At 50.4% G+C, this 57671-nt stretch carries 50 protein-coding genes and 1 pseudogene; 18 read left to right on the plus strand and 33 right to left on the minus strand.

Annotated elements, in window-relative coordinates; genetic code table 11:
* Window positions 1-600: 600 nt before the first annotated feature.
* The 10 genes from BZG73_RS11240 to folM form a co-directional block, all read right to left on the minus strand.
* Window positions 601-843, minus strand: coding sequence for a type II toxin-antitoxin system ParD family antitoxin (locus BZG73_RS11240; RefSeq protein WP_046075937.1), 243 nt, complete (start codon window positions 841-843; stop codon window positions 601-603).
* Window positions 844-1006: 163 nt separating this feature from the next.
* The gene (locus BZG73_RS11245; RefSeq protein ID WP_077668334.1) at window positions 1007-1888 is read right to left on the minus strand and encodes a metal ABC transporter permease; all 882 of its coding nucleotides are present in this window, start codon (window positions 1886-1888) and stop codon (window positions 1007-1009) included.
* Window positions 1885-2730 carry a metal ABC transporter permease gene (locus BZG73_RS11250; protein WP_077668335.1) on the minus strand — a complete coding sequence of 282 codons (846 nt, stop codon included), beginning with the start codon at window positions 2728-2730 and terminating at the stop codon, window positions 1885-1887. The genes BZG73_RS11245 and BZG73_RS11250 overlap by 4 nt, the downstream gene beginning before the upstream one ends.
* Entirely contained in the window at window positions 2727-3608 is an 882-nt protein-coding gene (locus tag BZG73_RS11255; RefSeq protein WP_077579304.1) for an ATP-binding cassette domain-containing protein, read from the minus strand. Before BZG73_RS11255 ends, BZG73_RS11250 begins: the two co-directional genes overlap by 4 nt.
* On the minus strand, window positions 3595-4497 hold the full coding sequence (locus BZG73_RS11260) for a metal ABC transporter substrate-binding protein (protein WP_077668336.1): 903 nt from the start codon (window positions 4495-4497) through the stop codon (window positions 3595-3597). Before BZG73_RS11260 ends, BZG73_RS11255 begins: the two co-directional genes overlap by 14 nt.
* 172 nt (window positions 4498-4669) lie before the next feature.
* Complete coding sequence (locus BZG73_RS11265; RefSeq protein WP_158075304.1) at window positions 4670-5377, minus strand: HAD family hydrolase; 708 nt, start codon at window positions 5375-5377, stop codon at window positions 4670-4672.
* Between the two features lie 102 nt (window positions 5378-5479).
* On the minus strand, window positions 5480-6049 hold the full coding sequence (locus tag BZG73_RS11270; protein ID WP_046075932.1) for a YceI family protein: 570 nt from the start codon (window positions 6047-6049) through the stop codon (window positions 5480-5482).
* Window positions 6046-6585: a cytochrome b gene (locus BZG73_RS11275; protein ID WP_046075931.1), complete on the minus strand. Its 540-nt coding sequence runs from the start codon at window positions 6583-6585 to the stop codon at window positions 6046-6048. Before BZG73_RS11275 ends, BZG73_RS11270 begins: the two co-directional genes overlap by 4 nt.
* Window positions 6586-6696: 111 nt before the next feature.
* The gene (folX, locus tag BZG73_RS11280; RefSeq protein ID WP_046075930.1) at window positions 6697-7062 is read right to left on the minus strand and encodes a dihydroneopterin triphosphate 2'-epimerase; all 366 of its coding nucleotides are present in this window, start codon (window positions 7060-7062) and stop codon (window positions 6697-6699) included.
* 21 nt (window positions 7063-7083) lie between these two features.
* Complete coding sequence (gene folM / locus BZG73_RS11285) at window positions 7084-7782, minus strand: dihydromonapterin reductase (protein ID WP_046075929.1); 699 nt, start codon at window positions 7780-7782, stop codon at window positions 7084-7086.
* A gap of 194 nt (window positions 7783-7976) precedes the next feature.
* On the opposite strand from folM, the gene BZG73_RS11290 reads away from it, so the two are divergent.
* The gene (locus tag BZG73_RS11290; protein WP_077638887.1) at window positions 7977-8573 is read left to right on the plus strand and encodes a DNA-3-methyladenine glycosylase I; all 597 of its coding nucleotides are present in this window, start codon (window positions 7977-7979) and stop codon (window positions 8571-8573) included.
* Here the strand turns inward: BZG73_RS11290 and BZG73_RS11295 are convergent.
* The 3 genes from BZG73_RS11295 to BZG73_RS11305 all read right to left on the minus strand — a co-directional run bounded on the left by BZG73_RS11295 (window position 8564) and on the right by BZG73_RS11305 (window position 12471).
* Window positions 8564-9046: a C40 family peptidase gene (locus BZG73_RS11295; protein ID WP_077668338.1), complete on the minus strand. Its 483-nt coding sequence runs from the start codon at window positions 9044-9046 to the stop codon at window positions 8564-8566. The two genes, BZG73_RS11290 and BZG73_RS11295, sit on opposite strands and share 10 nt — an antisense overlap.
* Entirely contained in the window at window positions 9043-10272 is a 1230-nt protein-coding gene (locus BZG73_RS11300; RefSeq protein WP_077668339.1) for a GGDEF domain-containing protein, read from the minus strand. Before BZG73_RS11300 ends, BZG73_RS11295 begins: the two co-directional genes overlap by 4 nt.
* 216 nt (window positions 10273-10488) lie before the next feature.
* Entirely contained in the window at window positions 10489-12471 is a 1983-nt protein-coding gene (locus BZG73_RS11305) for an exoribonuclease II (RefSeq protein WP_077668340.1), read from the minus strand.
* A gap of 351 nt (window positions 12472-12822) precedes the next feature.
* On the opposite strand from BZG73_RS11305, the gene BZG73_RS11310 reads away from it, so the two are divergent.
* On the plus strand, window positions 12823-14625 hold the full coding sequence (locus tag BZG73_RS11310) for a DEAD/DEAH box helicase (RefSeq protein ID WP_046075924.1): 1803 nt from the start codon (window positions 12823-12825) through the stop codon (window positions 14623-14625).
* A 235-nt stretch (window positions 14626-14860) separates the two neighbouring features.
* The gene (locus BZG73_RS11315; protein WP_077668341.1) at window positions 14861-16321 is read left to right on the plus strand and encodes a TrkH family potassium uptake protein; all 1461 of its coding nucleotides are present in this window, start codon (window positions 14861-14863) and stop codon (window positions 16319-16321) included.
* Here BZG73_RS11315 and BZG73_RS11320 read toward each other — a convergent pair whose 3' ends face one another.
* From BZG73_RS11320 to BZG73_RS11330, 3 genes are all read right to left on the minus strand, one after another.
* Window positions 16322-17989, minus strand: coding sequence for a pyridoxal phosphate-dependent decarboxylase family protein (locus BZG73_RS11320; protein ID WP_077668342.1), 1668 nt, complete (start codon window positions 17987-17989; stop codon window positions 16322-16324).
* Between the two features lie 98 nt (window positions 17990-18087).
* The gene (locus BZG73_RS11325) at window positions 18088-19998 is read right to left on the minus strand and encodes a methyl-accepting chemotaxis protein (protein ID WP_077666705.1); all 1911 of its coding nucleotides are present in this window, start codon (window positions 19996-19998) and stop codon (window positions 18088-18090) included.
* A 503-nt stretch (window positions 19999-20501) separates the two neighbouring features.
* Window positions 20502-20735, minus strand: a complete 234-nt coding sequence (locus tag BZG73_RS11330; RefSeq protein WP_046075920.1) for a DUF3283 family protein — start codon at window positions 20733-20735, stop codon at window positions 20502-20504.
* A 194-nt stretch (window positions 20736-20929) separates the two neighbouring features.
* Here BZG73_RS11330 and BZG73_RS11335 point away from each other — a divergent pair, with 194 nt between their 5' ends.
* Window positions 20930-21262: an XRE family transcriptional regulator gene (locus BZG73_RS11335; RefSeq protein WP_227986256.1), complete on the plus strand. Its 333-nt coding sequence runs from the start codon at window positions 20930-20932 to the stop codon at window positions 21260-21262.
* Here the strand turns inward: BZG73_RS11335 and BZG73_RS11340 are convergent.
* From BZG73_RS11340 to pdsR, 4 genes are all read right to left on the minus strand, one after another.
* Window positions 21230-21436, minus strand: a complete 207-nt coding sequence (locus BZG73_RS11340; RefSeq protein ID WP_077668343.1) for a DUF1289 domain-containing protein — start codon at window positions 21434-21436, stop codon at window positions 21230-21232. The two genes, BZG73_RS11335 and BZG73_RS11340, sit on opposite strands and share 33 nt — an antisense overlap.
* A 91-nt stretch (window positions 21437-21527) precedes the next feature.
* A complete protein-coding gene (locus BZG73_RS11345; RefSeq protein WP_046075918.1) occupies window positions 21528-22196 on the minus strand; it encodes a glutathione S-transferase family protein in 669 nt (222 codons plus the stop codon).
* A gap of 111 nt (window positions 22197-22307) precedes the next feature.
* Window positions 22308-24533, minus strand: a complete 2226-nt coding sequence (gene pdsS, locus BZG73_RS11350) for a proteobacterial dedicated sortase system histidine kinase (RefSeq protein WP_077668344.1) — start codon at window positions 24531-24533, stop codon at window positions 22308-22310.
* Window positions 24530-25228: a proteobacterial dedicated sortase system response regulator gene (gene pdsR, locus BZG73_RS11355; RefSeq protein WP_077668345.1), complete on the minus strand. Its 699-nt coding sequence runs from the start codon at window positions 25226-25228 to the stop codon at window positions 24530-24532. The genes pdsS and pdsR overlap by 4 nt, the downstream gene beginning before the upstream one ends.
* A 201-nt stretch (window positions 25229-25429) precedes the next feature.
* On the opposite strand from pdsR, the gene pdsO reads away from it, so the two are divergent.
* Together pdsO and BZG73_RS11365 are read left to right on the plus strand one after the other, a co-directional pair.
* A complete protein-coding gene (gene pdsO / locus BZG73_RS11360; protein WP_052708148.1) occupies window positions 25430-26146 on the plus strand; it encodes a sortase-associated OmpA-like protein PdsO in 717 nt (238 codons plus the stop codon).
* Between the two features lie 102 nt (window positions 26147-26248).
* Window positions 26249-26677, plus strand: a complete 429-nt coding sequence (locus BZG73_RS11365) for a GNAT family N-acetyltransferase (protein ID WP_052708147.1) — start codon at window positions 26249-26251, stop codon at window positions 26675-26677.
* 10 nt (window positions 26678-26687) lie between these two features.
* Here BZG73_RS11365 and BZG73_RS11370 read toward each other — a convergent pair whose 3' ends face one another.
* The 3 genes from BZG73_RS11370 to BZG73_RS11380 form a co-directional block, all read right to left on the minus strand.
* A complete protein-coding gene (locus BZG73_RS11370; RefSeq protein ID WP_077668346.1) occupies window positions 26688-27212 on the minus strand; it encodes a methylated-DNA--[protein]-cysteine S-methyltransferase in 525 nt (174 codons plus the stop codon).
* A 41-nt stretch (window positions 27213-27253) separates the two neighbouring features.
* Window positions 27254-27685, minus strand: a complete 432-nt coding sequence (locus BZG73_RS11375) for a DUF3010 family protein (RefSeq protein ID WP_046075914.1) — start codon at window positions 27683-27685, stop codon at window positions 27254-27256.
* 76 nt (window positions 27686-27761) lie between these two features.
* Entirely contained in the window at window positions 27762-28913 is a 1152-nt protein-coding gene (locus BZG73_RS11380; protein WP_077668347.1) for an HD-GYP domain-containing protein, read from the minus strand.
* A gap of 171 nt (window positions 28914-29084) precedes the next feature.
* Here BZG73_RS11380 and BZG73_RS11385 point away from each other — a divergent pair, with 171 nt between their 5' ends.
* The 3 genes from BZG73_RS11385 to BZG73_RS11395 all read left to right on the plus strand — a co-directional run bounded on the left by BZG73_RS11385 (window position 29085) and on the right by BZG73_RS11395 (window position 31007).
* Window positions 29085-29624: an NUDIX hydrolase gene (locus tag BZG73_RS11385; RefSeq protein WP_077668348.1), complete on the plus strand. Its 540-nt coding sequence runs from the start codon at window positions 29085-29087 to the stop codon at window positions 29622-29624.
* Window positions 29625-29638: 14 nt separating this feature from the next.
* Window positions 29639-29851 carry a DUF3820 family protein gene (locus BZG73_RS11390; RefSeq protein ID WP_077579323.1) on the plus strand — a complete coding sequence of 71 codons (213 nt, stop codon included), beginning with the start codon at window positions 29639-29641 and terminating at the stop codon, window positions 29849-29851.
* A 208-nt stretch (window positions 29852-30059) separates the two neighbouring features.
* Window positions 30060-31007 carry a hypothetical protein gene (locus tag BZG73_RS11395; protein ID WP_131825356.1) on the plus strand — a complete coding sequence of 316 codons (948 nt, stop codon included), beginning with the start codon at window positions 30060-30062 and terminating at the stop codon, window positions 31005-31007.
* Window positions 31008-31014: 7 nt separating this feature from the next.
* Here the strand turns inward: BZG73_RS11395 and BZG73_RS11400 are convergent, their stop codons facing one another.
* Window positions 31015-31533 (minus strand): hypothetical protein, encoded by a 519-nt coding sequence (locus BZG73_RS11400; protein WP_077668349.1) that lies wholly within the window; start codon window positions 31531-31533, stop codon window positions 31015-31017.
* Between the two features lie 208 nt (window positions 31534-31741).
* Here BZG73_RS11400 and BZG73_RS11405 point away from each other — a divergent pair, with 208 nt between their 5' ends.
* A complete protein-coding gene (locus BZG73_RS11405; RefSeq protein ID WP_077668350.1) occupies window positions 31742-33439 on the plus strand; it encodes an SgrR family transcriptional regulator in 1698 nt (565 codons plus the stop codon).
* On the opposite strand, the gene BZG73_RS11410 is transcribed toward BZG73_RS11405, so the two are convergent.
* A complete protein-coding gene (locus BZG73_RS11410; RefSeq protein ID WP_046075909.1) occupies window positions 33436-34089 on the minus strand; it encodes a hypothetical protein in 654 nt (217 codons plus the stop codon). The genes BZG73_RS11405 and BZG73_RS11410 overlap by 4 nt on opposite strands.
* A 418-nt stretch (window positions 34090-34507) precedes the next feature.
* Between BZG73_RS11410 and BZG73_RS11415 the strand changes: the two genes are divergently transcribed.
* Both BZG73_RS11415 and BZG73_RS11420 read left to right on the plus strand, forming a co-directional pair.
* Complete coding sequence (locus BZG73_RS11415; protein ID WP_046075908.1) at window positions 34508-34936, plus strand: hypothetical protein; 429 nt, start codon at window positions 34508-34510, stop codon at window positions 34934-34936.
* Window positions 34937-34949: 13 nt separating this feature from the next.
* Entirely contained in the window at window positions 34950-35990 is a 1041-nt protein-coding gene (locus BZG73_RS11420; RefSeq protein ID WP_077668361.1) for a L,D-transpeptidase family protein, read from the plus strand.
* Between the two features lie 102 nt (window positions 35991-36092).
* Here the strand turns inward: BZG73_RS11420 and BZG73_RS11425 are convergent, their stop codons facing one another.
* From BZG73_RS11425 to malT, 7 genes are all read right to left on the minus strand, one after another.
* On the minus strand, window positions 36093-36338 hold the full coding sequence (locus BZG73_RS11425) for an Lpp/OprI family alanine-zipper lipoprotein (protein ID WP_046075907.1): 246 nt from the start codon (window positions 36336-36338) through the stop codon (window positions 36093-36095).
* A 175-nt stretch (window positions 36339-36513) separates the two neighbouring features.
* Window positions 36514-36990 (minus strand): copper chaperone PCu(A)C, encoded by a 477-nt coding sequence (locus BZG73_RS11430; protein ID WP_052708145.1) that lies wholly within the window; start codon window positions 36988-36990, stop codon window positions 36514-36516.
* 2 nt (window positions 36991-36992) lie between these two features.
* Window positions 36993-37580 (minus strand): SCO family protein, encoded by a 588-nt coding sequence (locus BZG73_RS11435; protein WP_077668351.1) that lies wholly within the window; start codon window positions 37578-37580, stop codon window positions 36993-36995.
* Window positions 37577-38059 carry a hypothetical protein gene (locus tag BZG73_RS11440; protein ID WP_077668352.1) on the minus strand — a complete coding sequence of 161 codons (483 nt, stop codon included), beginning with the start codon at window positions 38057-38059 and terminating at the stop codon, window positions 37577-37579. The genes BZG73_RS11435 and BZG73_RS11440 overlap by 4 nt, the downstream gene beginning before the upstream one ends.
* Complete coding sequence (locus BZG73_RS11445; RefSeq protein WP_077668362.1) at window positions 38060-38989, minus strand: DUF368 domain-containing protein; 930 nt, start codon at window positions 38987-38989, stop codon at window positions 38060-38062.
* A gap of 101 nt (window positions 38990-39090) precedes the next feature.
* Complete coding sequence (gene pulA / locus BZG73_RS11450; RefSeq protein WP_235606057.1) at window positions 39091-41967, minus strand: pullulanase-type alpha-1,6-glucosidase; 2877 nt, start codon at window positions 41965-41967, stop codon at window positions 39091-39093.
* A 190-nt stretch (window positions 41968-42157) separates the two neighbouring features.
* Window positions 42158-44866 carry an HTH-type transcriptional regulator MalT gene (malT, locus tag BZG73_RS11455; protein WP_077668354.1) on the minus strand — a complete coding sequence of 903 codons (2709 nt, stop codon included), beginning with the start codon at window positions 44864-44866 and terminating at the stop codon, window positions 42158-42160.
* Between the two features lie 505 nt (window positions 44867-45371).
* Here malT and BZG73_RS11460 point away from each other — a divergent pair.
* The 3 genes and pseudogenes from BZG73_RS11460 to glgB form a co-directional block, all read left to right on the plus strand.
* Complete coding sequence (locus BZG73_RS11460) at window positions 45372-47822, plus strand: glycogen/starch/alpha-glucan phosphorylase (RefSeq protein WP_077666720.1); 2451 nt, start codon at window positions 45372-45374, stop codon at window positions 47820-47822.
* Between the two features lie 116 nt (window positions 47823-47938).
* Complete coding sequence (gene malQ, locus BZG73_RS11465) at window positions 47939-50125, plus strand: 4-alpha-glucanotransferase (protein ID WP_077668355.1); 2187 nt, start codon at window positions 47939-47941, stop codon at window positions 50123-50125.
* Between the two features lie 156 nt (window positions 50126-50281).
* Window positions 50282-52135, plus strand: a pseudogene (gene glgB / locus BZG73_RS11470) (1,4-alpha-glucan branching protein GlgB); the annotation flags it as partial.
* 129 nt (window positions 52136-52264) lie between these two features.
* Here the strand turns inward: glgB and malK are convergent.
* Window positions 52265-53404 (minus strand): maltose/maltodextrin ABC transporter ATP-binding protein MalK, encoded by a 1140-nt coding sequence (gene malK / locus BZG73_RS11475; RefSeq protein ID WP_077668357.1) that lies wholly within the window; start codon window positions 53402-53404, stop codon window positions 52265-52267.
* 499 nt (window positions 53405-53903) lie between these two features.
* On the opposite strand from malK, the gene malE reads away from it, so the two are divergent.
* From malE to malG, 3 genes are all read left to right on the plus strand, one after another.
* Entirely contained in the window at window positions 53904-55085 is a 1182-nt protein-coding gene (gene malE, locus BZG73_RS11480) for a maltose/maltodextrin ABC transporter substrate-binding protein MalE (RefSeq protein ID WP_077668358.1), read from the plus strand.
* A gap of 64 nt (window positions 55086-55149) precedes the next feature.
* Window positions 55150-56724 (plus strand): maltose ABC transporter permease MalF, encoded by a 1575-nt coding sequence (malF, locus tag BZG73_RS11485; protein ID WP_077668359.1) that lies wholly within the window; start codon window positions 55150-55152, stop codon window positions 56722-56724.
* 11 nt (window positions 56725-56735) lie between these two features.
* On the plus strand, window positions 56736-57626 hold the full coding sequence (malG, locus tag BZG73_RS11490) for a maltose ABC transporter permease MalG (RefSeq protein WP_046075898.1): 891 nt from the start codon (window positions 56736-56738) through the stop codon (window positions 57624-57626).
* Window positions 57627-57671: the final 45 nt, after the last annotated feature.

A 57671-nucleotide genomic window follows, 5' to 3' on the forward strand; every position in this document is an offset into this window, starting at 1 on the left:
ATTTTAAGCCATAAGTGACAACTTAATCATTAAATTGCTAGCCCAGGCGTAGCGCGGATCTTCATGCGTTTTCCCTGAGCTAATTCCTGATCACTATTCATCGTAGTTCCTTGTTCGATTAAACCTTAGGCAGTTAACATTGCATTAGTGCACATGTGCGATCTCCCAAAACCGTTGCACGCACCTTCATTCATCTAACCAACTGAAATAGATAGTATCTATCGCCTCTCATACATATCTCTTTTCTGCGATAGTGCGTACGCCGCCTATTTCTGCCTGGGCGTTCACGTTACCCCAAGCGTTCAGCTGTAACCACATGACTAATCGACGCTTTTAACCACCCTGTGTTTTGCCATGCTACCGCCGGTTAGTTGTCGGCACCTAACACGCCATAGAGTGGGCAGATTTGGGATTAGTCTATCAAGAGCTGTTTTGGTTTTCGTGCGTTATTGTCCAAAGTGTTAGATAAGCCATATTTTGTGAGATGGGTGCAAGAAGTTGGTTAGAACACAAGGAGCGAATTGGGTTGGTGGGGTGAAGTGCGCGATTAGAACGACTTTAGTATGTCCGTTTTGGCGGCGATAGTCAGCGTAAATGGCTTCATTGTGTGTCTTCGGCATCGATTTCGTGGATAAAGCTATCGATGTCATACTCCGCATCGCCACTCTGTTCGCCCTCTACGAGAAGTTGACGTAGTGTATGCAGTTTAGTCTCTTGGTTTTCGAGTAAACGCAGTGCGGCGCGAACGACTTCACTTGTCGAGCTGTAACGCCCTGTTTCGATTTGGCTAGCGATAAAGCCATCGAAGTGTTCACCTAGGGTAATACTTGTATTCTTTGCCATGGTTAGAACTCGTTGATACCAATATATACCTAATTATGGTATTTGGCGTGCGTGAAGGCAAGGTGACGGCCATGGGCGATAAAACCTATGCGACGAGCAATGTGCGCGAGCTCTATCTCGCGCACTGCTGAGGTTGGGATGCGGTTGTGTCCGTCGGTACCGATTAACGTGATTGCGCTGAATGGGTAGTGGCAGAGCGCGTTGCTTTTGTGGTTTGGTGCGTCGGCTGCGGGCGTTGTTGGTTGCGGTGGATTTGATATTGCTGCCACGCGAAGGTCACCACAAAACAGCCGGTGAGTAACAATACAATGGTCGGGCCGGGTGCGCTGTCGAGGTAAAACGACAGAGTGACGCCGCCCACGGCGGTGACTAAAGCAATTGCACAGGCAATCCACAACATGCGGCTAAATTGTTTGCTGAGCATAAAGGCGGTGACGCCCGGTGCAATCAACATCGCCACCACTAAGATGATCCCCACGGCATGTAAGCCTGCAACAATGGTGGCAATCATCACCGAGAGTAAGAGCCAGTGAAGTTTTTGCACTGGGAGCCCGAGCACGCTGGCTTGCGCGGGGTCGAACGATAGCAGCATCAAATCTCGCCCTTTAAGTAGCACGAGCGCAAGCACGACCAAGCCGGTGATGGCGGCGGTGAGCAGCTGTTGGTGGTTAATCCCCAACAGGTTGCCAAATAGAATATGATCAAGGTGCAAATCAGACGGGAACTGGCCTTGCAAAATCAGCCCCAGCGCGAAAAAGCCAGAAAACACAATCCCCAGCAAGGTGTCCTCTTTCACACGGCTATTTTGTTTGAGCCAATGCACACTGGTGGCGCATGCGGAGCCGGCGGCAAAGGCGCCAACAATCAGCGGCAGGCCAAATAAGTTTGCCAACACCAATCCCGGCAGCACCGCGTGAGCCACCGCATCGCCAATTAACGACCAGCCTTTTAATACTAAATAGCAAGAAAGCAGCGCGCAGGGCAGCGCGACCAAGACGGACATCAGCAGTGCATCTTGCATAAAAGTCAGTTGATACGGATTCATTGCAGTGCCTCCTGACGTTTGGCGCGCCGCGCGAGTAAACCGTGTTTAGGGCCAAACACAAAGGCGGCTAGGAAGAATCCCACTTGGGCCAGCACAATCAGTGCGCCGGCGTTAAGGTTGGCGAAATAGCTGATGTACACCCCAAATAGTGAGGTGAGTGTGCCGATGACACCACTCAATACCAACACGGGCCCGAAGCGATCACTCAATAAATAGGCGGTGGCGCCGGGGGCGATCACCAAGCAAATCACCAAAAAGGCACCGACACTTTTAAGTGCCGCCATGGTGCAAGCGCTGAGCAGCGCAAAAAACAGCACCTTGAGCCCCACCACGGGTAAGCCAATGCAGCGGGCGTGGCTTTCATCGAAAAAGGTCAGCATAAAGTCGCGCCATTTCACTGCCAGTACGGTGAGGCTCACCAAGGCTATTATCAGCATTTGCACCGCATCGAGTGGGGCAATGGCGAGCAAATTACCCAGCATAATTTGTTGAATATCGACCGCGACGGGCGAAATCGAGACTAAAAAGAGCCCGAAGGCGAAAAAGCTCGAAAAAATTAAACCGATGATCGCATCTTGTTTGATGTGACTGCGTTGATGCAAAAACAGCATCACGCTCGCGGCCATGCCGCCGGCAACAAAGGCACCGAGCGAAAAGGGCAGGCCTAGCATATAAGCGCCGGCAACGCCCGGTACAATCGCATGGGAGAGGGCATCGCCCATCAGCGACCAGCCTTTGAGCATCAAAAAGGCGGAGAGCAAGCCGCACACGCCGCCAATCAAGGTGGTGACCAGCAATGCTTTTTGCATGTATTGATAGGCGAGGGGATCAAGTAAGCTCATTCGCGCCGCTCCTGCGCGCTTTGTTCGCGCTTGCCATACACCACCAAGGGCCGCTCGTCGTCGGAAATCACCGATAGCTCGCGCGGATCGGCGTCTTGGTGGAGCTGATCGCTGGGCATCACATACTGGCGCAGTTTGCCGCCAAAAATGGCACTGAGGTTCTCGGTAGTAAACACATGTTCGGTGCGTCCGCCTGCCACCACCGCGCGATTGACCAACACGGTGCGATCGCAAAAGTCGGGTACGGTACCGAGGTTATGGGTGGCGATTAAAATGGTTTTGCCTTCGTCTTTGAGCTCGAGCAGCAAACGCATAATTGACTCTTCACTGGTGACATCTACGCCAGTAAAAGGCTCATCCAGTAAAATCAGCGGGCTGTGCTGAGCCAAGGCGCGGGCGAGAAAAACGCGTTTTTTCTGTCCGCCGGACAGTTCGCCAATTTGGCGCTGGCGAAATGCACTCATATCTACCCGGGCTAAGGCCTCATCCACCGCCTGATGATCCGCCGCTTTGGGACGGCGCATAAATGACATCTTGCCGTAGCGGCCCATCATTACTACATCTTCCACTAACACCGGGAACGACCAGTCGATCTCTTCGGATTGAGGGACATAAGCGACCAAGCCTGCTTTTTGCGCTTGCTTAATGGGAGTACCGTTGACCGCAATGCTGCCACTGCCGGGATTCACAAACCCCATAATCGCTTTAAACAAGGTGGATTTGCCGCTGCCATTGGCACCCACCAAGGCAGTGATGGTTTGCGCTGGGAGCGAGAAACTGGCGTGCTCAAGGGCACACAGGCCGTTTCGATAGACGACACGTACCTCGTTGACATCTAACACACTGGGCGTGTCGTCGGTTAAATCATAGTGCGTCATGGCGCAACCCCGCTAGGACGGTTTCTGTGGTCACTGTCAGTAAGGATAGATAGTCAGGCACGGGTCCGTCAGCTTGACTGAGCGAATCGACATATAAAATGCCGCCATAGTGCGCGTCGGTTTCCGCGGCGACCTGTTTGGCGGGCGCATCAGACACGGTACTTTCGGAGAAGACAGCACGCACTTGGTGTTTTCGTACGGTATCAATCAGCGAACGCACTTGTTGCGGTGTGCCCTGACGCTCAGCGTTAATCGGCCATAAATAGGCTTCGTTGAGGTTTAAATCACGCGCCAGATAAGAGAAAGCGCCTTCGCTGCTTACTAGCCAACGCTGGGATTCGGGGACAGCGGATAAGGCATCTTGCGCACGTGCGAACACGGCTTGAATTTGTGCCTTGTAGGCTTTGGCATTGGCTTGGTAGTGCGTTTGATTGGCAGGATCGTACTTAATCAGGGCTTGCTCGATATTATCAACGTATCGCATTGCATCAGAGGGCGACATCCACGCGTGCGGATTGGGTTTGCCGCGATACGGGCCCGAGGCAATCACAATCGGCTCCACTCCCTCAGATAAGATCACATTCGGCACTTTATCGATGTGCTGGAAAAAGCGTTCGAACCAACGCTCTAGGCCTAATCCGTTCCACATCACCACATCCGCACCTTGCGCACGCAGAATATCCCCCGGGGTGGGCTGGTAGTTGTGGATCTCAGCACCGGGTTTAGTAAGTGACACCACCTCGGCATGCTCACCCGCTACGTTAGCGGCCATATCAGCGAGGATGGTAAAGCTGGTCACCACTTTTAACTTGTCCGCGTGTTTTAATTGGTCGGCGTGCGCCAGTGGAGAGAGCAAGAGCGCGACGATAATGATGATGTTCTTCTTCATAAGCCTTTATCTCTTTAACGATGCGTGTGACTACGGCGCGGTGCCGCCAGCCGATCATAAGTTAAAGATAACGGTTATGATAATCATTCTCAAGTAAGTATTATTAAAAAGGACGCCGATAGCGCCCGTGAGAGATTGCATCTGTGTATTTGCACGTAAGGTGCATGACAGATTAATCGCGAATGGTATCGTGTCTCGCCCACTCCATGATGGTCCAATCTTTCTTTTGTGCGTGCAGACTTAGGTGTGGATCGGGGTTCACTGCAAACGCATTATCAACTTGCTCGAGAAGCGGCACATCCCAGTGCGAATCACTGTAGCCGTAGGTGTGACCTACGGTGTCGTGGCGGTCAGAGAGCCATGCCTGCATATAGTCATGCTTACCACGAAAATCACGCACACAATGAGAAATACTGCCCGTATAAACACCGTTAATAGTTTCGAGCTCAATTGCGATCACAGTATCGAGTTTGAGTAATGCGCCAATCGGTCTTGCTAAGTGTGCGGCGGTATTAGAAACCAGCACGCAGTGGTCGCCACGGTTGCGATGCCATTCAATGCGTTCTAACGCTTGCGGTACCACCACTGGGGCGACGAGCCTATCGATAAAGTCCGTGGCCCAATCATCGACCGTTTGGGTTGAGCGGCCTTTGAGTGGGGTAAGCTGAACGTGCATATATTGTTCAAGGTTAATTCGACCCTTTTTAAAGTCGAGATAGGCTTGCTGCTCTTGAGCGACTCGATCACTCGACGCGTGCCCTTGTTGGTATAAATAATCCAGCCACGCTTGTTTGGTATCGGTGGCGATCAGGGTTTCGTCGAGATCAAAAAATGCGATGTTGATAGGTGCAGTCATAGCCAATTGCTGATTGTTTTTCATGCCGTCCATCCTAGACAACAACTATGACGATTGGGTTTCAGTTTGCGACAAAAAAAGCCTCGGACGATCCGAGGCTTAATCATGATATCGACTGAAGGCCGATTACTGACGGATACCTTCTACGTGAAGCTCCATATCAACGTAGGTGGCAGGGCCCATGGTAGGAATACCGAAGTCTTCGAGCTCAAGACGGGTGTTACCCATAAAGCCTGCGCGGTAGTTGCCCCATGGGTCTTCACCGTGGCCAACCAGTTCTGCGTCGATTTCAATCGGCTTAGTTTGACCATGCAAGGTGAGATCGCCTGCAATGGTCATTGAGCCGTCGCCGTTGTCGGTGACCTTGGTGCTTTCAAAGGATGCTTGGCCATACTCGCCCACATCCAAGAAGTCACCGCTACGAATGTGCTTATCACGCTCGGCGTGGTTAGAATCGACACTGGTTGTATCAATAGTGACAGAGACACTGGATGCGCCAATGTTGTCTGGGTCGAATTCAAACTGGCCGTCGAACTGATTAAAGCGACCTTTGATAAAGCTGTAACCTAGGTGTGGCACTTTGAAGTTGACCGAGGCGTGTGCGCCCTTGGTGTCAATCATATAAGTGTCTGCGAGTGCAGGCCCAGATAAGAGTGTCGCGGCGCTCATTCCCATGGCTAACATGAGTTTTTTCATTTCGAGTTTCCTCCGATCATCTTCCGTAACGTATTGTCTTTATCAATAAAGTGGTGTTTAAGTGCCATGACTGCATGGCCAGCGGCCAATACAATCAAGGTAATGGCAACGTAGTAGTGTACATCCCCAGCAATATCTGACTGGTTGGGGAAAAGCTCACCGGCGCTTGGCACGGTAAACCAGGTGAATACATCGATGCCTCGTCCATCTGATGTTGAGATCAGATAACCGGAGACAAACAAAGTGATGAGCAACAGATAGATTGTATGATGCCCAGCCGTTGCCGCTTTACGCTCCCACGCTTTGCCCTCGACAGCAGGCATGGTGTGTGTCGCTTTCCACACGAGCCTAAACAAGGTGGCAAGGGCGAGCAATAACCCAATGGATTTGTGCCAATGCGGCGCCGTCTGATACCAGCTGCTGTAATAACTGAGATCGACCATCCAAAGCCCAACAGCGAAAAGACCAATGATCACAATGGTTGATAGCCAGTGTAGCGTACGCATTATCAGATCGTAGCCCGTTTTCGTTGTCATTGTTGCTGCTCCTATTCACTATGCCAACACAGTATATAGGGTGAATGGTAATTCAGAACCGTTTCCCCTTGAACAAGATGTTCGAATAATTCTAACGAACTCTTGACTGGGTTAGGACTCGTCGGCGGTCCAGCTCAAGCTCAGAGAGACGGAATCAGCGAAGCGAAGTGCGTGAGGCTTATCAATGGTGACTTGCGCATAGCGCACCCAGTGATGGTCACGTGCAATGTCTAGCACGCCTGCCACAAGCTTCTCCAGCAATAAAAAACGGCCATTTTCGACGTAATCGATAATCGCTTTCGTGATCACTTTATAGTTGAGTGCATCATCTACGTTGTCTTCTTCACAGGCTTTGTGGCCGGGATAGTGGATCTCAACATTGATCACTACATCTTGTTTTTTCTCTTGCTCGTCGGGATTAAAACCAATGTAAGTACGCAGGCGCAGGTTGGTTACTTTAATGACAGCGTCGTTCATAATCTTTCCCTGGTCACGAAATTAAATGAGATGGCGTCCGCCATCCAGCTTGATAGATTGGCCGGTCATATGTTGACTGGCGAGAATAAATTCGCAGGCATTCACTACCTCTTGTTCACCCGGTACAGTGCCTAAAATCGATTTACGGCGAGCTTTGTCACGATAGGCGTCATCATCGCCTTCGTTGAACATGATTAGCGCAGGTGAAATGCTGTTTACCTTAATATGTGGCGCAAGCTTTTGCGCGAAGGAGAGCGTCAGGTTTTCTAGCGCCGCTTTGCTGGTTGCGTAGGCGGTATGCTTAGCGCTGCCCTTTTGCGCGACATAGTCGGTAAGGTGAATAATATCGCCCTGCTGCATCCAGCGTGACGCGGCCATGTTAATGAGGTAAGGCGTTTTGGCGTGAATTTGCATCATATTATCGAATAACGTGGCAATATCTTGGCTTTGCGTTTCACTGTCCCACGACGATGCGTTGTGTATTACGGTATCGAAGGTCGGATGCATCGCATCGAGCGACTCGATAAATGCGTACACGCCCTCATCAGAGGAAAAGTCGGCTTGGAGACAGTGTGCGCCGCGTGCACGTAAGTCAGCCACTTGAGGCCGTTCGGTGCGATAAGATAGGGTCACCTGATGACCTTGGTGAAGAAAGTGACAGGCAAGTGCGTAGCCGATACGCTGCCCGGCGCCAGTGATCAAGAGATGCTTTTTTGTCACGCGTTTTCCTTTCTGTTTATGGATGTCATCAACAACAGGGAGTAACGGTTTTATTACGTTTCATGAACTTATCGCGATCAAAGATAGCGTGATATTCGGCGAAACGATAGCTTTTGCAAGGTTAAGCCGCTGATTTCGTGCCACAAGCAACAAAACGGCTGCGCAACGATTGTATGACAAGGGTGAGGGAAAAGATGGACATTTGCCAATGGGCACAACACAGTGAAGCTGAGCGGGCATACCACGATAGCGAGTGGGGTGTGCCGACATTTGATGATCAGCTGATTTTTGAATTCATTTGTTTAGAGGGCGCTCAAGCTGGGTTGAGTTGGCGCCTCATCTTACAAAAGCGTGCGGCTTATCGCGCGGCTTTCTTCGATTTCGACTTTTACCAACTCGCGAACGTGGCCGAACCGAATATCGCTGAGATCATGGCCAACCATGAAATTGTCCGTAATCGTTTGAAGGTGGCCTCTGTATTTACCAATGCCAAGGCGGCGGTGACGCTGGTGGAGGAGTACGGTTCATTGGCTAAAGCCCTTTGGCAGTTTACCGGCGGCGTGCCCATTGTAAACCATCACCAATCGGATGCCGATGTCGCTACCGCGACGGACGAGTCCCGCGCCATGAGCCGTTTTTTGAAAAAGCGCGGCTTTAAATTTGTGGGTGAGACGATTTGTTATTCGCTGATGCAAGCGCTCGGCATGGTCAATGATCATGTCGTCACGTGTCCGCGGTATCAACCCTGTTGCGAATTGGCTGACTCGGTAAAAGCCTCACCTCAGAAATAACGACGGAATTGCCAGAAGCGTGCTTGCCAATAAGGGTTATCTAGTCGTGACACTGTCACGCCCTTTGAGGCGGAAGCATGCATAAAACGCTGTCCGCCCAGAAAGATGCCCACATGGCGAAGGCCGGGGCGAATATGAAAAAACACCAGATCCCCTTGGCGTGCGGATTGATAATCAATGGCATAGCCGGTTTTTGCTTGGCCGTGGGTGGTGCGCGGTAGTGGGGTAGCGAGCGCCGATTGATACACGTGTTGGGTGTAAGCGGAACAATCAATACCTTGCCGCGTGGTGCCTCCCCACCGATAGGGGGTGCCTTGCCACTGACGATAAAGTTGAGTAAGTGCTTGGTCTAGCGCTTGATCGCTAATCGTCCTGTCCGAACTAGGTATATCAGATGTTGTTGCCGCGTCACGCTGCGTGACACAGCCTGCTAACATCAAGGCTAAAAAAGGTATCACTAAAACATGTTTCATACGCTGCCCTTAATGCAGTTGCGCCCTGCTTCTTTGGCTTTGTACAAGGCTTTATCCGCTAACTGCAATACCTCATCGGGCGTGTCGGCTTGTGAGGCATCGGCAAAGCCAATACTGACAGTAATATTAACGGGCTTTTGTTCGCTTGCGCGTCCACGCTTTTGTCGGCCTTGCTTGTCATCATGAGGACGAGATTCATCACGCAGTATCAAAGGGTAGTTGACGATGTCCTCACGTAGGGCGTCGAGAAACGGCAAGCAGTGCTCGGTGGTTTTTCCTTTGAATAGCAGGGTAAATTCTTCACCGCCGTAGCGAAAGGCACTGGCGCCTCCTTCACAATGTGCCATATGTTTRGCAACGAGCTTAAGAACATCATCGCCGGTTTCGTGACCGTATTTATCATTGAATTGCTTAAAGTGATCCACATCCAGCATGGCGAGCGTGTATTGTCTGCCTAGGTGTTTGAGCTCGTCTTCAAGTGCGCGACGCCCCGCAATTTCGGTAAGCCCATCGATGAATGCCAGTTGGTGGCTTAGCGAGACTTGGTTGGCAATTAATAACACGCCGGCCAATGAAAATATCAACGAAGAAATGAAAGGCACATTAAAAAACACCAAGGTCGTGACACCGCATAATACACTGACGAAGGCGGCATGATCTTCAATGCTATTTTTGCGCAACAGTCGAATGGTGCTGACACAGACCAAAATCGAGAGCAACACGATCAGCAGCAGCGGCATGGGACTAACGGCGGTCACTCTGACTAATACCGGATGCTGATGGAGATAGGTGGAGAGTTCACCGAATTGCTGCACCAAAAGGCCGCACCAACCAATTTCCATACCAATCGCGAGGAAAAAGAACAGACCAAACCGAGAGGTGAGTTTTTGATCGCGCACGATGATCATATACAGCAAGTTAATCGGAAGGGCGACGGTGAGCAGCAAGTACTCCATGTAGGTTGTGCCGTGATTGAGTGGCGATTGCAGCCGCGTGAGGATCACTGTGTATCCCACCAATAAGATCACGACCATCATACCGACGCGGGCGCTTTTGAATAAGTGGCTTAAAAGTAGTGCGGTGAATAACAGAAAATACGGCGCTGCGTAAATTAAGTTGTAATAGGGGGCTAGCGCAGCAATCAAGGGTTGATAGCTCGCGGCAAGCAGCAGCAGTAAAACAATGGGCGTCCCCATACGGACCACGGATGAACGCAAAAATCCCATGAAACCTCTTATTGGGTTGAGGTAACACCATTAACTTACCACGGATCGCTTGTTAGGGGATGGCCTGACGCTCAGAATGTGATAACAGCAATGGTCTAGCGAGTCTCTTTAATTTAATGATTAGATTATCATTCTGGGGGCAAAAAGAAAGCCAAGCGATGGCTTGGCTTTCTGCTGACGTTTCGCATGATGTGCGTGGTTAGAGCGAGAACACGTTTATTCGCTCTGTGACGCCTCAGGCAGGGTAAATACCTGGGTCGGCTTGGCCACAATCGAGCGCGTTGTCTCTTTAATATCGGCAATCACCACTTCTAGGCTATCACCGAGCTTGAACTCAACGTTATCGTCGATAGTGACTGTGCCTGTTTCTTTATCGCAGGCAATCCGGCTTTTGTTATCGATGATCAGCGACGATGGAATAAAGGCAGGCGCGCCGTTTTCCAGCAAGCGTACACGCATTCCGGCCCGGTTGATGTCAAAAATCTCAGCGGTATAGCGGGTTTGCGCTTCAACTTCTGGCTTGAGCAAGCGGGTGTATAGCCAGTCAGCGACATCACGCTCAGCCATACGGTGATGTTTACGGTGGCCGGCAAGCTCTTCACCCACGGTATCGGCAGGGGCATTGGCCTCTGTTTCGCCGCGAATAATCGCTTTGAGCAAACGGTGGTTAATCATATCGCCGTATTTACGGATAGGTGATGTCCACGTGGCGTAGACATCTAGGCCCATCGCGTAGTGTGGCGCTGGCTCATGGCCAATCTCGCTGTATGCTTGGAAACGGCGTAAGCGATTATCGAGATAGGTGGTATCTAGGCTGTTTAGCCAGCGACGGAGCGCACTGAAGCCTTCGACGGTGGCTAGGCTTTCGCTGTCCGCCTCGCCGTCATGCGCTTTTACTAGCTCGACCACGTCGTCGAGTTTTTCACTGTTAAAGCCGGCGTGTGTGTTAAAGATACCAAACCCGAATGCGTCACGAAGCTTTCGACCCGCGCAGATGTTGGCGCTGATCATTGACTCTTCCACGATACGGTTAGCGATACGACGCTGATCGGTGTGGATAGCAATCACATCGTTATCTTCGCTGAGTTCAAAGCGGTAGTCAGGACGGTCGGGGAAGGTGACGGCATGCGTCTCACGCCACTGAATACGGGCTAGCGCAAATTGATGTAATTGATGGATTTGATCCGCAATGTCGCTGCTCTCTGGCTGCCACTGCGCTTGTTCACCGAGTTCGATGTAATCAGAGACTTTATCGTAAGCAAGCTGACCGTGTGACTGGATCCAAGCGGAGAAGAATTCAGCATCGTCGGCAATGGTGCCATCAGCATCGATATTAAAGGTGCAGCATAGTGCTGGGCGCTTTTCGTTTGCACGCAGTGAACATAAGTCATCACTAAGATCACGAGGCAGCATTGGGATGTTGCGCCCAGGCAAGTAAATAGTGAACCCACGGTCACGAGCGACTTGATCAAGCGCGTCATCGGCATCGATGTATGCTGTTGGATCGGCGATAGCCACTGTCATGGTGAAGCCACCTTGCGGGTTAGCTTTTACATACAGAGCATCATCCATGTCTTTGGTGGATTCGCTGTCGATGGTCACAAACGGTAAATCAGTCAGGTCGCGACGCTCTAGCCCTTGCTCCAACAATGGCCATGCATCTTTTGGCGCTGGTTCTTGGTTGGGCAAGTTGTGTTTGGCCAGCGTGACCCACCAAGGGGCAATTTTATCGTCCGCATCGGTGATTTTTTCACTGACCTGGCACATAAAGTTGTCATCGCCTTTCAGTGGGTGGCGTATGAGGGACGCCACGACCCAGTCACCTTCTTTCAAGTTGTCTTGCGACAAGCCACGCTGCGTTTTAGCGCGCAGAGCGTCTTTCATTTGCGGGTGATCGGGGACGACGTTTAAGCGGTTACGGATCCACTGCACACGGCCAATAAAGCGATCTAAGCTGGCTTCTACCAGCGTATCCGGCTCAGCCACTTCGCGGTCTTTTTCGGTGCGAACAAAGGCTTCTACACGATCACCGTGAAGCACTTTCTTCATATAAGGAGGCGGAATGAAAAGGCTGGTTTTGTCATCAACTTCGAGGAAGCCGAAGCCTTTTTCGGTGGCTTTTACCTGGCCTTCTTTTTTGGGCAAGGTTTCTTGGATCTGTTGCTTTAGCTGTGCTAGCAGGGGATTGTCTTGAAACATAACTCGGGTCTCGATAAACGGATCGCCACACTATACGGATTCACTGTTTCAAAACCAACCCGTGGCACTAAAATCCTGTGACCTGACTTAAATGCATGGAAAGTGCGGGGAATACCTACGGATTTCGATGCCTCTGTGAACAAATAGCTATAAACCTGCCCACACGCCGCAAATTTTGTGAACTTGTTCAACTTTTTCTGGCTTTTTTGGTGTAAATAGCGCAGAATGCACATCCTTAATGACCGAGGCCCATGGCGCTGGTGACTGTCACTGCATGAAAGACAGTGTTGCATGGTTGAGCAGAACGCTTGAGGGGCCCCGTTTCGCTACACTCTATAGATTGGGATCCCAATGCAAGAATCTGTAACCAAATTTCGCCAGTTAGATCTGGCCGACACCCTTTTGTCTGCGCTTGACTCAATGGGCTTTGAAACACCGACACCAATTCAAGCCGCTTCCATCCCTGTCCTTCTTGAAGGCCGTGACGCACTTGGTAAAGCACAAACCGGTACAGGTAAAACCGCTGCATTTTCGCTGCCACTGCTGAATAAAGTCGATCTAAGCCAGCGTAAACCACAAGCTATCATTATGGCTCCGACGCGTGAGCTTGCTATCCAAGTCGCGGCGGAAATGAAGACGCTGGCACAGAACATTAAAGGCCTCAAAGTGCTTGAGATCTATGGTGGTGCATCGATTGTTGACCAAATGAAAGCGCTAAAAAGCGGCGCGCACATCGTGGTGGGCACACCAGGGCGTGTGAAAGATTTGATCAACCGCGATCGCTTGAAGCTTGACGAAGTCCATACCTTTATCCTCGACGAAGCGGATGAAATGCTCAAAATGGGCTTTGTGGACGATGTTACCTGGATCATGGAGCAAGCGCCTGAGAGTGCACAGCGTATCCTGTTCTCGGCAACCATGCCTCCTATCGTTAAACAAATTGTTGACCGCTTCTTGCGTGAACCGGCGCGTGTTGATGTGGCGGGAAGTAATCGCACCGTTGAAAAAGTTGAGCAGCAGTTCTGGGTGGTTAAAGGCGTTGAAAAAGACGAAGCCATGAGCCGTCTGCTAGAAACGCAAGATACCGACGCTTCAATCGTGTTTGTGCGTACCCGTCAAGATACTGAGCGCCTTGCCGACTGGTTATCAGCGCGTGGTTTTAAAGCCGCGGCATTGCATGGGGACATCCCACAGTCACTGCGTGAGCGCACGGTTGATCACTTAAAGCGTGGTGTGATTGATATTTTGGTCGCGACCGACGTCGTGGCACGTGGCCTTGATGTGCCGCGTATCACTCACGTGTTTAACTACGACATTCCGTTTGATGCCGAATCGTATATTCACCGTATTGGTCGTACGGGGCGTGCAGGCCGTGCCGGTAAAGCGATTCTGTTGGTGCGTCCTAACCAAATGCGCATGCTACGCACGGTTGAGCGTGTCACGCAGACTAAAATGGAAGAAATTCAGCTTCCAAACCGCGATAAAGTGGCGGAAGCGCGTGTCGCTCAGCTAGCGGGCGAGTTGGCTGAGAAGAAAGATGGCGATGCCATGGCACCTTTCGTTGAGCTGATTGAGCAACTGCAAAACGATATTGACGTGGATGCAACCACTTTGGCGGCGATGTTGCTGCAACGCCAGCAAGGCAAGCGTCCATTGTTCTACAAAGGCCCAGACCCGATGATTGCAGCGATGGAGCGTGAGAAACAACGCCGTGAACGTCGTCGTGACGATCGTCAAAATGGTACTGACCGTCGTGATACTAACCCGGCTGATTGGGATACGTATCAGTTGGACGTGGGTCGTGAGCAAGGTGTACAAGTTAAAGATATCGTCGGCGCAATTGCCAATGAGCTTGGCTTAAACAAGCAAAACATTGGCGCGATTAAACTGGCACCGGCACACACGTTTGTACAGCTGCCTAAAACCATGCCGAAAGACGTGTTTGCACAATTGCAAAAACTGCGTATTCGTCAAAAAGAGACCAATGCACAGCGTGTTGAAGGTCAAATCATGCGCGAGCGTCGCGGTGGTGACCGCAATGGCGGTGGTCGTGGCCGCAATGAACGTGGCCGTGGCGAACGTCGTTTCAACCGTGACCGCGGCAACGAGCGTCGTGGTGGCCCTGCGCGCGGCGAACGTCGTCAAGCACAGTAAAAGTAGGAAGCCGGGCAATGATGCCCGGCTTTTTTATAACGTGTCTGCGATGTAATGCCTTGTATGCAGGGTATTAACGACGTAGATATGAGGTCTTTAATCCACCATGACATTCTGGAACAAGACCGATATAGTTAAGCGGTGAGGTGATAAGCGTCACGCCACTGTTTGTCGCTACGCGTGGTGGCGATGGATCGATAAACCACGAGCGTGTTAATGATGAGTTGCCTCTGTCATGATTAACTTTAAAAATACCCTGCGTCTTCTGGGCATGCCTATTTTATGGATGGGTGTTGTCCAATTTGTTTTTGGACTTTTATCGCTTTTTATTTTCCGCGATGGTGTCTCAACCGATTTCTTTTACCCTTCCTTGCTAATGATGATTTCATCATTGGTCATCTCGTGGCTTTTTCGGCAAAGCAAACTCAATCAGGTCACTTTTCGCGATGCTCTACTATTTTCGACGCTGACCTGGATACTGGTGGGGTTGCTTGGCGGTATTCCGATCGAGTTGGTCACTGGGGTCAATTTTACCGATGCCACCTTTGAGTCGATCAGTGCCTTGAGTACGGCGGGTGCCACCATTTTGAGTGGCCTGGACAATATGCCTGCTTCGTTCTTGCTCTACCGCCAGTTTTTACAATGGATGGGGGGCCTTGGCGTGGTGATCTTCGTGGTTGCGGTATTGCCGATGCTCAATGTGGGTGGCATGCGGCTATTAAAAGCGGAAACACCTGGACCAATCAAAGACGAAAAACTCTCCCCCCGCATTTCAAAAACAGCCCACTATTTGTGGGGAGTATATGTGGTGATCACCATCGCATGTGCGCTGGCCTATTATGTGGCCGGGATGAGCGCGTACGATGCGATTGCACATAGCTTTTCTACCGTCTCAACGGGGGGATTCTCCACCCACGATGCCAGCATGTGGCACTTTCAAAGCCATCTTATCTTAATGATTTCTAATGTCTTTATGCTGTTGGGGGCGATCAACTTTGGTTTGCATTTTCGCATTTTTCGTATCGGTTGGCGCGGTTTAAAACTTTATATCGATGATGAAGAGTCACGCGTGTTTTTGATTGTGGTGGCCTGCTTATCTCTGGTACTGGGCTTTTACCTTTATGGTGAAGCCCGTTACGAATCGCTCTGGATGTCACTTAGCTTTGCAGCGTTTCATGTGGTTTCATTCATTACCAGTACAGGGTTTGGAGCAGCGGATCTAAGCTCGTGGCCAGCGGCAACCGCCTTATTCCTGGTGTTTTGTGCCTATCTTGGCGGGTGCTCAGGCTCAACGGCGGGCGGCAATAAAATTATTCGCGATATTGTTACCTTTAAAATCATTCGTCGCCAATTGCATCAATTGGTACACCCCTCCGCGATCATCCCCATCCGTTATCAAGATAAGGTGGTCTCGAACGATGTGACCCAAGCGGTAATGGCGTTTATGTCGCTAGCAGCGCTGACCACAGGTGTGTTTACCCTATTGATGATGATGACAGGGCTTGATTTCTGGTCCGCATTTACCGCCGTAGTCGCTTGTATCAATGTGCTTGGGCCAGGGTTTGGTGAAGTCGGGAGTAACTTCCAGCCTGTGACAGACACAGGGATCTGGATCCTAAACATTGCCATGATCCTCGGTCGTTTGGAGTACTTCACCGTGCTGGCGTTGTTTATGCCGCACTTTTGGCGTTGGTAACTAAACCAATTGCTCTGCGTGCTCGGGGCATAGTGAAGCCACAAACTCATCAATGTGTGTGTAGCGCGTGTAAGGGTTTAAAAATACCGCTTTTTCACCAGGAATAAATAGGCATTGGCCATTGGGGTCAAACTCCGTGTGTGCAATGGACTCGACCCAGTTGGTTTGCAGCGTTTTACCTTGACGCTCGAGAAAGTGCTGACGGTGAAACAGGCTATGTTGGGTAATGCTGTCAATGCGCGCCCCGACTTGATGCAAGGTTTGTTCTTGCTGGAACATGACATTTACATCCAGTGTAGGGGAAGGTTGATAGAGGCGAAATGCCACCGTAGGGCCCAGGTTATCACCAGCAACGATCTTGCAATGGGGGAGGGCGTCTAGGTGGGCTTTTAAATACTCGGCATTTTGCAGGCTGTGCGCAATCATGGTCTGATAACCACGTTTGCCCAACATATTGAGGGCGCAATAACTCCCATAGGCGCCTGCTGCACCGCGCGAGCACTCTATTGTTGACTGCAAATGCGTTTGCTGCGTTTTGCTGGTTTCAAAATAAGAAAAGTAATGCGGATCTTGCTTAAGGTGTTCCATGTCCGTTTTCTGTTTGAACATCACCAAGCTGGCGGTATAGGGTACAAACCCCCACTTTTGAAAATCGATAGTGATGGAGTCGGCAAAGCGTAGCCCGCGAATACGGGGTATTAATGCTTGCAGTTTATCCCGTGTCGCCACGTTGATCCCTATCGGGTTGGCGGCAAAATCATAGTCGTTGAACATCACTAATGGCCAGCCCACGGCCGCATCGACGTGAATGTGTGGCCTAACCGGCGTGTTGAAACGCTCACAGGCGCGTGTTGTGATTTGATAGACGCGTTCAATGTCGTCAATGGCGAACGTGTCTGTGGTACCAAAGGTCAGCAAGATGGTGGGCACTGGCATCTTTTCTGCTAAACAATGATTGAGCGAATAGGCAAAGTCATCCAAGTCAAGCCGGTTGTTGGCATCCACTTTAATACGCAGGACTTGGTTGGGGATATCTGTGCCCAGTAAGCCGAGGTTGGTCATATTGGAATAATGGCCAGCCAGCGAGTTAATCATGCGGAAGTCTTGTCCTTGGAACCCCCGCTGGCCTGATAGCGGGAACTGCTTTCTTAGCCCCATTAAATAGCCGTATAAGTTGCCGAACGTCCCGCCTTGGGTAAAGATCCCGGTTGCTTGGTCAGGATCATAGCCAATTAAGTTTGCGACTTGACGTACGAGTGTTTTTTCTAGTTCAACTGACATCCCCGCGTATTCGCTATACACCAAGTTGGGGTTAGCCATCGTCGCCAGTAATGCCCCATGTATCGCGGGATCACACGGCGCCGTGATCACGTTTTCCACGGCACGGGGCGATGTCCAATCTTTGGAGTAAGTGGCGGCTTGCAGTGCCAGGTTAGGCAGTGTCTTGGCGCTAATATCACTTTGTTCGGGAACATGCGTTTGTTGACTAAATGGATGCGCAGCGTCGGCCACCGCAGGATGCATGCCGTTCTCCAACCAATGAGCCAGTTCTGGCGTCCGATAGACGGGCCAACGGTCAGGGTCTCGATTGAAAAAGTGCTGACGAATGGTTTGGTATTGTTGTGTAAACGTCGCGGTTAAGGCGTGTGTTGGTAAGGAACAAGACATAAAAACAATCCTCCCCAATGGGGATCAGGCAGCGTCTCGCTGCCTGATTCAGTGAACGTCAGCCATACTCACTCGCGTCGCGGTCTGGCCTTGGCGATTTACTGCAATTTAAAGTTATGCACCATGCGATCCAGCTCCTCATTTGAATGTGTGAGGGATTGAGTGGCCGCCGTGGTTTGATTGCCACTGTCTACCAGCTTGTTCACCATATCGCGAATCGACAGCATGTTTTTACTGAGCTCTTCAGCGACAGAGCTTTGCTGTTCAGTCGCTGTCGCAATTTGGGTGCTCACATCGTCGATTTCGGTGACAGACGAACTCATGATGGTCAAGCTGTTAGACACTTCCGAGGTTTTGTCTGCGGTGGTCTGACACTGTTCTTTGGTTTTCTCCATGGCCTCGACCACACTCGAAGTGCCATCGAGTAACGCGGTAAGCATTTCGGAAATTTCCGTGGTGCTGCTTTGTGTGCGAGCGGCTAACGCACGCACTTCATCGGCGACGACCGCAAAGCCTCGTCCTTGTTCGCCAGCGCGCGCTGCTTCAATGGCGGCATTCAATGCCAGCAAATTAGTTTGTTCAGAAATTTCGCCAATCACTGTCAGCACGTCACTAATTCGATTCGCATCTTTGTTCATGCTAGTGATCCGTCCCGACATTTCTTCCACCTCATCCACTAAGGCACTGACCGTGATCACCGCATTGTCGACCACTTTAAGTGATTGACTTGCCTCCTTACTTGCCGAGGCAGTGATACTGTTCGATTGGGAAACATTTTCTGCAATGTTTCTCGCGCTTTCGCTCATTTGAGTGATGGCAGTAACCACTTGCTCGGTTTCAGCTGAGTGAGCATCCAGTACGGACTCATTTTCGCTAGTGGTTTGCGAAAGCTGGCTAATATTGGCTGAAATGGCTTGGCTGGACTCGGCGACGCTCAACATCATGCCTTGTAGATTTTCGACAAAGCGGTTGAAGCCGTCACTGATTTGCGCCAAATCATCATTGCCGTTCACATCGAGACGAGCGGTAAGATCCCCTTCGCCACGTGACAGATCCAGCACCGCTTCTTTGAGTTTGAGTAAGGGGCGATATGAAAATTGAATAATCGCATAAATCGCGCCAAGACTGACGATGAGCAGTATCACGCCTGTTCCGACAGAATCGATTTGTGCATCGCGAACCCCCGCCAGGGCGGTTTTTTGGTCAACAAAGACCATCAGGGTCCAATACCTGTCTTCGGTTAAGTTGACTCGCTGGAAATAGCCATCAAATTGAATGCCTAAATAGGGGAAAGTAAGATGACCTTGCTCGCTACTGCGGAACATGCTTTCCATCTGTGCAAAGTTCGCGCTTACCTGTGAGGGGGTCTTGCCGATATCATTAGGATCATCACTCGCGAAAAACACGGCGTTTTGATCCGCCAGTGTAGCCGCGCCCCCTGCAAAGCGCATGTCACTGACTTGAGTGATGACATCTTCTAACGGAATATCACCGAGGAGTGCCCCGATAAACTGGCCGTTTTCAAACACAGGCGCAACGGCACTGATCACTTTTCCACCGGTGACCTTGTCCGTGTATATGTTTGTCAAGTGAATGGACTGGTCGGATTTAACCGTGCGATACCAATCTCGATTGCGGAAGTTATATTCGCTGGTGGTCACGCCATTGCCATTGTGGTTTGACATGTACGAATCGCCGCTTTCATAAGTCATGATGACATTAGCAATACCGGCGGTATCTGCCAGCATTCGCACTTGCGCCACATTTTCCTGACCGGTGAGATCGGTTGAGAAGTGGCCGGCACCTTGCTCTACCGCAGTGAGCTGAGACTGCACCAGCTGCTCTAACTCGATGACATGATGATCGAGTTTATTTTGAGTTTGGGTGACCAAGGCTTCAACCATTCTGTCACGCAGCGACAGTGCGTTAATTGAGCCGAGGATCACGAGTGAGAGTGTGACGAGCAGTCCTACCCCCCAAATAATGCGAGATTTAAACCCTAAGGTCATAGCGATTACCCCTTACTGAGCGCGAGTTTGCCTGTCTAAAAAGTAAGGGTGCTTCCTGTGCTTGATGAGCGTGTTCTGTCCGCTTTTTTGTGCGGATTATTGTGTTGCCCACCAAGGAGTCACCCAGCCAACGTTTATTAGAAATTAGTTTATATGGCGTCTATCTGCCAAATAAGAAAGACTTCCTGATAAGAATAACAATAGGGCGAGTGTTCATTTTTTGCTAGGTGAGGGGGTGAAAAATGTATGACATTTTAGCGCGCTTTTAATGAAGGTATTGTTAGAAAAAAAAGACAGGCGTTCGGGTTTTAAACGCGCGTGTAAGATGTTTACTGACCTAAGCGCCTTATTTTAAGCATTTATCCGCAGCAAGTGAGATAAAACCAAACAGTGGCACGGCGTTGAGACGCCTGAAGGGATGGCGCGATGTGCTCGGCGATAAAAACCGTGTGGCGTACGCTGACTGACAGGTTCCAGCACCAGTGTGAGGTGCTGGTGAAACCTTATTCGGAAGGAGGAGCCTCAGGGATGATAAAAGCGTCAGGTTGCGCACGGTATTTTTCTACACTGGCGAGATAAACCTCGCGTTGCCAGTCGACTAAGGCGCTGGCTTCTTGCTGGTAAAGGCTTTGTGGGGCTTGGTTATTGACTACCTTCCATACGGCGTAGGCAGCTTGTTTATCGAGTTCAATTTTTTGTTTCTCGTCGGCAGGTAGATTCGCCAAGTTGACGTCCATAGCACATCTCTTATCTGATCAGGGCTCTCGGATCCTAACCGAGCCGCACGATTCCAGCAAGATTTACTCGCCGTTTACCCCGTGCTGACATTATAGGTAACAGGATTGCTAAGCTGGATGCTTTTAAATGATAGCCAGTGGAAACCGTGATGACCTTTAATGACCAAGACAGACAGGCTTTGTACGAAACATGGATGTCTTATAAAGCTAAAGCTCGGATTACCCAGATAGAAATGGCAAAAAAGCTTGAGATCAGTCACCTTAGCTTCTCTCGGTGCATTCATGGTGACGCCGTGCTCGATAGTCGGTTTGTGTTTGCGTTTTGCCAAGCTATGGGGGTGGAGCCGAACAAGGTCATACCGAGCTTGCGCGATCGTGAACAGGTTGATCAAGACGTGCTCGTCACCAGTAAAGTGATTGTCGATGGGGCGATTGAAGCCGTGCATTATGAAGGAAGCACGGTGATCATTGAGTATCGTAAGCCGCTTGCGCCTTCAGCCAGTGCGGCGCTTGAACGGGTTTCGTGACCGATAAGAGGGAACGACAGAGGTAGGATCGGGCCGTTTGGGGAGTTGCGCCATAATGGATTCGCGCTCATCGTCGGTCATTTTTCCCCAGCGGACAATTTCATCAAGTGTACGTTTGCAGCCGACGCAAATATCGTCTTCACGTCGACAATGACCAATGCAAGGTGTTAACACGCGAGCTCCTCAACACAAATAAATGACAGACAGGCCGCGGGATACGCTGCCTGTCTGGTACCTAAGATCACGATCTAGTATAGCGATTTTGCTATCGCGTCACCATGCCACGTACTTGTTCGGCACGTTCGTCGTCCGTTGCCTCGTTGGGCGCGGGGGTGAGTAAGGCTTTTTGACAAGCAGGGCGCGCGGCAAGTTTATCGAGCCACGCGCTGAGTGCGTCTAATCCGCTGACATCAACGCCACTCCATTCGTGAATCCTTGCCCATGGCCAGGTCGCCATATCGGCAATGGTATAGCTATCCCCTGCCAAGTAAGGATGCTGTTGCAGTTGCTTATCCACCACTTCAAGCAGGCGGCGGCCTTCTTTTTGATAGCGCTCAATGGCGGCGGGGATTTTTTCAGGAAAATAACGATAGAAGACATTGGCTTGCCCCATCATTGGCCCTACGCCCCCCATTTGAAACATCAGCCACTGAATGGCTTGTGAGCGTGCCTTGGGCTCGCTGGGTAAGAATTGCCCCGTTTTTTCTGCGAGATAGAGTAAAATCGCCCCGGACTCAAACACCGGAAAGTCGCCATTGGCTTTATCGACAATCGCGGGAATGCGACCGTTGGGGTTGATGGCTAAGAAGTCAGGCTGTTTTTGCTCATTTGCCATCAAATCAACGCTGTGTAGTTGATAATCCAGCCCCATCTCTTCTAGTGCAATCGCAACTTTTTGGCCGTTGGGTGTCGCGGCAGAATAAAATTCAATCATATTGGCTCCTTGCTCGGGGCGTCACGCTATGTGTGACCCCATGAAAAGTGCGGGCCCTTATCAGTGTCGGGCACTATTAGTCAGTATTGGGGCCAATAGGGTTGAGATCAATCAGTGTGTCATTAACTGTGTATTGGGCCAAATAAGTGACAGTGTCACTCCATCTTTTTGTGGCCGGTTGTCAGCGACAAGATCGGCTTGATGAAAGTCAGCGATCAACCGTGCGATATACAGTCCTAAGCCAAGGTGCGGTTTATCCGCGCCGTGACCTTCAGGGCGGACACTGACCATAGAGTTAAACAATTGCTCGCGCATATGCTCGGGAAGCAATGGGCCGCTATTGCTGACGGTCATCGCGACCTGATGCGCATTTTGTGACAGCGATAAGGCGATGGGGGTGGCGCCGTTGTCAAACTCCACCGCATTGGCGATAAGCTTGTCGAGTAATTGTGCCAGATAATCAGGGACACCTAACACGTTTACCGTGTGGTGGGGAAGGCTTAAGGTAAAGGTCTTATCTGGATAAGCGAATTGGTAGCCTTGGGTACAGCCTTCAAGTAGGGCATTGAGATCCACCATCTCTTTATCGGCGTTATCAAAGCTCTGTTCTAGGCGTGTGGCCTCGGTTAACGTTGATAAAATGCCCGCTAAGCGGTGAACACCGTCCTGCGCGCGGTTAATATAGGTCAGTTGCTCGGGGTTTTCCTGGGTGTAGGCCATGTTCTCGAGCGAGGAGCGCACCACGGCAATCGGTGTGCGTAGCTCGTGGGATAACCGTGAGCTCATGGCCTCCAAGTAGTGATTATACCCAGCAATTCGGCTGACCATATCGGCCATGGTGCGTGATAGTCGACCAATTTCATCATGGCTATGTGTGGTGGTGATATGCCCGGTAACCCGGCCTTGGCTATCGATTGCATGATCGGCCTCGTGCTGGAGGCGACGTAAACGCTTAGCGATATGCGATCCAAATAAGAGCAGTAAAAGCACGCCGGTACATATAACCGCCAGCATGACTGAAAACAGGGTTTCTAACGCTTCATTACGTAAGCTGCGAATGCCATTGGTCGTCTCTTCGACGATCACCGCACCGGCGACACGGTCGTCAAGCCAGATGGGATAAGCGGCCGATAAAATCATTGCTTGATTGTCGTCTGAGCTGCGCCAGCCTGCGTAAGGCCGCCCCTGTAATGCTTGCTGTGCTTGCACCCCTTGGTAGATGGATGCTTGTTGCATGGCGTCGACAAAGTGATCGGGTGGCGTCACGAGCAAGCGGTCATACCAGGGGCGCAGTAGTGTGTCGGTTATCCAGGGGATCAACCCCTCTGGTTGGTCTGAAGGCGACTGAGGCTGCCAAACGCCATTGGAGGTTTGAATATCGCCGTCTTTGGCGAGCACGCGACTGTGTTTGTCGACTACCCAAACCCGCGAGGCGTCGTTATTCATTCGCTCAATCAAAGATTGGATAGCCGCAGAGGGCATCATAAAGCTGCCTAATGAGGTGGGAGCGCGCGTTGAAGCACTGCCAATAATGGCGTTGAGTGGCCGCTCGAAACCATTGCCGCGATCATAGTAGGCGAGAGCCAGCTGCTGGCCGACCCAATTTGCCGGGAGTTTCACCTCAATGCTGTAACCCTTGTCTGTCGGTTGCCATTTTGCAGCAATAGGTAGGGGCTGAGCCGGGCCTTCTGTCGAGGTCTTGTCAGCTAACGTGGGTAGTCCACTGGTCAGGTGACGGATGTGAGCATTATTGCTGTTACTGTCTTGGCTGAGCGCAACACGATAAAAGGCACCTTGGGGGGAAGTGAGCGCCAAGATCATGTGATCTTGGCTGGTGATATCGCCGGTACGCTGTGCTGGGGTAGGACTGGCATCGGTCACTGTGATGCCAAAGTATACGGCATCTCCATTACTCCCAGTGAGCACAGATAACGCCAATTGATCGCTGTGGTAGGGACCTTGGTTAAAAATAAGCCCATCACGCTGATAGTGGCGTTGATGGTGGCGGTCGCGCTGCCAGTCGCCTAAGTCACCGTCCAAGGTGATTGGATGATTGAGGCGAAACGCGTGCAGATCTTTTCCTGGGTCGAGTTGAGAGGGGATGTCTCGATAGGAAAACAAGCTGGGCCTGTCGTTCATCCCCATGGCGAAAGCGCGCGCGGTACCCATCAAAGTCTGTTCTTGTCCCTGTCGTAAGACGTTTTCCATCTCCYACACATATTGATAACCCAAGTAGGGCAATAGGAGCAAAAAGCTCGATAGCACCACAATCTTGGTACGGATACCCGCGATGTGTTGCCATAAATGCCGGGCAAGCAAGTGTAACTTCGCGATCATTTGGGTACCTCATCCCAACGGTAGCCCATGCCATAAACGGTACTGATGCAATCAAACTGTTCATCAACGACCATGAATTTCTTACGAATTCGTTTAATGTGTGAGGTAATGGTGCTGTCATCCACCACAGCATGTGCTTCATCCATGAGTGCTTGACGACTTTTAACATGCCCGGGTCGTTTGACGAGGGCGTGCACCATCCAAAATTCGGTCACGGTGAGATCAATCAGTTGGTTATGCCAATAGACCTGCATACGATCAAGATCGAGGTAAAGAGGACCACATTGGAGACGCTTATCTTCTTTTGAGGGGGTTTGTGCCAAAAGATCAGAGCGCCGGAATAATGCGGCGATACGTGCCATGAGGTGTGGGAGGGAAACATCTTTAGTGAGATAGTCATCCGCGCCCATCCGCAAACCAACCACGGTATCAATATCACTGTCGCGGGCGGTGAGGAATATAATTGGCACCGTCGCCGACACGGCGCGGAGGGATTGGCAAAGAGCAAAACCACCATCGATTTCACTGCCTAAGCCAATATCAATGATTGCTAGATCGGGCAATTGCCGCTCAAAGGCCGCTTGCGCGCTGGGCCGGTCTTGGTAGGTATGGACTTGGTAACCCTGGCGGCGGATAACATCGGCGTAGTTTTCTCGGATCGCCGCTTCATCTTCCACTATCGCGATGTGTTTCATAACTCTGTCTTCTTACTTGCGTTGTGATGACTATACCCAAACTGTGTGCAGAGAAAACCCTCTTCGCGTATGAAACGTAAATTGCCATTTTTTTGCCACTATTGATCGCCAGATTGCCATTTTTACTCCCGCAAAATGCCTTAAGTGCTTGCTGTAATAACGCCATATCAAACAGCACGATTCATCGTAAGCGAGGATAAGATGGATATTAAAAAACAACTGATTCACTCTGTATTTGCCGTTTCAATGTTCGCCGTTGCCACGCCACAAGGGATGGCCGCCAGTGAGGTTGAACGTAATAAACAACCCGAGTTGATCGGGATGGGAAGCGGCGCTATCGCGGGAGCGGTGGTGGCGGGCCCTGTCGGCGCGGTTGCAGGGGCCATTATTGGTACCGTGATGGGGCAAAATGCCAGCTATGAAAATTTGGCCACCGAGCAGGATGAAACGATTCAAACTATCCGGGATGAGAATCAATCATTGAGTCGCATCAGCCAAAAATATAATGAAGCGCAGCTTGAGCTCGCGCGGTTACGCAGTGCGCAGAATCAGGTGGAAGACCTTACGCTGGCGATGAATATTCAATTTCGCACGAGCTCGGCTGATATTGAGCCGCACTTTATGATCCAGCTTGATGAGCTCGCAGGATTTATTCAACAAATGCCAAACGCTCAATGGCAACTCGCAGGCTATGCCGATCCAAGAGGACGTCAAGGCTATAACCAAGCGCTATCGGAACGTCGTGTGCAGGCCGTAAAAGATTACCTTGTGTCCGTGGGCGTCGATCCGCGTCAGCTCAACACGGTGGCGTATGGAGACAGTCAGCCACTGGATAGCCAAGCGGGGAATGAGGGCTTTTTCTTTGACCGCCGCGTGACAGTAAGCCGTATGTCGGGGACGCAAACCGCCCAGCGTTAGTCACTAATACGTGCGAGTTTTGCGACGTGATAACTCATAAAACCTCACCGGCAGATTGAACGGCGGTCTGCGGGTGGGGAAACCCAAACAAGGAAGGCGACAATGATAAGACAAGCCACTAATAAAGATATAGAAACCATTAGCCAACTCTGCGCCCATTGCCAGTCAGATGAGATAGACAAACGTCAGATGCACCGGCATATCAAGCATCTACTTAATCAGGACTTGGTGTCAGTGAGCGTGGCCGAGCTTTGCGGTTTGGTGGCGGGTGTGGTGGTCTGTCAAGTGATCCCACAATTAGGTTTGTCAGGCCACGTGGGTCGCATTAGTACCATTATTGTCGACGAGCCATTCCGCGATATGACGTTGGGACGTCAACTGCTTAATGCTGCCGAGCAGGCGCTGATAGCAAAAGGATGTGATCACATTGAAGTGGTCCCAAGCTACCAAAAAGACGACGCACAAAGCTTTTATATCCATTGTGGTTTTCATCTGACCCCGGAACGGCTGACCAAACCGCTTGCCGCCTGAGTGGAGGAGACTAAGGCAGCGCCGGGTCTGTGCTGGTCAGCGCATTGGAGACGTAATCGGGCCACTTGCCTGTGGCCTCCCAAATCAACAAGGTGCGTTTGGCGATCAAACCACCCCCATAGCCGACCAACTGACCTTGACGGCCAATAATCCGGTGACAGGGGACAATAATCGAAATCGGATTCTTGCCATTCGCACTGCCCACGGCTTGGTTGGCTTTTGGGTTACCGATAAGATGAGAGATGGCTTGGTAACTGGCCGTTTCACCAAAGGGAATGGATTGAAGCGCCTGCCATACGCGCTGTTGAAAGGCCGTTCCCTGCGGTGCAAGTGGCACCGAGAATGTCTGTCGCGTACCTGCAAAGTACTCATCCAGTTGATGGCAGGCAAGATCGAGAATGGCGACGCTGTCTTGCGAACTGTCTTGAACAAGGTGATTAGGTGCGCGGTTAGGGAGATACAGAGCCGTTAATCCCTGGCTATTGGCCTGCAGTGTTAATGGCCCTAGCGGGGAAGAGTAGATTTTCTTGCTCATGGTACCTCCGTGTTCGACGTGTTTTTTTGTCTTTATTACTGTTATTTTTTGTCTTTATTACAATAGGCGCACGCGGTTAGAAAGGCATTTTCCTGAAATTGCTTCAAGCCTAGCTCTTTTAAGTTTACATCGATGGGATGACGTTTTAGCGTTTGTTTCATCACGCTGGAGGAGAAGACTTCGGCGTCAACGCCTTCGATCAGTTGTAGGGCGGCCTCCATTTTAAAGCCGGCACTACTACCCGCGAACTTCCCTTTGGTTTGGCGCTCGCGAATAATGATTTTATCCACCTGATAGTCTTCGATGAGCTTGCTCATGGTACGATGGAAATGTTGAATGCTCTCTTGCGCTTCTGGCGAGGGCAGCGTGATTTTCTTGGCTCGACACTCAGGTACCGAAAACAGATCGTTGTCACTGTCGAGTAACACAACATTCGCTTCGTTAGCTTTTAAATCAACCGCGCAAACTCTCATTTTTCTCTCTCTTTCTTAAAAGGCATTGTCACTGAGGGAGGGCAGTATACGCAAAAGCCCTCGCCTCGTCACAGGATTAACGAAATGCATCGACATTGATATCAAGGGCTGTCTCGCTGGTGGCGCGGGCGATACGCAAATCATGGCGCTTAGCGAGATCAATATACTCCACTTCACGAAACCGGTGACTGCGGACTGAATAAAACAACTTGACCACAGGGCGAGTCAAGTCGTCGAGGTTTTCTTGCCATACCAAGCCAACGCGTCCATCGGCTAACTCAACGAGGGAGCCAACGGGGTAAAAGCCAATACACTGAATAAAGGCGCGCAATAAATTGGGATCCAAATGAAACGGCGTGAGTCCCATCATGATCTTAAAGGCTTCAGACGGTGACTTCGCTCGTTTGTAACAACGATCCGCGGTCAGTGCATCGTAAATATCGACAATGCCACTCATGCGGCCAATGGTATGTAACGCTTCGCCTTTTAGCCCGTTTGGGTAACCAGTGCCATCCAGTTTTTCGTGATGCATTAAACTCACGTCGCGAGCAATTTGTGATAAGTCAGGGATACTATCCAGTACCGGCTGAGAAAATACTTGGTGGAGTTTCATGTGGTCGAACTCTTCAGCGGTCAGTTTGCCCGGCTTATTGAGCACTTCGTCGGCAACTAGCACTTTACCAATATCATGCACCAGCCCACCGACGGCGAGCTCTTGCAAGGTCGCGTGATCAAACCCTAGATGCCTGCCAAAACTCACCAACAAAAAGGCCACGTTGAGCGAATGCTCCATCAGGTAAGCACTTTTATCTCGAATGCCACTGATCCAAGCAATGGCGTGCTGACGTTCAAAAATGTTGTCGACAATGTCACTGCCCAATGCCTCAAGGGGCGCGACATCAATGGCTTTATTGGCATAGATGTCATTTAACAAGCGACTCAGTTGTTGCTTCGACGAATCGATGAGCGCGCGTGCTTTGTCGATATCCGCGCCGGTTGACGCATACTTACCTTGGTAAAGTGCGCCTTTGTACTGGATTTCATTGATATCTAGGATCTGATCAGCATCTACCCAAACATAGTTAACACCACATTGTTTTAGTTTTTGGATTGTCTCGGGACGGCGAACATAGCCAGGTTTGGTCATCCGGGTGGGTGACTGGGCTGTTTCTATTTGTTCCACGTACATCCCGATTGTCAGCTTGTGGATACTAATTTTCTGCAGCATCGTACCCAGTCCTACCTTGTGTGTTTATCACTAACAATACTAATGATTTTTGGGCGGCTTAAGGTATCGGGTGCGAGACATATTTCATTTTTGTGCACCCGTTAGCGCCTTTCTGCTCTCTTGTTTGGTTGTGCTAACTCCCGCGCTTGTTTTTTGACTATCTGAGTAGTAATGGAAATCATAGCCAAATATACGGATGAGCGGGTGCTGCCGCTGCAAAATAAATCCGTCATTAAGCGCGACGCAGCACGCGCGATTGCCTTAGATGGCGATGAGATTTTGCTGATGTATACCGCACGTTATGATGATTATTCGCTCCCCGGTGGCGGTATGGATGCGGGCGAAACCCCAGAGCAAGCCATGATCCGTGAGCTGCAAGAAGAGACGGGCGCACGACAGATCCGTGATATCACTCCATTTGGCTGTTTTGAAGAGCACCGCCCTTGGTATCGAGATGGTGCGGATGTGATGCATATGTTGTCATACTGCTTCTACTGCCGCGTTGATCGAGATCTCGGTACTCCGACCTTTGAGCATTATGAAATCAATAATGGTATGCGACCTGTGTGGGTGAGCCTTAATCATGCGATTGCGCATAACAAAGCAGTGATGGCGAACAGTGCCAAAGCCGGGCAATCGTTGATACGTGAAACCATGTTGCTTGAAATGATTGCAAGTCAACGTCTTGAACAGCGACATGCGACAGCCTAAAACGGGATGCATTGATGGATAAACAACAGCTTATGAAATTAGCCACAATGCCCATGCCATTCGGCAAATACGCTGGGCGCGTGTTGATTGATCTGCCAGAGGAATATCTGTTGTGGTTCCAAAACAAAGCCGAGTTTCCGAAAGGCGAGTTAGGAGAGCTAATGAAGCTGTGCCTGGCACTGAAAGTGGAAGGGCTTGAGGAAGTGGTTCGCCCTCTCAAGAACTAATTATTGGATGGCTAGTGTGCAGCGAGTTACAGATACCTCGTGCGCCGTGTGAGTGGGTCATCTCTGGACTCTGGTCGACAATCTGAGACATATTTGTCGCATTTTTCTGGGCAATAGCGTATTTTTACGCGCGCCTTGAGCGTGAAGCCGTATCGTGTTTCGCGCGCTTAGCATACCAACATTATTATTTATCGCAGAGACGCCCACCATGAGTATTAACATACATTCTAACACCGCACCTAGCGGGCTTCTGATTGCAGGGATCCTCATGTTCCCTTTCTTATTTGTTTGGCAATTACTTGACAGAAAGTATAGCCAACTGAGCCGGATCCTTGGCTTTGGCTATATGTTGCTCATTTCGGTCTTGTATGTTGGTGGCCCAAATGAAGCTCAAGAAATATTGATGACCTTACTAACGACGGTTGCAATGTGTGCGGTCGGTTTTGGGGTTTATATGGGACGACAAGCTCATAAGTGGGGATGGAAAGCCGCGATTCAACAACTCAAACAAACTGTTAAAGAGACGACTCATGGTGCAAGTAATACGCAACCTGAGGCGACCAATGGCTTGCCTGGTTGGATGGGCAAGGATATTGAAGTCAGTGTCAATGCCGATGGTTCAATGCATCTTACTTTTCCTGCGGAGATGCCAGTATTAGCCAGAGATAACACGTTGCGCTTTTGCCGGGGAATGCCTGAGTTTCGCAATATGACTTGGGCTGTGGCAGAGACATCGTCTGATACGGCGGCGGTAGAGTGGAGTGATGAGGTTATCCCAAACACTGAGTTATTTGACGATAGCCGTGAAGAAATGCCGACTCAAACACACGATATCCGAGAAGAAATGTCGACTCAAACTCACGATATTCAAGAGGGTGTCAAGCTCCCTGTCCCCAAACATGGTTGGTTTAAAGTGAGCTTTCTGGGTTTTCCTAACGAAGAAGAAAGCGCACTGTCTGAGATGACGTTACAAAATGGGATGACAGTGAACGATCACGCGAGTGAAGCCGTTGATGTATTATGTTTCGGTGATTTTGCCAGCAACGCCATGATGGAAAAAGCAGAGTCGGAGGGGGCTGTTGTGCTCGATAAAGCCGCTTTCTTGCACTTTATTGCCAGTGGTGAGGTTCCCAAAGCCTGTTTATCGTGCGTTTAATCATTCACTAGCGGCCGATGACCCACAGCCTGTCATCGCCGTTCTCCTCCTGAGTGAGCGCATAGAGAAGTTGTGCTTGTGCGTTCTCATCAGGGGCGACGACATCATAAATACCACTGACTGCTTGACCGTCTAACACCGTATCGACCCGCATGGCGGCGGCGCAGGTTTCCCCGTTTTGGGTGCCGATACAGAGCGACACCGTGGCGTCAGCGATTTCAACACCATCTTCAAGCGCAAGCTGGGCAAAGTAAGCGAGCATATTGGCACGATCTGACTCTGGCCACTGTTGCGCCTGAAGCTTGGCATACTGAATCATCAGTGGGTGATTGTCGACCCAATAGAGAGTGAGTGGCTGATGAGTCGGTGCGTCAGGTTTGTCAAAAGGGTGTGGGGGATGAGCAGCGGCATGATAGATATCAAAACCCGCAAGGCTTTCCTTGGTTGGGAATTGCGCTTTTTTTACGTGGCAAGCCATCCAGCGTTGTTTGATATCAAAATGGGAAATAATAGCCGACGCGATCATAAACACCCTACTCATTATCGACAAAGAGAGGCATCATAACTGAGTCAGACGGAATAACAAACGTCTGCTCGTGAAAGCCGGTGATTATTGCCTGCCAGAGATCACAGCCTGAGTGCGTGTGATCAAGATATGAGCAGACGCTATGCCTTGTTCTGCGTAAAATAGGAAATACTTCCACTGGTTTTTGTGATTGTTGGGTTCCTCTTTTATGTCAGGTCAGCGACTTCGTGCTCAGTTCTCCCGCCTTTATCATCATTTCAATGGCGAAAACACCGATACAACGCTACAAGCTGTGGCGGATATTTTGGTCTGTACGCGGCGTAATGCGCGAATGGTGCTCAGTAAGTTAGAAGAGCAAGGATGGTTAACGTGGCAGCCTTCCGTGGGGCGGGGCAAGCTCTCTCGTTTGGCATTTTTGCGTAGTGAAATGGCACTGCGAGAAGAGCAAGCTGCATCTTGGCTGGTGCAAGGGAAAATGGATCACGCGTTGGCGTGCCTTGATCATGACTCGACCAAACTCGCTGCCTTAATCCAAAAACAAATGGGGCCGAGTACGCAAAACGGGCGGCAAATTGTTCGCCTGCCCTATTACCGTCAGCTTGAGACGCTGGATCCGCGCGAACCTTTGCGTCGCTCAGAGCAGCACTTGGTCGGTCAAATTTTTAATGGTTTGGTGCGTTATCGTGGTAGTGAACGTATTGTGACACCGGATTTAGCCCATCATTGGGAAGCGTTGTCGCCGACACATTGGCGATTTTACCTTCGTCCTGGTGTCCGCTTCCATGATGGTCAGCCAATGCGCGAGCAGGATGTGATAGCGAGCCTATCGGCGCTTTCTACGCGGCGTTTTTTTGCTCATCTTTCGAGTGTTGACTCGCCGGGCCCGCGAATGATTGATGTACATCTTTCGTCTCCCGACTCAAGGTTTGATCATGCGCTCACCTTGCCAGAAGCGGTCATTCGTCCTGCTGAGCGCCATCCAAGTCAATCCCTTGGTTATCAACCGATTGGGACAGGTCCTTATCGCGTGGCAGAGAAACAGCCACACCGTTTAGTGCTCGAGGCATTTGATGATTATTTTGGTTATCGTGCCCTGACCGATGAAATCCAGATTATGGTGTTTGATGAGGCCGCAATGTGCTATCTCACTCCCAGCACCTCACTGACGCCGGAGAGATTAGCAAGCCATCAAACCACGCTGAGTCAAAAGTTAGAAATGGATCAGGGGGCTGGTTACCTGTTGTTGAATTGTCGCGATGGATTAGCGAAGCAACCCGCATGGCGTGAATACCTGCATGCAAAGCTGTCATCGCTGCAATTACTGCCACGCTTGGCGCATTGTGGAATGGGTGAGTACCGATTGTTCAATGCGTATGGACTGATGCCAGGTTGGATGCATCATGGTCTTTCGTCCATGTCGCCAGTTGCTCCGTCACCAACGTCACTGACCGTGGCGTATTTATCCGACCATCCTTTATACCCGCTTATCGCCAAGGCAATACACGCGCACTTACTTGAGGATGGTATTCAAGTGAAAACCTTGGCATTGTCATCCGCCGACTACTTTAGTGGTCAATATGGCCGCAAAATCGACATCTGGTTAGGGGCGATGAGCTTTGGTGAACGCGGGCAGGCGGGGTTATTTAACTGGCTAGGGACGCATGATCTGGTATTGAGTGCCTGCACAGATACCATGCTCGAGTCCATTGAGCGTCATACTCAGCGCTGGCGAGAGACACAAGACGATAGCTGTGCTGAGCACTTAGCCCGTCGCCTGGTTGAGCATCAAATGGTGCCCTTGTTTCATATTTGGATGGGTGTCATGGCGACGCCAGATCTCCAAGATGTGGCATCGAATGCGGTGGGTTGGTTTGATTTCAAAGCCGTGTGGCACAAACCACATTAAAGACTGCTATTATCCTCTTCAACACCGAGCGGAAAGGTGGCGGTGAGCAAAAGGTATTTGTGCAGGGGTAAGCCATCTTTTTTGCGAAACAAAGGGTGAAAGATACGATATCGCCCCTCGGTTAACCCCAAGGGCGCGATGGTCTCAGCCAGGCTCGACGTTGCGCTGGTCAAGCGTATTCCTTGCGCGCGATAGGCGTCTGCGTGGATAGGTTGGTGTCCCAACCACCAAGAAGGAACAGCCTTACTGGCGTTGGTGCGATCAATCCAGTGGTCACTGACCACAATGACACGCCCAGGCTCGGCAGGGTTTGTGATGCCATGATTCAGTAGCCAAGCAACGTCACGCACCAAGGCATCACGACAGGCGTTATTACCACTGAGTAGGCGGTGGGCTAGTATGTATATCGCGCTGCCGTCAAGTTGTAGCTGATAGACGGTTTGGCTATGTGGTCGGGTATCGTCGAGCAAATTAAACGTTGCGGGTTTATCATGCGCCTCGAGAACCCGCATGAGTCGACGTGCGAGTGCTTTGCCCATGTGGGGGTCACGCATTCCCCGATTGTGGACTGTGGGATAGTGATGCTCGCACAATTTGACACAATCTTGCTGAAACTGGCGCAGTGCCAGCGAGACCAGATCATCTAACAAAAACCCGTTACTCCTACCAAAAACGTCTTGAAAGCGGATGCTGCCTTGTCACGCATACTCATAAAGGCGCACAGACTAAAGTATGCAGTATATCACTTAAATCGCCCAATAAATCAGGGAGAAACGCTACTTTGTGCGCACTTTCTCATCGATGGGTGGGGCGAGCGGCGATCGTTGTCATGTTGTGACCGATTAAAGCGGCATGGTTTGTACGCTTTGTACCTTTCCGTATTGGCAGATTATTGCCTCTTTCAGTGGGTGCTTGGTGATGCGTTCACCTCGGAACGCGAGTGATCACCGTATTCTTGCTTTGCCTGTCTAGCTCAGAGGGAAACTTAGCCCTGTTTTATGGTTTTATAACCTTGGCACTAAAATTGCTTTAATCCATGTGCTTATCACAGTAATACAACGGAATACCATGAATTTTAACCTTTGGCTTCGTGCGGCAGTCTGTTTGGCTGTTGCCTCATTTCCCGTTTCTTCTTACGCGGCTGATGGCCTTGCTGCGGGGGTTTTCCTTGGTTCGCCAATGTCTGGTGTGACCTTGAAGCAAAACCAATTTAAAATTCAAGCTGGCATCGATAAGGTGGGAGTGGCCGTCGATGGAACTTGGAATTTGGGTGAATGGCTCGGGCGGATGGAATATGCGCCTATGTATGTCTATGCCGGAGGTCAGTGGGTAGATGATTCAACGCATCAGTGGGGACCACGTGCCGGGCTCGGTGTGACTCTTCCGGTGGGTACGGGTGATGTGGAACTATTTGCAGAAGCGGGCACCACTTGGTATTGGGAGGAGAAAGGCGATATTGAGTTTGAAGGCGCTGCTGGAGCACGAGTTTATTTCTAACCTCTCTTGGCCGATGGTAGGCAAAGGTGCCATACAGAGATTATTAGCCTGTGTGGTACTTTGGGTGTTAGCTGTGCCGACAGCATTTGCCACCCCGTATCCGTTACCCACCGACGGTAGTCGACTTGTTGGCTATCCAGAGGCGCACATCGTCAAAGAGGGCGAGCACTTAGAAGCCATTGCTAAACACTATGATATGGGGTTTCTAGCGCTTTTAGCGCTCAACCCAGGGATTGATCCCTACTTGCCTGAGCCTGGATCTCTGGTGCGCTTACCCAACCAGCTCTTGTTGCCCTCACCACCTCACTCGGGGATAGTGATCAACCTTGCTGAATTACGCCTGTATTATTTTCCTGAACCAGACGCTAAGGTAACGGGAGAAAAGGCGGACGCGCAACGTGATGTTCATGTATTTCCCATCGGGATCGGTAGAGTGGGTCGCGAAACCCCCACAATGAACACCTATATTAGCCAAAAGCGCGAACATCCGACGTGGACGCCACCGCAGAGCATTCGTGAGGAATATAAAAAACAGCGCGGCATCATTTTGCCTGATGTGGTGCCAGCAGGGCCAAACAATCCCTTAGGTGAGCATGCGCTAAGGTTGGGCTTCGGTAACGGTGAGTATTTGATTCATGGCACTAACAAGTCGTTTGGTATTGGGCTGCGAGTCAGTGCTGGCTGTATCCGGCTTCGACCTGACGATGTGGCATGGCTGTTTGAGCAAGTGGATGTCCACACCCCGGTTAGAATTATCAATCAACCCGCGAAGCTAAGCGTTGAGCCTGATGGGCGAGTGATGGTAGAGGCGCATCGTCCTTTATCAAAAAATGAAAAAGAGAYCAAAGCGCGTTTGTCGGTTGAGCCTGATCCTCAGGTGTTAGCGATTTTAGCGCGGCTGGAACTGTCACCTCGGCGCTACCGAGCGGCGTTATCTGTCCAAGAAGGCGTGCCGACAGAGATCGCTACACTGACCCCAGCACAGTTGAAAGCCTGGCAGCGTCTACAGCGTGTGGACGTAGATGCTAAGCAAATGACGCGATCTGAGCGGTAAAAGTCCGGATAAGGCGGATAAGATCACAGCATAAAAAAACGGCGCATCGCGCGCCGTTATTCATTGTTTGTTCAGCGAGTAATCGGTGTTTAAATCGATACGCTATTTCGTGTAAGACTGCGCCATATTATCAATGCGCTTATTGGCACGTTTTGCTTCGTCATATGCCATTTGAGAGGTATCTTTGGTATCGCTCACGTCGCTTTTCATCATAGATACATCATTCGATAATGCATCGACTTTCGCTGATAAATCATCAACGCTTTGCTGTAACGCTGTGTTGCTTGTACAACCGACGAGCAACATGCTCGATGCGACGGCAGCTAGCGCCATTGGACGGATTTTCATAAATAACCTCGCTATTGTTGTTTGTCATAGCAATCGCGTCATTAGGGTCACGCATCCACGCGACTATTGTCAACCTTAGACGCTTAAACGCATTTTTGCTGGATAATCCTTTACTTAAATAGCAGAGCTTGACCGAGTTAACATTTAGCGAGGTAAGAGGTATCCGATACTGTGCTTATTCGTGGTTTGCGTGCATCTCTTTGTTGTGATGTTTCATGCCCGCCATGACCGATTTCACTGGGATCTGCTTGGTGAGTGAATGACCGTCCGCGGTGTTTAATGTCAATGAAATGTGCTCGCCTACTTTGAGTGGCTGAGTCAGATCAAACAACATTACATGTAGGCCACCTGGCTTTAGTGTCACTTGCTCGCCTTCAGGCACCAGGATTTGCGCAATTTGTCGCATTTCCATCATGCCATCCACCATAGCATGCTCATGCAACTCTACCCGTTTCGCTGCCGGTGTGCTCGCACTCACTACCCGTTTTAGCACCTTGCTTTGATTATCGAGAACCATGAAAGCGGCGCTATTTGGTGCGCCTGGTGCAGTGGCACGCGCATAGGCATCATGAATAAAAAACTCACCATGGGCATGCACGAATGGTGCAACCATAAAGGCGATAGCGGCAACAAAAGATTTGAATGATGTCATTGTTATTCCTTATTTTGATCAGTCACCCGTTCAATCGCTGCGATCAGCATTTCAGGGTTTAAGGTGTGAGGGACTTTCTCTACGAGTTCACCGTTCGGTGAAAGAAAATAAAAAAAGGAGCTATGATCAACGGCATAGTCCATGGCGGAGTCTTCCAGCTCGGTGATGCGATACAACACACCGTAGCGCTTTGCCAGCTGCGCAATTTGCGCCTCAGAACCACTGACACCGGTGATGGCCGGATGGAAAAAATGCGCGTACTCCGCCGCTTTTTCGCTTGTATCACGCTTTGGGTCGAGGGTGATAAAGATTGGCGCCACCGCGTTTCGTGTCGACTCAGGGAGCGATTTTAACGCGGCAGATAACACGGCGAGCGAAGTGGGACAAACATCAGGACAATGGGTATAGCCGAAATACACAATACGTGGACGTGGGTCATCGGTATTGTAAAGATTAAACGGTTGCCCTTGTGATTGTAATGCCCCTGCTTGAGCCTGCTTTTGTGACGTTTGATAGTTATCAAATAGCGCGCGGGCACCTAAGCCAAAAAAAACGGCAATAATGGCGACAAGCCAAGCTTTCTTACTCATAGTCGCTCCATGCGTACTTTAATGGGGAACAGCGTGTTTGCGTCAGCATTTAGGGTAATGGTTCCTGCCCATGTCATGCTGTCTTCGGTGCAAACGGGCAGCATCAGTTGCCCTTGATAAGTCAGTTTATCGGTTTGTTTAAGCACCAGCCGATATTCACCCATGTTCATTTCGACGCCTTTGAGCTTAACGAGCAATGTATCCGTGTTAAGCGCTTGGGGGGCGGTCACAGTGAGGGTATTGGCGTGTAGTGGATGAACATCCGGATTGCCCAAGCGAGCTTGATAGCCCTCGTATTGGCACGTTTGCTGATTGAGTGAGCAGTAGGCGGCTGGTGCGATAGTTGTACTCGAGACGGTCGAGAAAAAGCCAGACAGCCACGAGGGGATAAAAAAAGCCATCACTGCCAGCATCGCAATACTGGCGGTGATTATTAAGGGGTGACTCACGGCGAGCCGTGAGGAGGGTTCATTCATCATCTATTCCTGCTCAGGCGAGAAACGCTCCAGCAATAATACCAGCACAAAGCCACCTATCATGGCAACGATAGCCAAGCCAACTTGTGCCGACTGTCCCACGATTGCCTCGTAGGCGCCGGGTAAAAGGTTATCTTGCACGAGGGGGACTTGTTCACCGGATGAATTTGTACGCCATGTGAGTGTGTGTTTCCAAGGCCAAATTTTGCCCAATGTGCCCAACATCAGACCGGTGAGAAACGCGAGCGTCAGTGCATAATAGCGGCGCAGCAGCCAGGACAATAGGTGCGAAAACGTCAGTAAGCCAGTTACTGCGCCGACAGCGAACAATCCTAATAAGCCGAATTGCGCTTGGTGAACCGCATCCAGAATGGGGCTGTACATTCCCAGCAATAGTAGGATAAAACTGCCAGAGATCCCCGGCAAAATCATGGCGCAAATTGCGATGGCACCGGCGAGAAAGACGGTGAGCGGACCCGCGGTGAGCTGCAGCGGGTTAGCAATGGTAATCCAGTAGGCAAAACCAATCCCTAATAGTACGGCGAGAACCGTTTTAGGCCGAACCTTGGGGGCGGGCAACTGTTTGGCAATATGCAACGCTGACGCGATGATCAAGCCGAAGAAAAACGACCAGAGCGGGATCGGATGATGGGTGAGGGTCCAACTGATCCCTTTTGCCAAACTGGCAATACTGGTCAGGATGCCGGCCAAGAGTACACAAAGAAAGGTACCGTTAACATGTTGCCAGACCGCCTTGAAACCTTCCTTGCGCCACAGTGCAAAAAGGCGCGGCGTGATACGCCGAATACTCTCCAATAGCTGCGTGTAAATGCCAGTAATAAATGCGATCGTGCCGCCAGAGACACCAGGAACCACATCCGCAGCGCCCATCGCCATGCCTTTGAGGTAAGTTGAGACCAGGTTCTTGATCATAATGCCATTCATCGATAAAAGCTGAGACGCGCATTATACCGACATTCATCCTGTGGGGTAGGGGGAATTATAAGGGGAGGCAGCACTCCCCCAAATGATAGTTAAGGTTGATGGGGTTTCTCGAATACGGCGACGGACCAAGCGGGTACGGTGAGTTTGCCGTTGGTTACGTGAGCCGCCTGTTGGTTATAAGCGATCGAGCCGTTGCCTGCATTGGCTTGCAAGCTGTGAAGTTGATAGCCGGTGGCGTCGATGTTGGCAAAGTCATTGATGGCTTGGCTTGAGGCATTGATCGCGACGATAATGCCGTCTCGCGTCGCATCAATCGAGCTGTCGTGCAGACTGCCACTGTTATCAAGCAGCATCACAATCAGCCCGGGGATTTGTGAGGCGCCCGTGTTGTGAAAGCTGACACGTTGGTTGATCACGCTGCCTTGGCCTAAGTGGAACAGCCCAGATGAAGTGCGCAGCRCCACCAGCTCATTAAAGTAACTGTCCATGTTGCTGATTGCCTGCGGTGTTGGTTTGGCCTCGCTGTTGTGGTTGGCAATCACGGTTTCAATCATTGGCCAGTTGTCGCCGTCTTTATCTTCACGCGGCAACCCTTTATCCCACTGCGTGGTTTGTTGAGTAAAGTCGACGCGGTTATACCAATCGCCTGAGTCGTAGGAGTCACGCTGCATGGATTTTGAACGAAGCAGTTCGCTGCCCATGTGAATAAAAGGCACCCCTTGTCCCAGAAGTGCCGTTGAGAGTGACACGGCTTGGGCACGAACGCGTGTCGCGAGCGGCATGGCGTAAGGGAATTTGTATTGATTGTTATCCCACAAGGTTTGGTTGTCATGCTTGGAGACATAGTTTTGAACCTCCCAAGCATCTTTTGCGTAGCCAGCCGGTTGACCGTTGTAATCGACCTCGTCACCGCGCACGACATCACCATTGGCAATCTGTAACTGAAAATCTTTTAAGTTACCCGCCATACCCAAACGAACTAGATCGGCATTATGCAGGGCACTGGCTCTTTCCCCGCTGTTTTGCTGTTGTAAATCATTGGGCGCGACCCACTGACCATTGCCAAAGCCTTGGTTTTTGCGTAGGTACTCGCCACCATCGAATGGACCGCCGCCGCGAACCGCATCCCGAAGTCGGTCAGAAAACGAGCCAATGCCTGTGCCTGCAAGGTTTGCTTGGGTGGCTTGGATAAACTGGCGATCGTTGGCGACTTCACCGAAGTTCCAACCTTCACCATAGAAATACACATCTGGGTTGATGGCGCGGGCAACGGCAAGTGTGTGCTCGATCTGGGCCAGCGGATGATGACCCATCAAATCCCAACGGAAGGCATCGATTTTGTAGTCTTTCACCCAGGTGGCAATCGAGTCATCGATCAGTTTGGCAAACATGCGATGCTCAGGCGCGGTGTTTGAGCAGCAAGTGGATTGTTCAACGTCTCCAGTGACGGGGTTAAGGCGCTGATAATACCAAGGCACGACTTTATCCAGCACAGAATAGGGCCCTAAGCCTGCTTGGTGGGTGTGGTTGTAGACCACGTCCATCACCACATTCATGCCGATATCTTGTTTGATGGCCATGACCATTTTACGAAACTCGAGGATACGCGCGGTGCCTTCAGGCTCGGTCGCATAACTGCCTTCGGGCACGGTGTAATGGAAAGGATCGTAACCCCAGTTAAAGCTGTCGTACTGACGCATCGCTGCCATCACGGTTTGCACATAGGGGGTRTCCGCACTGTCTTGGGTGGCTAAATCCGTCAAGGCCGCTTGGATGGTTTGGTTGTTGTCGCACTCACTCGCCAGCCTTGGCGTCTCTTTCAGCGAAGGTGCTTTGTCACATAGCGTGGAGAAACGATCGGTTAAATCGATACGTTGCGCCGTGTCTTCGTTGATGGAGGCAATATCAAACACGGGGAGCAGGTGTAAGTGGGTGACGCCGGATTGAGAAAGCGCTTTTAAGTGATTGACCGGGGCGGTGCTATTTTGGGTAAAAGCCAGATATTTACCGCGTAGATTGTCTGGTGTGGATTGATCGAGCGCGGAAAAATCACGCACGTGCGCCTCATAAATCACACTGTTGGCAGGGTTTTGCTGCGAGTAAGGTGCACTCAGCGTATCCCAGCCACTGGGTTTAAGCGCGGGCGCATTTAGATCCACCACCTGTGAATAGCTAGAGTTGGTCGATAAGCTATGTGAGTAAGGGTCAGTGACTTCGAGACGCTCGATACGATGTGTGGTGGGGTGATAGACCGATAGTTGATAGCGGTAATAGTCGCCATGATTCAGCGCGGTGGTGGCAACATGCCAGCTTCCTGAGTTGGCGTCGAAGTCCATTTTAATGGGCGTTAGGCGCTGTTTGGGCGCGTTTTGTTCGCTCGCCGATTGATAGGGCACCAGCGAAACTTGCTGTGCGGTAGGGGCCCAAAGACGAAATTCAGTGTGTCCAGCGTCAGGGATGGCACCAAAGTTAAGTTTTTCGGCGTGTTCGGCGTACAAGGCATCAAGCGCGCGGGCCGGTTGCACATCGGTTGCGGTTAATACGGTATCACCGTCTTTGGCGATAGCGAGAAGCTGCCCTTTAAGCCATTGCTTCAGCGCAATATTGGCGCTAACAAAATCAAAATCGAACCCTTTAACGTCGCCTTGCAAATGGGGGAACGATATCTGCCAATTATCGCTAGTAGCAAGGGTAGATTTGACACTCGCTGTGGCGTTTTCCACTTGCTGCGTATCCGGGTTATAGCGCATCGTGCCATCAGCGGAGTAATACAAGGTGAGCGAGGTGGCGTTGGTTTGATGAGTGAGCAGGGTATCGGCGTCAGCAAATAGCACACTGGCATCGCTGGTGCCCGCGTCTCTAGGGGGCAAATTGGGATCGTTTTCGATATTGCAACCCGCTAACGCTATGGTAGCTGCAACGGCGACCGGTGTGCCGAGTGGTTGCAAAAGGTGAGTGCGCTTCATTGATCTTTCCTCATTTATCAATACTGAGCGCAGCTTACTCAAGGAGGGCATCTACCATGCGTGATCGGGTTAAAATTCAGCGTGTCATTACAAAAAAGATGATGAAATTCAGCAAAGTATCACGAAAGGTAGGGGGAGAGCGCGAGGCCTCTACGCCCCCAGAAAAGCCTGAGGGTGTAGACAGTGTTGACTAATTCCCCATAAGTTGTAAAAGGTTTTCGGCGGTGACGACCGCTTCTTTGCGGTTAGCGATATTGAGCTTTTGATATAAGTTACGAATATGGGTTTTGATCGTTGTTCCCGCGACATCCAATTCATGGGCGATCTGCTCGTTACTGAAGCCTGAATAAATTAAGCCGAGCACTTGCCACTCGCGTTGTGTCAATGAGCTGGTTCGCACGAGCTCTGGCACGTTAGGGTGGTTGACCAGCTTTTCGACAAAGGCTTCATCAAAGTGCGTTGAACGAGAGCGTTGATGGCTCGCAATTTCCTTGAGGAGTTGCTGCGCGCGGTGGCGTTCGAGGGCGCCGAGTGCGTGTTGTTCAATTAACGCATGCAGGAGCGGGGAGAGCGCCTCTCCCTCAATCAAAAAGTTACCCATCATGCCGGTTTGATTGGTGAGGATCAGCGCATCTTGCAAGAGGCTTTTGGCATATTCTGTCTCTTGCTCTTTGCTGGCAAGGACGCCTTCAACAATCAAATTGCGGTTTTTATCGGTCACCAAGTTGGCTTTGTTTGCTTCGCGGCGCAGAAAATCAACTGCTTGACGTGCTTGGTCATACTGACCCAAATGCAGATGCGCACGGGCAATGTTTCGCCACTGAAGCTGACTAAAGTGGTTGCAGGCGGTAGCGGGGCGAGTGGCTTGGTGTAACCACTCGTCCATGTTGGTGAGTTCATTTTTGGCTTGCCAATAGAGTAACAGCGACAATGATGCATTGGCGGTCCAATCAACGTGATACACAGACTCGCGCAAAAGGTGTTCAATATGCTCAATGCTTTTTGCCGCTTTGTCTAACTCGCCGCGGCTAACGGCTACTCGTGCGAGCATGGAGTAACTATGCAAATGCTTGCTCGGTGGCTGATTTTCTAAAACCTGCAGCCCTTTATAGGCGCAAGCTTCGGCTTCATCTAAACGGTTCCAACACCATAAGATTTGAGCACGGAGACGTAAGGCAAACTCGTGGAGAGGAACTTGATGCAGTTGTTGATCCTCAATGAGCTGATCGGCGCTGTCGAGCAACTCAAACGCGGCTTGCACATAGCCTTGCGCAAGTAAGATCTCACTTTGTTGTAAAATCGCCCAAAGTGCTTGATGGTAAACTTGATGTTGCCGCGCCAGTTTCTCGGTTTGTTGCATCATGGATAAGGCGCGATCCAGCTCACCGAGCACATGATTCACTTCTCCCACAACCGAGGTAGCGACAATGCGACCGCGGTAATTGGCGCTATCGAGTTGCTCGAGCGCTTTTTCTGCCAGCTGCATCGCCTGCTCAGGATTATTCGCGTTAATGGCCACTTGGGCGAGCAACGCATTGGCATTGCCTTGGTAATCGATATCAAGTGGGATTTGTCGGGTTTGATAGGCTTTTTCTGCACTGGCTAAAAGTTCGCCAACTTCATGATACCTGTGCTGACTTTGCGCTAACCAAGCACGTAGCAGGCTTAAATTTGGGTATTGGTATAAAAGCTCGTCACTGAGTTTGATAATCGCGGCTTCTAGTGTCGACAATTCACCACGATTAAACATACGCCAGCCGTGCTGATTGAGTATATCGGCCAACAATGCATCGTCTTTGGCGTAGCGTGCATGACGCAACGCTTGATGGGGAGATTGTAACTTCAACCATGCCAGTGCGGCTTGTCTATGCAAGGGCTGTTGTTGGTGAGGGATCCGTGCTTGGCGCTCATGAGCCAAAAACTCCGCGAATAGATGGTGGAATCGGAACCAGTTGTTATCTCCTTCAAGTGGATAAATAAACAAGCCATAGCGATTTAGTGACTCGAGCATATTCAATGCATCTTCGCGTTCAGTGAGTGCGAAAACCAACTCGTCATTAAACATCTCTAGTACGGAGACTTTCATGAGAAACTGACGTGTTTCAGCATCAAGCAAATCAAACACTTCTTCGGCCAAATAGTCCCAAAGGTGGGCATGGTTAAAACCAGCGTAAGATGCGGCGCTTTGCATCAGGGTACGCTTTTGGTGCTGCGCTTGAATCGCAATGAGCTGCAAGGCTGACGGCCAACCTTCAACGTAGTTACATAATGCGTTCGCCGTGGATTCATCCACGCCATCGTCGACACGTTGATTAAAAAAGCGCGTCGTTTCTTCATTATCGAACGCGAGAAGCTCGTTGCCAATCTCAATCATCAAGTCGCGTACGCGTAAATTCGCGGTGCCCAGTGGAGGGTTGGCGCGTGAGGTGACCACCAAAGTGAGATTATCTGGCATGTGCTTAATGAAAAAGCGCATCGCCTCATGAATCTCCTCGTTATCAATGAGCTGATAGTCATCCAACACCAAATAGCTAGTGGCATGAAACCCTGCCAGTTCAGCAAAGACATCAGACAAGAGCGCACGAAGTGATGAGAATTGGCGTTTTTCCGCCAGCTTTATCGTGTTGGCGCAGCCCTCTTGGGTAGCGTGGTGCAGCGCTTGCAGTAAGTAGTTAATGAAGCGAAAGCTGTCGTTATCACTATCATCAATGCTAAACCAGCCGACATTGGATTGATCCGCGAGCCATTGTGCAGCCATGGTGGTTTTGCCATATCCGGCCGGAGAGCGAAACAGCACCAGCTTATAGTGAGGGGCTTGTTGTAAAATATCGAGCACACGCGGGCGTAATATCGCGTTATAAAGCCGTCCAGGCCGAGTCAGCTTTGATGGGATCCACATAAGACACTGTCCTTCACTGCAAATGCGGTGCGACCTTTTTGGTGCGCACCTCTGTCCTGATTGCAGTGTATGTAACTTCAAACGCACAAACTATGATCTATCCCTGATCTCTTAACGGATGCCCCAATTTAGTGCAGCTACGCCTTTTAATTGTGATTTATATCACTTAAAAGTCATATTGGTGGCCTTTTTAATGATTGAGATACACATCCATCTCGGTTTATTAGGGCTTAATTTGCGTTAGCGCACAAAAATCACAAAAGGAAAGCGATGTTTTTCACCGTGGGCGTAGCGCCTTTTTTGTTTCATAGCGTGACTTAGGTCACTCGATAAAGGGCTGCTCATGGATTTGATGAGAGGCGGCTCACTATTGCTATGTGACCTGGCTCTCTACGCCCTGTGGTCTCCTCCTTTGATGAGAATGACGTGGGAGGATGTTTGCCGTGCTCGGGTTGGGCAGGATGAATAACCATCAAGGTTTCATTCCATTATCGAGAGCGACGACATGACACCAAAACAGCAACATGCGTTTGATAAAAGTGCGTTTAAAATCAGTATGGTTCAACACCTAACCCAGTTAGGTCACGCACCAGACACCGCTCAGCTGCGCGACTGGTACCTCGCACTGGGCCGTGCATTAGCCGAACATACCACGAGTGATCTGGTAGCCACTGAACACGATCAAGCCATTAAACAAGCTAAAAGTGTTAACTATTTATCCCTCGAGTTTTTGATTGGTCGGTTAACCGGCAACAATTTAATTAGCATGGGCTTGTACGATGCGATTGCCGATGCCGTGAGTGAGCTTGGCCTCGGGTTAACGGATTTACTTGAACAAGAGCGTGATCCGTCTTTGGGCAATGGCGGCTTGGGGCGTCTCGCCGCTTGCTTTATGGATTCATTGGCGGCCCAACAGTATCCTGCGGTCGGCTATGGCTTGCACTATGAATATGGTTTGTTCCGCCAGTCATTCAAAGAGGGCGCACAACAAGAAGCACCGGATGCGTGGCGTGAGCCTGAAGGTTACCCGTGGGAAGTGGTACGCCCTGACTTAGCGCAAACCATTGGTTTTTATGGCCATGTAGAGGTGATTGAGGACTCAGGGCACACGTACCGTCAGTGGGTGCCGGGCATGAAAATTCAGGCCATGCCCTGGGATCTGCCGATTGTGGGTTATCAAAGCAATACTGTGTACCCATTGCGCCTGTGGGAAGGACGGGCGTTAACGCCGTTTGCCCTTGATGCCTTTAATGACGGTGACTATACCCAGGCTCAGCAATCCGCCATCGCTGCAGGGAATTTGACCAAAGTCTTGTACCCCAACGATAACCACGATGCGGGTAAAACATTGCGCTTAATGCAGCAGTATTTCCACAGTGCAGCTTCTGTATCAGACATTCTCCGTCGTCATCTAGAGGCAGGGCATGCATTGGCCGCATTACCAGACTACGAAACCATTCAGTTGAACGATACTCACCCCACCATCGCTATTCCTGAGCTGATGCGCGTATTGCTGGATGATTATCGTCTGGGCTGGGATGAGGCTTGGTCCATCGCCAGTCGTACCTTTGCTTACACCAACCACACCTTACTGCCCGAAGCGCTGGAAACCTGGAGTGAGGCGTTGATTGCCAGTTTGCTGCCGCGTCATATGGAGATCATTTTTGAGATCAACCATCGCTTCATGCAAGAGGTAGAAGCGAAGTGGCCCGGCGATGTGGCCAAAAAGCAGGTGTTGTCTGTGATTGACGACAAAGGTGAGCGCATGGTGCGCATGGCTAATTTATGTGTGGTTGGCTCTTATGCGGTGAATGGCGTTGCCGCCTTGCATTCTCAGTTGGTTAAGCGTGATTTATTCCCAGAATTTGACGCGCTATACCCAGGGCGCATTCAAAATGTGACCAATGGCATCACACCGCGTCGTTGGTTGAAGTTCTGTAATCCTGATTTGTCCAACTTGATCAGTGAGAAAATCGGTGAGCAGTGGCCAGCGCAATTGGAGCAACTCGAGCAGATTGCACAATACGCGGACGACACTGCTTTTCAAAAGACGTTTATGGATGTCAAAAAGCGCAACAAGCAGCGTTTGGCGGGATGGGTCAAAGAGCACCTCGATATCACCCTAAATACCGATGCGATTTTTGATGTACAAATTAAGCGCCTGCATGAATATAAGCGCCAGCACCTTAATCTATTACACGTCATTTCACTGTACCAGCGCCTCATCAATGAGCCGAATTTCGATATGGCGCCGCGTGTGGTCTTTTTTGCTGCGAAAGCGGCACCTGGCTATGAATTAGCAAAATCGATCATCTATGCGATTAATAAGGTGGCTGAAACCATTAATAATGATCCACGAGTCGGTGACAAGCTCAAAGTGGTATTTATTCCTGATTATCGTGTCAGTATGGCGGAAATCATTATTCCTGCTGCCGATGTGTCTGAGCAGATTTCTATGGCCGGTAAAGAAGCGTCTGGCACGGGGAACATGAAAATGGCACTCAATGGCGCGCTCACCATTGGCACCATGGATGGCGCGAACGTGGAAATCCGTGAAGAAGTGGGTGACGACAACATCTATATCTTTGGTCTTGATGTCGATGGCGTCACGGCGTTGCGCAAAAAAGGCTATCAGCCTGAAGCGGTCTATCATAGCCAGCCTCTATTGAAGGCTGCCTTGGACAGTCTGTTGGATGAGACGTTTACGCCAGGTCAGCCTGGGGCGTTGCGTCCTGTCTTTGACAGTGTCATGGGTAGCGGCGACCCGTACCTGTGTTTGGCTGACTTTGCCGATTACGTGCGCGCACATAATGACATTGACCGTGATTACCGTGACGCGTCGCAATGGGCACGTAAAGCCATTCTAAACACCGCGCTGGTCGGTAAGTTTAGCTCAGACCGCTCAATTCGCGATTACGTTACTAACATTTGGCAGTTAGAAGCGATTAAGCGCTAATTGCAAAATAATGGGTTAACAACCTCATAGATGGCAGGGAATGAGCCTTGCCATCTAACAATAATGACAACAATATTGCCCAATAAAAGAAGGGGGCAGACCCCTCGGAGAAAGCGATGAAAGAATCTGCATTGAAGACAGTCGCACAAATGGCCAACCTCGCTGATCGCTATATCAGTGCATGGGGCTTAGAAGCGGCCGTGCCGGACAGTACCTTACATGACTTACTAACGTCACTTGGCTATGACACACGAAATGACGAGGCGTTATTGGCATCGGCGGCGAAGAAACATAAAGCGGATGTGCTCGCGCCCGTGCAAGTGGTACAGGAGAATGAGCCAGTCGAAATTGCGCTTCATTTAGGGACCAGTGCGCGAGAAAGTGACTTTAGTTGGCGGTTGGAAACCGAACAGGGCGAGTGCTTTGAGGGTTACTTACAGTCACAAATCGTTCGCGATGAGCGCAGTAATGGCGGCCCATTAGTGTTTAGCCTGCCTTGCTCCCTACCGTGGGGCTATCATCGCCTTTCTGTGATACGTAAACGGCGTCAATCACCGTACCAAATGACGCTCATCATGGCGCCTACTCAATGCTATAAACAACCTGAACTGGATCAACACAAAAAAATGTGGGGCCCGAGTATTCAGCTCTACACACTGCGTACCCCTCACAACTGGGGGATTGGTGATTTTGGTGACTTGAAACAATTGGTCAGTGAGCTCGCCTCGCGTGGCGCGGACTTTGTTGGCCTTAACCCCATTCATGCGTTGTTCCCTGCTAACCCAGAAGCCGCGAGCCCTTATAGTCCCTCATCACGCCGCTGGCTTAATCTTTTGTACATTGATGTGAGCAACGTTCGTGAGTTTTGTTTGAGCGCCCGTGCGCAGCAACTCGTGGGCAGCGCCGAGTTCCAGCGTCGCCTGCAAGCAGTGCGCGACACTCACTGGGTCGATTATAGCGAAGTCGCCGCCCTAAAAATGGCCGTATTGCCTTTGTTGTTTCAAGAGTTTAAGCAACGCGAACTGCTGCAACAGACTCGACGTGGCCGTGCGTTTTTAGACTTTATTGAAAAAGGCGGAGAGAGCTTAAAACAGCAAGCCACCTTTGATGCCTTGCATCAACATTTACGCGCGGAAGACCCTCATGCTTGGGGCTGGCCCGTATTCCCTGAAAAATATCGTCGCTATGAAAATGCAGCGACGCAAGCATTTATCGAGCAGCACAGCGACGACATCCAACTGTACATGTACTTACAGTGGATTGCCGAAGGTCAAATGGAAGAGGTACAAGCCATTGCTGAAGAGCAGGGGATGTCGCTGGGCTTGTACCGTGATCTCGCTGTTGGGGTGTCAGACGCGGGAAGCGAAACCTGGTCGGACAACTCGCCCTTAGTACTGGATGCCAGTATCGGTGCGCCGCCGGATGTGTTGGGACCTCGGGGGCAAAACTGGGGCTTACCGCCATTTGATCCGCAAGCACTGAAACACACTGGCTATCATGCCTACATCGAGTTGTTGCGGGCCAATATGCGTCATTGTGGGGCGTTGCGTATCGATCATGTACTGGGCTTGCTGCGCTTATGGTGGATCCCTAAGGGGAAAAATGCCACCGAGGGCGCTTACTTGTACTATCCCGTTAAAGACATGCTCGCGATTTTAGCGCTTGAGTCGCACCGTCATCAATGCAGTGTGATTGGCGAGGACTTGGGGACGGTCCCAGATGAAATTGGTGCGTTACTTGCCGATGCGGGCGTGCATTCCTACAAGGTATTCTTCTTTGAAACTTCAGAAGAAGACGGGGGCTTTATTTCTCCGGCGCACTATACCGAGCAGGCGATGGCGACGCTTTCCACCCATGATATGCCAACCATTCGTGGCTTTTGGCATTGCGRCGATTTAAAACTGGGTCAAGAGCTCGGCCTATACCCAGATGAAGCGCAACTTCAACAATTGTTTGATGATCGTTTGAAAGCCAAGCAGGGCATTTTAGACAGTGTGCGCTGGCATGGCATGCTACCAGATGGGGTTGGGGGCGATGCGCGTTATGTGCCGATGGATGATCACTTGTGCCGCGCGTTGCAATTGCATGTTGCCGCTGGCAAGTCAGCACTATTAAGCGTCCAGTTGGAAGACTGGTTGGAGATGGACAAGCCCGTCAATATCCCTGGTACGGTAGACGAATATCCCAACTGGCGGCGTAAGCTTTCGGCCAGTTTGGAAACGCTCTTTAGCCGTGAAGAGTTGAATCAACTTGCCAGAGACTTATCTCGGATGCGCATGCAAGCGAGTCGGCAAACGGCGTAACCACCATACCATGCTCTAACGCTCTATCCTCAGTGCCAGCCAACACGCATAGGATGGAGCGTTTTTTTATATAAGGAGTCGCTGATGCCAGATTCTTCCATTTCAATACTGCCCCAGTCTATTCAGCCTGATCATTTTGCAATTGATATGGCTGCTTTATATAACCCGAGAGTTGCACATCAGCAAATGAGCGCGCATCCGGTGACGTTACCCGTCGCGGGCAAACCGGTCGAGGGTGTACGGTTTGTGCTCTTTGCGCCTCATGCACAATCAGTGAGTGTGATCGGTGATTGGAACCAATGGCAGGCAGAGGCTGGAAGCCTTATTGCCATCGAAGATGGATTTTGGGTGGGGTTTGTCGCTCATCTTGGCCTTAATCAACGCTACAAATATGCGTTAACGGGTCCCGATGGGCAATGTTTACCGCACAAAGCCGATCCTTATGGTGCGTATGCTGAACAATACCCGTCATTTGCTTCTCTGACCTATGATCAACATGCTTATCAATGGCATGATCAGCAGTGGCAAGACCGCCCCGTGACTGAAAAACATACGCAAGCGCTCTCTTTTTATGAGCTTCACCTTGGTTCGTGGCAGCGAGATGCATCGGGTCAGTGTCTGGGCTATCGTGAGCTTGCTCACCGTTTAGTCCCTTACTTGGTGGAAATGGGTTATACCCATGTAGAGCTGATGCCAGTCAGTGAGCATCCTTTTTATGGTTCTTGGGGCTATCAGCCAGTGGGGCTTTTCGCGCCGACTAGCCGCTATGGTTCGCCGGATGATTTTAAGTACTTGGTGGATTGTTGCCACCAAGCGGGCATTGGCGTCATTCTCGACTGGGTGCCGGGGCATTTCCCTACCGATGATCATGGATTGGCCTATTTCGATGGTACGCCCTTATATCATGACCCCGATCCACGACGTGGCTGGCACAACGACTGGCATTGTCATCTCTACGATATGGGTAAAGAGCATGTGCGCCGCTTTTTGGTGAATAATGCGCTGTATTGGCTCGATCAGTTTCACATTGATGGTTTGCGTGTCGATGCCGTCGCGTCGATGCTTTATCTCGATTACTCGCGTGAGCAGGATCAATGGGTCCCCAACGTGGATGGCGGCAACGAGAACTACGACGCCATTGCCACGTTAAAATGGATGAACGAGTCGGTTTATCACTATTTTCCCAATGCGATGACGATTGCCGAAGAATCGACCACATTTCCCGGGGTCTCTTCGCCAATTTATGCGGGTGGCCTGGGTTTCGGGTTTAAATGGAACATGGGTTGGATGAATGACAGTTTACGTTATATCCGTGAAGAGCCGGTGTATCGATGCTATCACCACGACACGCTAACATTTCCATTGGTTTACGCTTTTGGCGAGAACTATGTACTGCCTTTGTCTCATGATGAAGTGGTGTATGGAAAAGGCTCATTGATGGGAAAAATGCCTGGTGACGAGTGGCAGCAAACGGCGAACTTACGTGCCTATTTGGGCTACATGTATGGCCAGCCGGGGAAAAAACTCAATTTTATGGGCACGGAGATGGGTCAGACTGCAGAGTGGAACCATGACAGCCAGCTTGAATGGCATTGGCTGCAATACGGTCGCCATCAAGGTATCCAAGCATGGGTGAAAGCGCTGAACCACCTGTATGTCTCAACGCCGGCGCTGCATCGCCTCGACTGCGATCCGGCAGGATTTGAGTGGCGGTTAAAAGACGCTGCAGATATTAGCGTGATAGCCCATGAGCGGCTTGGCGATGACGGCTCGCGGATGCTGGTGGTGAGTAACTTCACCCCTGTCCCCCGGGATGGTTTTCAGCTGGGTGTGCCGAAGAGTGGCGACTACCAATTGGTATTAAACTCGGATGATGAGGCGTTTTGGGGCAGTGGGTATCCCGTTTACGCAGCGCTTAGCACCGATAAAAGCGCGGCGCACGACCAGCCTCAATCGCTAACATTAAATCTCCCCCCATTAGCCACTGTGTTTTATTGCTGGCAAGGGTGAAGGTACGGAGCCCTTTGGGCGACAAAATGAAGATTGCGCCAAGTTAATCCTTGGCGTTTTTTCTGTCTGAATCGGTACCATAAAAAAGGCCGCGAATGCGGCCTAGTCGTAGTCTCTTACAAGGTGATATTAGGCTGCGTCTTCTTCATCAACGAAGGTGACGCCATTTTCGCGATGCAGGCGTTTACACGCTCGACCGTCACTGTGGAACAAATGGCAGCGATGGGCTGGAATACCAATGGCGTACTTCTCGCCGGGTTCAATCTCAACGGTATCGAGTTGGCGATAGATCACGTCTGCGTCTGCACTTTCAAGGTTGAGATAAATTTGCGTCTCGTTGCCTAGCTTCTCGACAATGGTCGCTTCCCCTTCAATTTGCGCATCGCCGTCTTTGGCGGCCACCAAATGCTCAGGACGAATGCCGAGAGACATGCGATCGCCGCGCGTGACGGTTTTGCCATCGACAGGTACCCAGAAACTGGCACCTTCACTGAGCTGCACTTTGACACGGTTTGGCTCAACATCCTCAATAAAGACACTCATAAAGTTCATTTTGGGTGAGCCGATAAACGACGCGACAAAGCGGTTTTGAGGGTAATGATAAAGCTCTAGCGGTTTGCCAACCTGCGCCACACGGCCTTCATCTWGTACCACGATTTTATCTGCCATGGTCATGGCTTCGATCTGATCGTGGGTCACATAAATCATGGTACAGCCAAGCTGACGTTGTAATTTGGTAATTTGTGCGCGCATCTGCACGCGTAACCCTGCATCGAGGTTGGAAAGTGGCTCATCGAGGAGGAAGACACGAGGTTGAGACACCAAGGTGCGGCCAATCGCGACACGCTGACGTTGTCCCCCGGACAAAGACTTGGGTTGTCTGTCGAGTAAGTGGCCGAGTTGTAAGATCTCCGCCGCTTGATGGACGCGCTTATCGACTTCCGCTTTGTTCGTTTTGGCCAGTTTTAGGCCAAAAGACATGTTGTCATAAAGATTTAGGTGGGGATACAACGCGTAAGATTGAAACACCATTCCCACGCCGCGTTTAGAAGGCTCTATTTCATTGACGCGTTGCTCATCAATATAAAGATCGCCCGATGTAATATCTTCTAATCCGGCAACGCAGCGTAATAAAGTGGATTTACCGCAACCAGATGGACCGACAAAAACAACAAATTCGCCGTCTTTAATCTCTAGGTCAACGTTTTTTGAAATCATTACATCGTTGTCATACGCTTTACAAACGTTTTTAAACGTGACACTTGCCATGTCGCTCGCCCTCAATCGCTTTTCATTAATTCGGCTCAATACGCATTATAGGTGGTTGTGTTATTCAATATCGGCCATTTTTGAGCGTTATCTTTTTTGTTGAACGCTGTTTGGTCATTGATTAAGCACATTGGATAGGTTCCACCCGATGCTTTTTTGATGACAGCAGTGTCGCGTATCTGCGCAAGCGGTACATCCTCCCGGGGGAAATTATTGCAGGGGGAGTAGGCGGGGAGGAGGATGATCTCCTCCCTAATTTAGTTTGAGGGCGTACATCACAAAATGATTAGCAAATTAGTTGAAGTTGATCACGTACCGTTTATTTTTGTGAGCCGCATCATTAGCGACGAGCGATATGGATCACGAATTCGCTCGCACAGGCGTAGGGCGTAGAAGCCAGGATGATGAGGAATGCGCGGGAATTACCCATGATAGACCGTGAAATACAGCTCATCCTCCATGGAATCGTGCTACACCTCAGTAGAAGAAGGATAGAAAGATGAAAAAATCACTTAGCGCTGTTGCTCTCGGTACCCTCATTGCACTGGGTTCATTTGGCGCACACGCCAATATCGAAGAAGGCCAACTGACGATTTGGATTAACGGTGATAAAGGCTATAACGGCCTAGCAGAAGTGGGTGACCGCTTTGAGCAAGACACGGGGATTCCTGTGACCGTTGTTCACCCTGATGGTTTGCAGGACAAGTTCCCGCAAACGGCGTCAACGGGCGATGGTCCAGATATTGTTTTTTGGGCGCATGACCGTTTTGGCGGCTACGCAGAGTCAGGCCTGTTGGCAGAAATTCGCCCTTCAGACCGTCTAAAAGAAGGCATGGTCGACTTTGCTTGGGATGCGGTGAAATACAAAGGCAAATACGTTGGCTACCCAGTGGCAGTAGAATCGCTTTCCCTTATCTACAACAAAGATTTGGTGCCAAACCCGCCAGAAACGTGGCAAGACGTGGTTGAGATGGATGCCAAGCTCAAAGAGCAGGGTAAGTCAGCCATCATGTGGAACTTAAAAGAACCCTACTTTACATGGCCATTAATGGCGGCTGATGGCGGCTACGCGTTTAAGCAAACGGCAAACGGCTATGATGTTAAAGACGCGGGTATCAATAACCAAGGTGTGCATGACGCGCTACATTTCATGAAGCAGATGGTCAAAGATGGCGTGATTTCATCAGATATGGACTACTCGGTTTCTGAGTCTTCTTTTAACCAAGGTGACACAGCGATGACCATTAACGGCCCATGGTCGTGGGGCAACATCGAAAAGTCAGGTATCAATTATGGTGTCACCACCTTACCTACCTTCCAAGGTGAAGCGTCCAAGCCTTTTGTTGGTGTGCTTAGTGCCGGTATTAGCACCGCGTCGCCAAACAAAGCGCTGGCGGTCGAGTTTTTGGAAAACTATCTGTTGACTAATGACGGCCTCTCGATGGTGAATGCTGATAAACCTCTGGGTGCGGTGGCGTTGAATAGTTATCAGGCGGAACTTGCCAAAGATCCGCGTATTGCGGCAACCATGGAAAACGCCAAACATGGCGAAGTGATGCCGAATATTCCACAAATGAATGGGTTCTGGGCAGCTGCCAAAAACGCCATCATTAATGTGGTCGATGGCCGTCAAAGCGTCGAGGAAGCACTCGACGATGCGGAAACGCAAATGGTCAAATAAGCTCTATCTGCAGGGGGGGCTTGCCTCCCTGCATTTTTTAAAAACTATGTGAGTAGCGTTCCTTATGCAGTCAGTCCAAGGTTCCCAAGCTATGACAACGTCAGGCTCTTCTTTGCCCAGCAGCACAAAAGCGTTCATAAAATGGGCGTTACTGGCTACTGTGGCCATTATCAATGGCTATGCCACCGTCTTGATGTATTCGCGTGGTGAAACCGCCTTTGCCCTGTTAACTGTGGTATTAACCGCACTAGCGCTGTACATTTTTGGCAGTAAAAAAACATACGCCCATCGCTATATCTATCCAGGTATCGCGGGGATGATCCTCTTCATTATTTTTCCGTTGGTTTATACCGTCGGGCTGTCATTCACCAACTATAGCGCCAAAAACCAACTCTCTTTTGAGCGCGCCCAGTCCGTATTACTAGAGCGAACCTTTCAAAGTGGCGACAGCTATCCTTTCTCTTTGTATCAAACGGATCAAGGTGTCCGTATTGTGGTGGAGGGCGAGAACACACGCTATGCTACCAAGCCATTTGAATTTGCAACACTGGCCGATGAAAACTTGTCACTTAGCCCGATTGACAGTGTTGAGGGACAAAAAGCGTCACTCCGCGATGTGATTCAAAATCGAGAGGTGCTCGGTAATCTAGATTTACAATTGTCAGATGATCAAACCATTCGTATGAGCGGGTTACGTAAGTTCGCCGCCATTCAGCCTTTGTATAGTTTGCAAGAGGATGGTCGCACGCTGATCAATAATAAGACGGGTGAGACACTCAAACCCAATGATGAGGTAGGGTATTACCAACCGGTTAATGCTTCGGGTGAGTTTGTTGACGACACGGTGTCGCCCGGTTATGTGGTGCAAATTGGCACCGATAACTTTGAGCGTGTCTGGACAGATGAGGGGATTAAAGAGCCCTTTATTGGCATCTTTATTTGGACGATTGTTTTTTCTGTACTCACCGTTGTGTTTACCCTCTTTATCGGTTTGATATTGGCGAGCTTGGTGCAGTGGGAAGAGCTGAAAGGCAAATCGATCTACCGTTTATTATTGATCCTGCCTTATGCGGTGCCAGCCTTTATTTCGATTCTGATTTTCCGCGGTTTGTTTAACCAAAGCTTTGGTGAAATCAACATGGTATTGGAAGCCCTGTTTGGCATCAGTCCGAATTGGTTCTCTGACCCGTTCTTGGCGCGGAGCATGGTGTTAACTGTCAATACCTGGCTTGGTTTCCCTTATATGATGATCCTCTGTATGGGCTTGCTTAAAGCGATCCCCGATGATCTCTACGAAGCATCAGCGATTGACGGCGCGAATTTCATTCAGAACTTCACCCGTATTACGCTGCCGATGATGATTAAACCATTAACACCGTTGCTGATTGCCGCTTTTGCCTTTAACTTCAATAACTTTGTGATGATTATGCTGTTAACAGAAGGTGGGCCAAATCGCATTGGCACCACTGAGCCGGCCGGTTATACCGACTTGCTGGTCAGCTACACCTATCGCATCGCCTTTGAAGGCAGTGGTGGTCAAGACTTTGGCTTGGCAAGTGCCATCGCCACACTGATTTTCTTGATTGTCGGGGCATTGGCGTTAATCAACCTCCGCATGACGCAGAAAAACGAGCACTGAGGGACSTAAATATGGCAATGGTACAAGGTAAATCCTTAAAATATCGCGTCTGGGCAACCCATATTGGCTTGTGCTTRTTYTTGGCGCTGATCCTATTCCCGCTGTTAATGATTATTGCGATTTCATTCCGTGAAGGGAATTTCGCCACCGGGAGTTTGATCCCGAAAAATCCATCACTTGAACATTGGAAATTAGCATTGGGCTTCCCGGTAACTAATCCGGATGGCTCGGTCACGCCACCGCCGTTTCCCGTTCTATTATGGCTGTGGAATTCGGTAAAAGTGGCCGGGATCACCTCGCTGTTTATCGTGGTGCTCTCAACCACCTCGGCGTACGCCTTTGCTCGTATGCGATTTAAAGGCAAGCAAACCATCTTGAACGCGATGATGATCTTCCAGATGTTCCCAGCGGTGTTGGCATTGGTGGCTATCTACGCCTTGTTTGATAAGTTGGGGCAGTACATTCCGTTCTTGGGGCTCAACACGCACGGTGGCTTGATCTTTGCCTACTTGGGCGGGATTGCATTACACGTTTGGACCATTAAAGGTTACTTCGAGAGCATTGATGGTTCATTGGAAGAAGCCGCAGCACTGGATGGCGCCACCCCATGGCAGGCGTTCAGGCTGGTGCTGCTTCCGCTCTCCGTGCCTATCTTGGCTGTGGTTTTTATTCTGTCGTTTATCATGGCGGTAGGTGAGGTGCCAGTTGCTTCGATTCTGTTGTCGGATGTTGATTCGTATACCTTGGCGGTCGGCATGCAGCAGTACTTGTATCCGCAGAACTATCTGTGGGGCGATTTCGCGGCCGCAGCCGTGCTTTCAGCGGTACCGATCACAGGTGTTTTCTTACTCGCCCAACGCTGGTTAGTGGGTGGTTTGACGGCTGGTGGTGTGAAAGGGTAAAGTCTTACGTCGTCTGGCGAAGCAAGAACCCTAAAGTAAAGGCAG

Source organism: Salinivibrio siamensis (assembly GCF_001996005.1).
Classification (GTDB): domain Bacteria; phylum Pseudomonadota; class Gammaproteobacteria; order Enterobacterales; family Vibrionaceae; genus Salinivibrio; species Salinivibrio siamensis.

Bases quoted from the DNA above. Each gene is read 5' to 3' on its own strand.
- BZG73_RS11240 (WP_046075937.1), bottom strand. From the start codon at position 843: ATGGCAAAGAATACAAGTATTACCCTAGGTGAACACTTCGATGGCTTT.
- BZG73_RS11245 (WP_077668334.1), bottom strand. From the start codon at position 1,888: ATGAATCCGTATCAACTGACTTTTATGCAAGATGCACTGCTGATGTCC.
- BZG73_RS11250 (WP_077668335.1), bottom strand. From the start codon at position 2,730: ATGAGCTTACTTGATCCCCTCGCCTATCAATACATGCAAAAAGCATTG.
- BZG73_RS11255 (WP_077579304.1), bottom strand. From the start codon at position 3,608: ATGACGCACTATGATTTAACCGACGACACGCCCAGTGTGTTAGATGTC.
- BZG73_RS11260 (WP_077668336.1), bottom strand. From the start codon at position 4,497: ATGAAGAAGAACATCATCATTATCGTCGCGCTCTTGCTCTCTCCACTG.
- BZG73_RS11265 (WP_158075304.1), bottom strand. From the start codon at position 5,377: ATGAAAAACAATCAGCAATTGGCTATGACTGCACCTATCAACATCGCA.
- BZG73_RS11270 (WP_046075932.1), bottom strand. From the start codon at position 6,049: ATGAAAAAACTCATGTTAGCCATGGGAATGAGCGCCGCGACACTCTTA.
- BZG73_RS11275 (WP_046075931.1), bottom strand. From the start codon at position 6,585: ATGACAACGAAAACGGGCTACGATCTGATAATGCGTACGCTACACTGG.
- folX (WP_046075930.1), bottom strand. From the start codon at position 7,062: ATGAACGACGCTGTCATTAAAGTAACCAACCTGCGCCTGCGTACTTAC.
- BZG73_RS11290 (WP_077638887.1), top strand. From the start codon at position 7,977: ATGGACATTTGCCAATGGGCACAACACAGTGAAGCTGAGCGGGCATAC.
- BZG73_RS11295 (WP_077668338.1), bottom strand. From the start codon at position 9,046: ATGAAACATGTTTTAGTGATACCTTTTTTAGCCTTGATGTTAGCAGGC.
- BZG73_RS11305 (WP_077668340.1), bottom strand. From the start codon at position 12,471: ATGTTTCAAGACAATCCCCTGCTAGCACAGCTAAAGCAACAGATCCAA.
- BZG73_RS11310 (WP_046075924.1), top strand. From the start codon at position 12,823: ATGCAAGAATCTGTAACCAAATTTCGCCAGTTAGATCTGGCCGACACC.
- BZG73_RS11315 (WP_077668341.1), top strand. From the start codon at position 14,861: ATGATTAACTTTAAAAATACCCTGCGTCTTCTGGGCATGCCTATTTTA.
- BZG73_RS11320 (WP_077668342.1), bottom strand. From the start codon at position 17,989: ATGTCTTGTTCCTTACCAACACACGCCTTAACCGCGACGTTTACACAA.
- BZG73_RS11325 (WP_077666705.1), bottom strand. From the start codon at position 19,998: ATGACCTTAGGGTTTAAATCTCGCATTATTTGGGGGGTAGGACTGCTC.
- BZG73_RS11330 (WP_046075920.1), bottom strand. From the start codon at position 20,735: ATGGACGTCAACTTGGCGAATCTACCTGCCGACGAGAAACAAAAAATT.
- BZG73_RS11335 (WP_227986256.1), top strand. From the start codon at position 20,930: ATGTCTTATAAAGCTAAAGCTCGGATTACCCAGATAGAAATGGCAAAA.
- BZG73_RS11345 (WP_046075918.1), bottom strand. From the start codon at position 22,196: ATGATTGAATTTTATTCTGCCGCGACACCCAACGGCCAAAAAGTTGCG.
- pdsR (WP_077668345.1), bottom strand. From the start codon at position 25,228: ATGAAACACATCGCGATAGTGGAAGATGAAGCGGCGATCCGAGAAAAC.
- pdsO (WP_052708148.1), top strand. From the start codon at position 25,430: ATGGATATTAAAAAACAACTGATTCACTCTGTATTTGCCGTTTCAATG.
- BZG73_RS11365 (WP_052708147.1), top strand. From the start codon at position 26,249: ATGATAAGACAAGCCACTAATAAAGATATAGAAACCATTAGCCAACTC.
- BZG73_RS11370 (WP_077668346.1), bottom strand. From the start codon at position 27,212: ATGAGCAAGAAAATCTACTCTTCCCCGCTAGGGCCATTAACACTGCAG.
- BZG73_RS11375 (WP_046075914.1), bottom strand. From the start codon at position 27,685: ATGAGAGTTTGCGCGGTTGATTTAAAAGCTAACGAAGCGAATGTTGTG.
- BZG73_RS11380 (WP_077668347.1), bottom strand. From the start codon at position 28,913: ATGCTGCAGAAAATTAGTATCCACAAGCTGACAATCGGGATGTACGTG.
- BZG73_RS11385 (WP_077668348.1), top strand. From the start codon at position 29,085: ATGGAAATCATAGCCAAATATACGGATGAGCGGGTGCTGCCGCTGCAA.
- BZG73_RS11390 (WP_077579323.1), top strand. From the start codon at position 29,639: ATGGATAAACAACAGCTTATGAAATTAGCCACAATGCCCATGCCATTC.
- BZG73_RS11395 (WP_131825356.1), top strand. From the start codon at position 30,060: ATGAGTATTAACATACATTCTAACACCGCACCTAGCGGGCTTCTGATT.
- BZG73_RS11400 (WP_077668349.1), bottom strand. From the start codon at position 31,533: ATGATCGCGTCGGCTATTATTTCCCATTTTGATATCAAACAACGCTGG.
- BZG73_RS11405 (WP_077668350.1), top strand. From the start codon at position 31,742: ATGTCAGGTCAGCGACTTCGTGCTCAGTTCTCCCGCCTTTATCATCAT.
- BZG73_RS11415 (WP_046075908.1), top strand. From the start codon at position 34,508: ATGAATTTTAACCTTTGGCTTCGTGCGGCAGTCTGTTTGGCTGTTGCC.
- BZG73_RS11425 (WP_046075907.1), bottom strand. From the start codon at position 36,338: ATGAAAATCCGTCCAATGGCGCTAGCTGCCGTCGCATCGAGCATGTTG.
- BZG73_RS11430 (WP_052708145.1), bottom strand. From the start codon at position 36,990: ATGACATCATTCAAATCTTTTGTTGCCGCTATCGCCTTTATGGTTGCA.
- BZG73_RS11435 (WP_077668351.1), bottom strand. From the start codon at position 37,580: ATGAGTAAGAAAGCTTGGCTTGTCGCCATTATTGCCGTTTTTTTTGGC.
- BZG73_RS11440 (WP_077668352.1), bottom strand. From the start codon at position 38,059: ATGATGAATGAACCCTCCTCACGGCTCGCCGTGAGTCACCCCTTAATA.
- BZG73_RS11445 (WP_077668362.1), bottom strand. From the start codon at position 38,989: ATGATCAAGAACCTGGTCTCAACTTACCTCAAAGGCATGGCGATGGGC.
- malT (WP_077668354.1), bottom strand. From the start codon at position 44,866: ATGTGGATCCCATCAAAGCTGACTCGGCCTGGACGGCTTTATAACGCG.
- BZG73_RS11460 (WP_077666720.1), top strand. From the start codon at position 45,372: ATGACACCAAAACAGCAACATGCGTTTGATAAAAGTGCGTTTAAAATC.
- malE (WP_077668358.1), top strand. From the start codon at position 53,904: ATGAAAAAATCACTTAGCGCTGTTGCTCTCGGTACCCTCATTGCACTG.
- malF (WP_077668359.1), top strand. From the start codon at position 55,150: ATGCAGTCAGTCCAAGGTTCCCAAGCTATGACAACGTCAGGCTCTTCT.